General features: G+C 73.3%; 61 protein-coding genes and 2 pseudogenes (1 of these 63 cut by a window edge). 28 read left to right on the top strand and 35 right to left on the bottom strand.

Annotation, left to right across the window (positions count from 1 at the left end; translation table 11 throughout):
* Positions 1–318: 318 nt before the first annotated feature.
* Genes IF06_RS0125245 through IF06_RS0125255 form a run of 3 tightly spaced genes read right to left on the bottom strand, consistent with a single transcriptional unit; the run spans position 319 to position 2899 of the window.
* Positions 319–882, bottom strand: coding sequence for a GerMN domain-containing protein (locus IF06_RS0125245; RefSeq protein ID WP_013286144.1), 564 nt, complete (start codon positions 880–882; stop codon positions 319–321).
* Complete coding sequence (locus IF06_RS0125250; RefSeq protein ID WP_030273968.1) at positions 879–2228, bottom strand: sensor histidine kinase; 1350 nt, start codon at positions 2226–2228, stop codon at positions 879–881. The genes IF06_RS0125245 and IF06_RS0125250 overlap by 4 nt, the downstream gene beginning before the upstream one ends.
* Positions 2225–2899, bottom strand: a complete 675-nt coding sequence (locus tag IF06_RS0125255; RefSeq protein WP_013286142.1) for a response regulator transcription factor — start codon at positions 2897–2899, stop codon at positions 2225–2227. Before IF06_RS0125255 ends, IF06_RS0125250 begins: the two co-directional genes overlap by 4 nt.
* 149 nt (positions 2900–3048) lie before the next feature.
* On the opposite strand from IF06_RS0125255, the gene IF06_RS0125260 reads away from it, so the two are divergent.
* The 5 genes from IF06_RS0125260 to IF06_RS0125280 all read left to right on the top strand — a co-directional run bounded on the left by IF06_RS0125260 (position 3049) and on the right by IF06_RS0125280 (position 6191).
* Positions 3049–3414: an STAS domain-containing protein gene (locus tag IF06_RS0125260; RefSeq protein WP_013476930.1), complete on the top strand. Its 366-nt coding sequence runs from the start codon at positions 3049–3051 to the stop codon at positions 3412–3414.
* A 9-nt stretch (positions 3415–3423) separates the two neighbouring features.
* A complete protein-coding gene (locus IF06_RS0125265) occupies positions 3424–3738 on the top strand; it encodes a GlsB/YeaQ/YmgE family stress response membrane protein (protein WP_013286140.1) in 315 nt (104 codons plus the stop codon).
* Positions 3735–4301: an STAS domain-containing protein gene (locus IF06_RS0125270; protein WP_013286139.1), complete on the top strand. Its 567-nt coding sequence runs from the start codon at positions 3735–3737 to the stop codon at positions 4299–4301. The genes IF06_RS0125265 and IF06_RS0125270 overlap by 4 nt, the downstream gene beginning before the upstream one ends.
* Positions 4295–4585: a BON domain-containing protein gene (locus IF06_RS0125275; protein WP_030273971.1), complete on the top strand. Its 291-nt coding sequence runs from the start codon at positions 4295–4297 to the stop codon at positions 4583–4585. The genes IF06_RS0125270 and IF06_RS0125275 overlap by 7 nt, the downstream gene beginning before the upstream one ends.
* 139 nt (positions 4586–4724) lie before the next feature.
* A complete protein-coding gene (locus IF06_RS0125280) occupies positions 4725–6191 on the top strand; it encodes a cellulase family glycosylhydrolase (protein ID WP_030273972.1) in 1467 nt (488 codons plus the stop codon).
* Positions 6192–6235: 44 nt separating this feature from the next.
* On the opposite strand, the gene IF06_RS0125285 is transcribed toward IF06_RS0125280, so the two are convergent.
* The gene (locus IF06_RS0125285; RefSeq protein ID WP_030273974.1) at positions 6236–7126 is read right to left on the bottom strand and encodes an AurF N-oxygenase family protein; all 891 of its coding nucleotides are present in this window, start codon (positions 7124–7126) and stop codon (positions 6236–6238) included.
* A 48-nt stretch (positions 7127–7174) separates the two neighbouring features.
* On the opposite strand from IF06_RS0125285, the gene IF06_RS0125290 reads away from it, so the two are divergent.
* From IF06_RS0125290 to IF06_RS0125305, 4 genes are all read left to right on the top strand, one after another.
* On the top strand, positions 7175–7891 hold the full coding sequence (locus IF06_RS0125290; protein WP_013476934.1) for a TetR family transcriptional regulator: 717 nt from the start codon (positions 7175–7177) through the stop codon (positions 7889–7891).
* Positions 7888–8157, top strand: a complete 270-nt coding sequence (locus IF06_RS0125295; protein WP_030273976.1) for a DUF4873 domain-containing protein — start codon at positions 7888–7890, stop codon at positions 8155–8157. The genes IF06_RS0125290 and IF06_RS0125295 overlap by 4 nt, the downstream gene beginning before the upstream one ends.
* A gap of 21 nt (positions 8158–8178) precedes the next feature.
* Positions 8179–8817 (top strand): YdcF family protein, encoded by a 639-nt coding sequence (locus IF06_RS0125300; RefSeq protein WP_013286133.1) that lies wholly within the window; start codon positions 8179–8181, stop codon positions 8815–8817.
* A gap of 83 nt (positions 8818–8900) precedes the next feature.
* Positions 8901–9662 carry a glycosyltransferase family 2 protein gene (locus IF06_RS0125305; protein ID WP_030273979.1) on the top strand — a complete coding sequence of 254 codons (762 nt, stop codon included), beginning with the start codon at positions 8901–8903 and terminating at the stop codon, positions 9660–9662.
* 24 nt (positions 9663–9686) lie between these two features.
* Here the strand turns inward: IF06_RS0125305 and IF06_RS0125310 are convergent, their stop codons facing one another.
* The 3 genes from IF06_RS0125310 to IF06_RS0125320 all read right to left on the bottom strand — a co-directional run bounded on the left by IF06_RS0125310 (position 9687) and on the right by IF06_RS0125320 (position 12489).
* Positions 9687–9809, bottom strand: a complete 123-nt coding sequence (locus IF06_RS0125310; RefSeq protein ID WP_013286131.1) for a 50S ribosomal protein L36 — start codon at positions 9807–9809, stop codon at positions 9687–9689.
* Positions 9810–9937: 128 nt separating this feature from the next.
* Positions 9938–11275 (bottom strand): PHB depolymerase family esterase, encoded by a 1338-nt coding sequence (locus IF06_RS0125315; RefSeq protein WP_030273981.1) that lies wholly within the window; start codon positions 11273–11275, stop codon positions 9938–9940.
* 128 nt (positions 11276–11403) lie between these two features.
* The gene (locus tag IF06_RS0125320; protein WP_030273982.1) at positions 11404–12489 is read right to left on the bottom strand and encodes a DUF4037 domain-containing protein; all 1086 of its coding nucleotides are present in this window, start codon (positions 12487–12489) and stop codon (positions 11404–11406) included.
* A 99-nt stretch (positions 12490–12588) separates the two neighbouring features.
* Between IF06_RS0125320 and IF06_RS0125325 the strand changes: the two genes are divergently transcribed.
* Entirely contained in the window at positions 12589–13512 is a 924-nt protein-coding gene (locus IF06_RS0125325; protein WP_013286128.1) for a 5'-3' exonuclease, read from the top strand.
* An 8-nt stretch (positions 13513–13520) separates the two neighbouring features.
* Here the strand turns inward: IF06_RS0125325 and IF06_RS0125330 are convergent, their stop codons facing one another.
* Both IF06_RS0125330 and IF06_RS0125335 read right to left on the bottom strand, forming a co-directional pair.
* Positions 13521–14411: an MHYT domain-containing protein gene (locus IF06_RS0125330; protein ID WP_013476939.1), complete on the bottom strand. Its 891-nt coding sequence runs from the start codon at positions 14409–14411 to the stop codon at positions 13521–13523.
* 165 nt (positions 14412–14576) lie between these two features.
* Entirely contained in the window at positions 14577–17357 is a 2781-nt protein-coding gene (locus IF06_RS0125335) for a DEAD/DEAH box helicase (RefSeq protein ID WP_030273983.1), read from the bottom strand.
* A gap of 85 nt (positions 17358–17442) precedes the next feature.
* Between IF06_RS0125335 and IF06_RS0125340 the strand changes: the two genes are divergently transcribed.
* The gene (locus IF06_RS0125340; protein WP_030273984.1) at positions 17443–18207 is read left to right on the top strand and encodes an HAD-IA family hydrolase; all 765 of its coding nucleotides are present in this window, start codon (positions 17443–17445) and stop codon (positions 18205–18207) included.
* A 57-nt stretch (positions 18208–18264) separates the two neighbouring features.
* The gene (locus IF06_RS0125345; protein WP_036311534.1) at positions 18265–19227 is read left to right on the top strand and encodes an EamA family transporter; all 963 of its coding nucleotides are present in this window, start codon (positions 18265–18267) and stop codon (positions 19225–19227) included.
* Here the strand turns inward: IF06_RS0125345 and IF06_RS0125350 are convergent.
* The 3 genes from IF06_RS0125350 to IF06_RS0125360 all read right to left on the bottom strand — a co-directional run bounded on the left by IF06_RS0125350 (position 19190) and on the right by IF06_RS0125360 (position 21692).
* Positions 19190–20116, bottom strand: a complete 927-nt coding sequence (locus tag IF06_RS0125350; protein ID WP_036311536.1) for a diacylglycerol kinase family protein — start codon at positions 20114–20116, stop codon at positions 19190–19192. The genes IF06_RS0125345 and IF06_RS0125350 overlap by 38 nt on opposite strands.
* A gap of 107 nt (positions 20117–20223) precedes the next feature.
* Positions 20224–20874, bottom strand: a complete 651-nt coding sequence (locus tag IF06_RS0125355; RefSeq protein WP_030273987.1) for a fasciclin domain-containing protein — start codon at positions 20872–20874, stop codon at positions 20224–20226.
* 119 nt (positions 20875–20993) lie between these two features.
* The gene (locus tag IF06_RS0125360; RefSeq protein ID WP_013286121.1) at positions 20994–21692 is read right to left on the bottom strand and encodes a hypothetical protein; all 699 of its coding nucleotides are present in this window, start codon (positions 21690–21692) and stop codon (positions 20994–20996) included.
* Between the two features lie 187 nt (positions 21693–21879).
* Here IF06_RS0125360 and IF06_RS0125365 point away from each other — a divergent pair, with 187 nt between their 5' ends.
* Positions 21880–22764 carry an ABC transporter substrate-binding protein gene (locus IF06_RS0125365; protein WP_036311557.1) on the top strand — a complete coding sequence of 295 codons (885 nt, stop codon included), beginning with the start codon at positions 21880–21882 and terminating at the stop codon, positions 22762–22764.
* Between the two features lie 227 nt (positions 22765–22991).
* On the opposite strand, the gene tatC is transcribed toward IF06_RS0125365, so the two are convergent.
* From tatC to IF06_RS0125390, 5 genes are all read right to left on the bottom strand, one after another.
* Positions 22992–23945: a twin-arginine translocase subunit TatC gene (tatC, locus tag IF06_RS0125370; protein ID WP_030273988.1), complete on the bottom strand. Its 954-nt coding sequence runs from the start codon at positions 23943–23945 to the stop codon at positions 22992–22994.
* A 21-nt stretch (positions 23946–23966) separates the two neighbouring features.
* Positions 23967–24311: a Sec-independent protein translocase subunit TatA gene (gene tatA, locus IF06_RS0125375; protein WP_030273989.1), complete on the bottom strand. Its 345-nt coding sequence runs from the start codon at positions 24309–24311 to the stop codon at positions 23967–23969.
* 216 nt (positions 24312–24527) lie between these two features.
* Positions 24528–24776: a hypothetical protein gene (locus tag IF06_RS0125380; RefSeq protein WP_013286117.1), complete on the bottom strand. Its 249-nt coding sequence runs from the start codon at positions 24774–24776 to the stop codon at positions 24528–24530.
* Between the two features lie 10 nt (positions 24777–24786).
* The gene (locus IF06_RS0125385) at positions 24787–25794 is read right to left on the bottom strand and encodes a helix-turn-helix transcriptional regulator (RefSeq protein ID WP_013286116.1); all 1008 of its coding nucleotides are present in this window, start codon (positions 25792–25794) and stop codon (positions 24787–24789) included.
* On the bottom strand, positions 25791–26789 hold the full coding sequence (locus IF06_RS0125390; RefSeq protein ID WP_013286115.1) for a helix-turn-helix transcriptional regulator: 999 nt from the start codon (positions 26787–26789) through the stop codon (positions 25791–25793). Before IF06_RS0125390 ends, IF06_RS0125385 begins: the two co-directional genes overlap by 4 nt.
* 104 nt (positions 26790–26893) lie before the next feature.
* On the opposite strand from IF06_RS0125390, the pseudogene IF06_RS0125395 reads away from it, so the two are divergent.
* Both IF06_RS0125395 and IF06_RS0125400 read left to right on the top strand, forming a co-directional pair.
* A pseudogene (locus IF06_RS0125395) lies at positions 26894–27748 on the top strand (cation diffusion facilitator family transporter); the annotation flags it as partial.
* 187 nt (positions 27749–27935) lie between these two features.
* Positions 27936–29021, top strand: a complete 1086-nt coding sequence (locus IF06_RS0125400) for a DUF3866 family protein (protein ID WP_030273993.1) — start codon at positions 27936–27938, stop codon at positions 29019–29021.
* A gap of 12 nt (positions 29022–29033) precedes the next feature.
* Here the strand turns inward: IF06_RS0125400 and IF06_RS0125405 are convergent, their stop codons facing one another.
* The gene (locus tag IF06_RS0125405) at positions 29034–29582 is read right to left on the bottom strand and encodes a carboxymuconolactone decarboxylase family protein (protein WP_013476945.1); all 549 of its coding nucleotides are present in this window, start codon (positions 29580–29582) and stop codon (positions 29034–29036) included.
* 235 nt (positions 29583–29817) lie between these two features.
* On the opposite strand from IF06_RS0125405, the gene IF06_RS0125410 reads away from it, so the two are divergent.
* Entirely contained in the window at positions 29818–30762 is a 945-nt protein-coding gene (locus tag IF06_RS0125410; protein ID WP_030273995.1) for a hypothetical protein, read from the top strand.
* 12 nt (positions 30763–30774) lie between these two features.
* Here IF06_RS0125410 and IF06_RS0125415 read toward each other — a convergent pair whose 3' ends face one another.
* The 8 genes from IF06_RS0125415 to arc form a co-directional block, all read right to left on the bottom strand.
* Positions 30775–30993, bottom strand: coding sequence for a hypothetical protein (locus tag IF06_RS0125415; protein WP_030273997.1), 219 nt, complete (start codon positions 30991–30993; stop codon positions 30775–30777).
* 59 nt (positions 30994–31052) lie between these two features.
* Complete coding sequence (gene pafA, locus IF06_RS0125420; protein ID WP_013286109.1) at positions 31053–32411, bottom strand: Pup--protein ligase; 1359 nt, start codon at positions 32409–32411, stop codon at positions 31053–31055.
* A gap of 146 nt (positions 32412–32557) precedes the next feature.
* Positions 32558–33391: a proteasome subunit alpha gene (gene prcA, locus IF06_RS0125425; RefSeq protein WP_013476947.1), complete on the bottom strand. Its 834-nt coding sequence runs from the start codon at positions 33389–33391 to the stop codon at positions 32558–32560.
* Positions 33392–33445: 54 nt separating this feature from the next.
* Positions 33446–34285 carry a proteasome subunit beta gene (gene prcB, locus IF06_RS0125430; RefSeq protein WP_030274000.1) on the bottom strand — a complete coding sequence of 280 codons (840 nt, stop codon included), beginning with the start codon at positions 34283–34285 and terminating at the stop codon, positions 33446–33448.
* Complete coding sequence (locus tag IF06_RS33240) at positions 34204–34881, bottom strand: endonuclease VII domain-containing protein (protein ID WP_332259023.1); 678 nt, start codon at positions 34879–34881, stop codon at positions 34204–34206. The genes prcB and IF06_RS33240 overlap by 82 nt, the downstream gene beginning before the upstream one ends.
* On the bottom strand, positions 34878–35084 hold the full coding sequence (locus IF06_RS0125440) for a ubiquitin-like protein Pup (protein ID WP_013286106.1): 207 nt from the start codon (positions 35082–35084) through the stop codon (positions 34878–34880). The genes IF06_RS33240 and IF06_RS0125440 overlap by 4 nt, the downstream gene beginning before the upstream one ends.
* A 107-nt stretch (positions 35085–35191) precedes the next feature.
* Positions 35192–36709 carry a depupylase/deamidase Dop gene (gene dop, locus IF06_RS0125445; RefSeq protein WP_036311545.1) on the bottom strand — a complete coding sequence of 506 codons (1518 nt, stop codon included), beginning with the start codon at positions 36707–36709 and terminating at the stop codon, positions 35192–35194.
* 167 nt (positions 36710–36876) lie between these two features.
* Positions 36877–38658 (bottom strand): proteasome ATPase, encoded by a 1782-nt coding sequence (arc, locus tag IF06_RS0125450; RefSeq protein ID WP_013286104.1) that lies wholly within the window; start codon positions 38656–38658, stop codon positions 36877–36879.
* 177 nt (positions 38659–38835) lie between these two features.
* On the opposite strand from arc, the gene IF06_RS0125455 reads away from it, so the two are divergent.
* Positions 38836–39129, top strand: a complete 294-nt coding sequence (locus IF06_RS0125455; protein WP_013286103.1) for a ferredoxin — start codon at positions 38836–38838, stop codon at positions 39127–39129.
* Between the two features lie 59 nt (positions 39130–39188).
* On the opposite strand, the gene IF06_RS0125460 is transcribed toward IF06_RS0125455, so the two are convergent.
* From IF06_RS0125460 to IF06_RS0125470, 3 genes are all read right to left on the bottom strand, one after another.
* On the bottom strand, positions 39189–39761 hold the full coding sequence (locus tag IF06_RS0125460; RefSeq protein ID WP_013476950.1) for a hypothetical protein: 573 nt from the start codon (positions 39759–39761) through the stop codon (positions 39189–39191).
* A 175-nt stretch (positions 39762–39936) separates the two neighbouring features.
* The gene (locus IF06_RS0125465; protein ID WP_013476951.1) at positions 39937–40881 is read right to left on the bottom strand and encodes a tRNA (adenine-N1)-methyltransferase; all 945 of its coding nucleotides are present in this window, start codon (positions 40879–40881) and stop codon (positions 39937–39939) included.
* On the bottom strand, positions 40878–41936 hold the full coding sequence (locus IF06_RS0125470; RefSeq protein ID WP_151014987.1) for a M50 family metallopeptidase: 1059 nt from the start codon (positions 41934–41936) through the stop codon (positions 40878–40880). The genes IF06_RS0125465 and IF06_RS0125470 overlap by 4 nt, the downstream gene beginning before the upstream one ends.
* A gap of 214 nt (positions 41937–42150) precedes the next feature.
* Between IF06_RS0125470 and IF06_RS0125475 the strand changes: the two genes are divergently transcribed.
* The 5 genes and pseudogenes from IF06_RS0125475 (at position 42151) to IF06_RS0125495 (ending at position 48839) form a co-directional block, all read left to right on the top strand.
* Positions 42151–43068, top strand: a complete 918-nt coding sequence (locus tag IF06_RS0125475; RefSeq protein ID WP_030274008.1) for a RecB family exonuclease — start codon at positions 42151–42153, stop codon at positions 43066–43068.
* A 153-nt stretch (positions 43069–43221) separates the two neighbouring features.
* Positions 43222–43744, top strand: a pseudogene (locus IF06_RS33245) (ADP-ribosylglycohydrolase family protein).
* Positions 43745–44581: 837 nt separating this feature from the next.
* Positions 44582–45265: a response regulator gene (locus IF06_RS0125485; RefSeq protein ID WP_013286098.1), complete on the top strand. Its 684-nt coding sequence runs from the start codon at positions 44582–44584 to the stop codon at positions 45263–45265.
* Between the two features lie 260 nt (positions 45266–45525).
* Positions 45526–46290, top strand: coding sequence for an ABC transporter ATP-binding protein (locus IF06_RS0125490; protein WP_013476954.1), 765 nt, complete (start codon positions 45526–45528; stop codon positions 46288–46290).
* On the top strand, positions 46290–48839 hold the full coding sequence (locus IF06_RS0125495) for an ABC transporter permease (RefSeq protein ID WP_030274012.1): 2550 nt from the start codon (positions 46290–46292) through the stop codon (positions 48837–48839). The genes IF06_RS0125490 and IF06_RS0125495 overlap by 1 nt, the downstream gene beginning before the upstream one ends.
* 52 nt (positions 48840–48891) lie before the next feature.
* Here the strand turns inward: IF06_RS0125495 and IF06_RS0125500 are convergent, their stop codons facing one another.
* Together IF06_RS0125500 and IF06_RS0125505 are read right to left on the bottom strand one after the other, a co-directional pair.
* A complete protein-coding gene (locus IF06_RS0125500; protein ID WP_030274014.1) occupies positions 48892–49530 on the bottom strand; it encodes an HAD family hydrolase in 639 nt (212 codons plus the stop codon).
* A 115-nt stretch (positions 49531–49645) separates the two neighbouring features.
* A complete protein-coding gene (locus IF06_RS0125505; protein ID WP_030274016.1) occupies positions 49646–50386 on the bottom strand; it encodes a neutral zinc metallopeptidase in 741 nt (246 codons plus the stop codon).
* Between the two features lie 104 nt (positions 50387–50490).
* Here IF06_RS0125505 and IF06_RS0125510 point away from each other — a divergent pair, with 104 nt between their 5' ends.
* Positions 50491–50877: a hypothetical protein gene (locus IF06_RS0125510; protein WP_052166216.1), complete on the top strand. Its 387-nt coding sequence runs from the start codon at positions 50491–50493 to the stop codon at positions 50875–50877.
* 9 nt (positions 50878–50886) lie between these two features.
* On the opposite strand, the gene IF06_RS0125515 is transcribed toward IF06_RS0125510, so the two are convergent.
* The 3 genes from IF06_RS0125515 to IF06_RS0125525 form a co-directional block, all read right to left on the bottom strand.
* Complete coding sequence (locus IF06_RS0125515) at positions 50887–51069, bottom strand: hypothetical protein (RefSeq protein WP_013286093.1); 183 nt, start codon at positions 51067–51069, stop codon at positions 50887–50889.
* A 179-nt stretch (positions 51070–51248) separates the two neighbouring features.
* Positions 51249–51914, bottom strand: coding sequence for a cation transporter (locus IF06_RS0125520; protein WP_030274019.1), 666 nt, complete (start codon positions 51912–51914; stop codon positions 51249–51251).
* Positions 51914–52240 carry an ArsR/SmtB family transcription factor gene (locus IF06_RS0125525; protein ID WP_030274021.1) on the bottom strand — a complete coding sequence of 109 codons (327 nt, stop codon included), beginning with the start codon at positions 52238–52240 and terminating at the stop codon, positions 51914–51916. The genes IF06_RS0125520 and IF06_RS0125525 overlap by 1 nt, the downstream gene beginning before the upstream one ends.
* A gap of 87 nt (positions 52241–52327) precedes the next feature.
* On the opposite strand from IF06_RS0125525, the gene IF06_RS0125530 reads away from it, so the two are divergent.
* The 5 genes from IF06_RS0125530 to IF06_RS0125550 all read left to right on the top strand — a co-directional run bounded on the left by IF06_RS0125530 (position 52328) and on the right by IF06_RS0125550 (position 55184).
* Positions 52328–52657: a hypothetical protein gene (locus IF06_RS0125530; protein WP_030274023.1), complete on the top strand. Its 330-nt coding sequence runs from the start codon at positions 52328–52330 to the stop codon at positions 52655–52657.
* Positions 52657–53079, top strand: coding sequence for a MerR family transcriptional regulator (locus IF06_RS0125535; RefSeq protein WP_030274025.1), 423 nt, complete (start codon positions 52657–52659; stop codon positions 53077–53079). The genes IF06_RS0125530 and IF06_RS0125535 overlap by 1 nt, the downstream gene beginning before the upstream one ends.
* 3 nt (positions 53080–53082) lie before the next feature.
* Entirely contained in the window at positions 53083–53418 is a 336-nt protein-coding gene (locus IF06_RS0125540; protein WP_013286088.1) for a YnfA family protein, read from the top strand.
* Positions 53419–53493: 75 nt separating this feature from the next.
* Positions 53494–54492, top strand: coding sequence for an RNA polymerase subunit sigma-70 (locus tag IF06_RS0125545; protein WP_030274027.1), 999 nt, complete (start codon positions 53494–53496; stop codon positions 54490–54492).
* Entirely contained in the window at positions 54492–55184 is a 693-nt protein-coding gene (locus IF06_RS0125550) for a DUF6069 family protein (protein ID WP_030274029.1), read from the top strand. The genes IF06_RS0125545 and IF06_RS0125550 overlap by 1 nt, the downstream gene beginning before the upstream one ends.
* A gap of 3 nt (positions 55185–55187) precedes the next feature.
* Here IF06_RS0125550 and IF06_RS0125555 read toward each other — a convergent pair whose 3' ends face one another.
* Positions 55188–55210: the 3' end of a hypothetical protein gene (locus IF06_RS0125555; RefSeq protein WP_030274031.1), read on the bottom strand. Its footprint extends 382 nt past the window's final position; only the last 23 of its 405 coding nucleotides appear in the window; the start codon falls outside the window, past its right edge — the gene reads right to left on this strand; it ends in the stop codon at positions 55188–55190.

Here is a 55210-nt window from a genome sequence, read left to right on the forward strand (position 1 = left end):
GTGGTTCGCCAGCGGCAGCCACGCCTCGATGACCTGGTTGCGCAGGGCGGCCCGCTGCGGGTGGTCGGCCGGCAGTGCGGCGAGCGCCGCGATCAGCTCGCTGGCGCGGGTCTCCTCGCCCGTCTGCGGCGCGCGGTGCACCTCGGTGGCGGTCGATCCCATGGTCATCGTGGTCATGCTGCCCTTCCTGTCCTCGGAGAACGGGTGGCCTCCCACACCGGTCGTGCCAGCCACACTAGACCAAAGGTCACCACCAAATCAACCGAACGGACGATGGAGATTTCGGTTCATATACGGACAGAGCGGCGATGAAGGGTGTCAGCGAGGTAACAGCGGCCGGTAGTCGGCGGCGGTGAGCGGCAGCGCGGAGAGGCTCCCGTCCGCGCGTGGCACCTCCAGCGGCTGGCCGTCCCGGCGGAACGCCACGCTGAACACGTCGGGCCGCTGAGTGAGGCTGCACACGATCTGCCCGAAGGCCAGCACCTCGTCGTTGCGGCCGGTCTCCTCCCCGGCCTGGCGTACGTCGACCGTGGCGAGCGTGCCGGCCAGCGTCGCCCCGGCCACCGCGACCGTGCCGGGCAGCGCCGTGGCCAGCCCCTGACGGCGCTCGCCGCCGTCCGGACCGGCCAGCAGGTGCTGGAGGTGCGCATCCACCTCCGGCAGCCCGTCCACCCGGCGCTTGACCACGACCAGCCCGTCGTCCCGGACGAAGCAGAACGGCTCGTCCACCCGCCCGTCGCCGTCGGCGGTCGAGGACACCGTGGGGGTCGGGAACGCGCCCGGTGGCGTCTGCACCAGGCGGGGCTCGTCGTCCACCGGCACCCCGCAGCCGGCCAGCAGCACGGCCGCGAGCAGGGCGGGCAGGAGCCGCCGGCGGCTCATCGCAGCGCTCCGGGCAGCTCGACCCGGAACCGGGCGCCGGGCTCGCGGTCCAGCACCGCGGCCGTACCGCCGTGCGCGGCGGCGTGCTGCGCCACAAGCGCGAGCCCGAGACCGGTGCCGTCGGTGCCGGCCCGGTCGTGCGCCGCCCGCCCCCGCACGAACCGGTCGAAGATGATCTCGCGGTCACCGGGCGGTACGCCCGGACCGTCGTCGTCGACCTCCAGCACGCCCACGCCGTCGCTCCCGCCGAGGCGTACGGCGACCGGCCCGCCGCCGTACCGCTCGGCGTTCTCCACCAGGTTCAGCAGCGTCTGGGCGAACCGGCGCCGGTCGACCCACCACAGGCGCGGGGCGTCGCCCTCGACCGTCACCAGGCTCTCCGGCAGCGACCGCTCCCGGCAGACGGTCCGGGCCAGCTCCAGCACGTCGACCGTCTCGCGGTGCGCCGGCTGCTCGGTGCGGGCAAGCTGGATGAGATCGTCGACCAGGCGCTGGAACCGGGTCACCTCGTCGGCGACCAGGCCCGCCGCGGTCGCGGTGCGTTCGTCCTGGTGCTCCCGGCGGCGGTGGAGCACGCTCGCGGCGGCGGCCAGGGTCTGCAACGGCGAACGCAGCTCGTGGCTCACGTCGGCGGCGAAGCGCCGGTCCCGCTCGATGCGGTGCACCAGCTTGTCGACCATCTCGTTGAACGAGCTGGACAGGCGGGTGAGGTCGGGATCGGTGGTCGGGTCGAGCCGGGTGGCGAAGTCGCCGGCCGCGATCCGTTCCGCCGCGTCGGCGACCGCGGTGAGCGGCCGCAGGCTGTGCCGGGTGGCGTACCAGCCGAGCGCCGCGCCCGCCCCGGCGACCATGATCGCCACGGCGATCAGAGCCAGGCCCACCACCTGGAACGTCTCCTCGACCTCCCGCAGCGAGGTCAGCTCGTAGTAGCCGAGCGCGCCGGGCAGCGGCACGCCGACAAGCAGCACGGGCTGCCCGTCGAGCCGGATCCGCTGCACGGCGGGCTTGCCGTCGGCCACCACGCGCTGCAACTCCACCGGCACCGAGCTGGCGCCCACGTCCGCGGTACGGGCGTACCAGCCGTCGGGCAGGTGCAGCAGCGGGCGGCGCGCGCTGCCGGTGTCGAGCGAGCGCAGCACGGCCACCACGTCCGGGGTGCCGGTGTCCAGGCCGGAGCGGACCACGGCGGCGTCGTAGTAGGCGGCCCGTACCGCGGTGCGCTCCCGCTCGTCGAGCAGCGAGCGCCGGGTCAGGTCGTACGAGAAGAGGGCCATCAGCGCGGACAGCAGCAACGCTCCGACGGCGAACGCCGCGGTGACCCGGGCGCGCAGGCCGGGCCGGGTCATCGCTGGAGCTTGTAGCCGAGGCCGCGCAGCGTGACCAGGTGGCGCGGGTTGGCCGGGTCGGATTCGATCTTCTGCCGCAGCCGGCCCACGTGCACGTCGACGAGCCGCTCGTCGCCGGTCTCGTAGCCCCAGACCCGGCTGAGCAGCTGCTGGCGCGACAGCACCCGCCCGGCGTGCTCGGCCAGCTCGCAGAGCAGCCGGAACTCGGTGCGGGTGACAGGCACCGGCTGTCCCGAGCGCCGCACCTCGCCGGCCTCCGCGCTGATCTCCAGGTCGCCGAAGAACTGGGCGGGCACCGGCCCGGCCACCGTGCGTACGCGCCGGCGCAGCGCCCGCAGCCGGGCGGACAGCTCCTTGATCGCGACCGGCTTCACCACGTAGTCGTCGGCGCCCGCCTCCAGCGCGGCGACGATGTCGTGGGTGTCGTCGCGGGCGCTGATCACCACGACCGGCACGTCGTCGTCGCGGCGCAGCTGACGGATGCAGTCGAACCCGTTCATGCCGGGCAGCATCAGGTCGACGAGCACGTAGTCCGCCGGCTTCTCCCGCTGCCGGCGCAGGCCGTCCTCGGCGGTCGGCGCGCCGTACGCCTCGTAGCCCTCCTCCTCCAGGGCGAGCTGCAGCGCGAGCCGGATGCGGTCGTCGTCCTCGATCACCAGTACGGCCGTCATATGGGCATCATGACCGGCCCGGCACGGGTCGCCCAATCGCGTGGGCCGTTCGTGGTTTTTGTCATCGAACCGTCATACAACCGTCCGGTGACCTCCAAGATCCCTGCGCAGAGTGGGGTCTGACCCGATCCCACCACGGAAGCGACCAGATGCCTGCCAGCCTGCCGTCCCCGCCGGAGTCCGCCGTGCCGCACGTGCGCGTGGACATCACCGACGAGCTGGACCTCGCCGGGCTGCCCGAGGTCGCCCACGTGCTGGACCGCATCCTCGCGCTACGGCCCCGCGAGCTGACGATCGACCTCGCCGGGTGCCGGCATGTGGACGCCGCCGCCGTCGCGCTGCTGCTGGACGTGCACCGCCGGCTGGCGCGGCAGGGCGGCCTGCTCACGCTGAGCAATCCACATCCGCGGATCCGGCGCATCCTGGAGAACTCCGGGCTCGGCGCCGTACCCGTCGTCGACACGCCCCGTCCGGCCGCGCGCGGCCGGGCCCGGGTCGCGTCCGCATCACGCTGAGGAGGAGTGGTGACCGGCAGCACGCTCGTCGGAGCGCTCGTGGTGGGTCTGGCCGTCGGCGGGCTGGGACGCCTCGTCCTGCCGGGGCGCAAGGCCGTCCCGGTGTGGCTGACACTCGCGCTCGGCGTGGCGTCCGCGCTGCTCGGCGCGATCGTGGTCGGGCTGGTGGACCACCGCACCGACGGATCGCCCGTGCTGCCGCTGATGGTGCAGACCGGCTTCGCCGCCGTGGCGGTCGTGCTGGCGGTGGTCGCCGCGGGCCGGCCGGAGGCGGAGGGGCAGACGCCGCCCGGTACGGGCGGCCGGCGGAAGGAGGAGGTGTGACCGTCGTTCCCGCGGACCACCTCATGATGCTCATCTGCGACGCCTGCGGCGACAGCGTCACCGGCACCGGAGCCACGCTGCCCGACGCCGAGGTGGTGTGGACGCTCGTGTTCGAGCACGACTGGGTCGGCTCGCCGTTCGCGTCCGGACCGCATCACTGCCCCCGGTGCAGCGCCCGGGCGGCCATCGCCGACGACGGTCTGGGCCTGGACGAGCTGGAACAGGTCGCCGGCACCCCGGCCGCCCACGACCTCGACCCGGCCACGGCGGTCCGCCGCGCTCTCGACGAGCGTTCCCTCCGCGACGACATGGAGCTGGTCGACCTGTCCGGCCTGGAGGTGATCGACTCCGCCGGTCTCAGCCTGCTGGTGCGCGCACACCAGGACGCCCGGCGCGACGGCCGCCGGCTGTGCCTGCTGTCCCCGTCGCGGTTCGTGCTCACCGTGCTGCACACCATGCGGCTCGACGGCGTCTTCACAGTCGTCGACGGCCGCGTCCCGGCGCCGGGCCCCGCAACCCGGCAACCGGTCCTGACCGAACAGAAGGAGCCCTCCCCGTGGTGATGCCCTGGCCGTACCCCGAGTTCCCGTACACCGGCGGCGAACCGGAGCCCGACGACGCGGACACCCGGCTCGCGTCGCTCGTCGCGCAGCGGCTCAGCGCCGACTGGACCACCCGCCGGCAGCAGATCACAGTGACCGTGCAGAACCGCGTGGTCATCCTCGCCGGCCTGGTGGCCGACCCGGAGACGCGCCTGGTCGCCGCCGAGCTGGCCTGGGACGTGCCGGGTGTGTTCGACGTCTGCAACGCGCTGCGGCTCTACGGCGGACGGCGCGGCGGCCGCTGAGCGGCGGCTGTTGCACGCATCGGCATCCACCTCTACGCTCGGCCGTGGGAGCGCTCCCCCAGGCCGCCGCGTCGGGCTTTCCGGGCAGGTTCACGACGGGCACCGTCCGTTCACCATCCAGACGATGGGACCTTCCCGCATGTTCTCGATTCCCCGCCCGTCCCGGCGGCACCTGCTCGTCGGCGGCGCGGTCGGCGCGCTCGCCCTGGCGGCGACGGCCGTCCTGCCCTCGCCGGACGCGATCGCGGCGACCGGCTGCGCCGTCACCTACACCACCAACTCCTGGCAAGGCGGCTTCACCGCGACAGTGGCGGTGCGCAACCTCGGCGACCCGGTGAGCAACTGGACGCTGGGCTTCACCTTCCCCGACGGCGGCCAGCGCGTGGTCCAGGGCTGGTCGGCCACCTGGCAGCAGAGCGGCTCGGCGGTCACCGCGCGCAGCCTGGACTACAACGGCGCGCTCGGCACCGGCGCGAGCACCACGATCGGCTTCAACGGCTCGTGGACCGGGTCGAACCCGAGCCCCACGTCGTTCACGCTCAACGGCACGGTCTGCACCGGCGGCACGAGCACCCCGCCGCCCAGCACGCCCCCGCCGAGCACCCCGCCGCCGCCGACCACTCCCCCGCCCACGACACCGCCACCCACCACCCCGCCGCCGACCGGCACCACGCCGGTGGCGATCAACGGCCAGCTCCAGGTGTGCGGCGTCAACCTCTGCAACCAGTACGGGCGGCCGATCCAGCTGCGCGGCATGAGCACGCACGGATTGCAGTGGTTCGCCAACTGCTACACCGACGCCTCGCTCGACGTGCTCGCGAACGAGTGGCGGTCCGACCTGCTGCGCATCTCCATGTACGTGCAGGAGCAGGGCTACGAGACCAACCCGGCCGGCTTCACCAACCAGGTGAACACGCTCGTGGACAAGGCCGAGGCCCGGGGCATGTACGCGCTCATCGACTTCCACACGCTGACGCCCGGCGACCCGATGTACAACCTGGACCGGGCAAAGACGTTCTTCGCCAACGTGTCCGCGCGCAACGCCGCCAAGAAGAACGTGATCTACGAGATCACCAACGAGCCCAACGGGGTGAGCTGGTCGACCATCCGCAACTACGCCGAGCAGGTCATCCCGGTGATCCGGGCCAACGACCCGGACGCGGTGGTCATCGTCGGCACCCGGGGCTGGTCCTCGCTGGGTGTCTCCGAGGGCGGCAACTCCGACGAGATCGTGAACAACCCGGTGCGGGCGCAGAACATCATGTACACGTTCCACTTCTACGCCGCGTCGCACAAGGACAACTACCGCAACGAGGTGCAGCGGGCGGCGAGCCGGCTCCCGCTGTTCGTCACCGAGTTCGGCACTGTCACCTACACCGGTGACGGCGCTGTCGACACCGCCAGCAGCAACGCCTGGCTCGACCTGCTCGACCGGTTGAAGATCAGCTACGCGAACTGGACGCTCTCCGACGCCCCCGAGGGCTCGGCGGCGCTCCGGCCGGGCACCTGCGCGTCCGGCTCGTTCGGCGGGACGTCGGTGCTCACCGAGTCCGGCGCGTTCATGCGCGAGCGCATCCGCACCGCCGACAACTTCCCCACCTCCTGACCGGGCGGCCGGCGGCGATCCTTTCCCCTTCGGGTCGCCGCCGGTCAGCCCTCCACCAGCCCGGCCCGGCGCCACAGCACCAGGCCCGGCCCGGCGACCAGGCCCAGTTCGGTCAGGTGGTCGGCGATCCGCTGCGCGGACCAGCGCAGCGTGGCCCGCCAGTGCGGGTTGGCCCGCGCCGCGGCCCGGCCGGCCGCCGGGTCGATCCCGACCGCCGCGTACGCCCGCGGGTGCACCAGGCGCCGCGTGATCGAGTACGCGGCCCGGCCGATCACCAGCCGCGAGTACGCGAGCGCGACCGGCCCGGCGGCCTCGACCTGCCGGGTCAGCTCGTCGCGGGCGAAGCGCACGTGCCGGGCCTCCTCCACCACGTGGATGCGCGACACCATCCGGATCAGCGGCTGCAACGACTCGTCGGCCATGATCTCGCGCTGGAACGAGTCGAGGATCTCCTCGGCGATCAGGATGGCCGCGTACATCTGCGGGCCGGTCGCCGTGGACTTGAGCCAGCGCCCGAGCAGGTGGTCGAACGGCTCGGCCCGGTAGACCGGCGCGCCGGCGGCCTCGATGAGCCGGCCGAACATGATGGAGTGCCGGCACTCGTCGGCGACCTCGGTGAGCGCGTACTGGGCGTGCCGGCTGGTCGGGTCGGCGTCGTAGTAGTGCCGGATCAGCATCTGCATGAGGATCGTCTCGAACCAGATCCCGGCGCTGGCCGCGCTGGCGACCTCGTGCTTGGTCAGCTCGACCCGCTGGGCCTCGGTCATGGCGTCCCACAGTGGAGTGCCGTAGAGGCTGCTGCGCGTGGGCGGCAGCCAGTACGCGCCGGGCACCGGCGGCGCCGACCAGTCGATGTCGACCACCGGGTCGTAGCTGGTGCGTACCGAGGCGGAGAGCAGGCGGTCGGCGACCGCCTCGCGCGGGAATCCGGCCATGACCCCTCCATATTGACGTAACTTCGAGTAACTGTTACGAGTGGTAGCATGCGACGGACCACCACCGATGTCAATGGCCCCGACACTCCCCCGGAGCCGGCCGCACCCCGTTCCGGCGGGCGGCGCGACCGCTGGGCCGACCACCGCGAACAGCGGCGGCAGGAACTGATCGCCGCCGCCGTGCAGGCACTGCTGCAGCACGGCCCGAGCGTCGACATGGACCAGGTCGCCGCCACCGCCGGGGTCAGCAAGCCGGTGCTCTACCGCTACTTCGCCGACAAGGCGCAACTCTGGCTGGCGGTCAGCGAGGTGGTCGCGGAGCGCGTGGTCGCCGCGATCGCCCCAGCCGTGGAGCAGGTACGCGAGGAGCGCGCGCTGGTCGAGGCGACCATCGACGCGTACCTGAGCGTGGTCGAGTACGAGCCGTCGCTGTACCGGTTCCTCGTGCACGAGTCCGGGCATCCCGGCATCCAGCAGGTGGTGACAGGCACCAGCCGCCAGGTCGCGACCGGGCTGGCCCGGGTCATCGGCGACCGGCTGCGCGCGCTCGGCCTCGACGCCGGCCCGGCCGAGCCGTGGGCGTACGGGCTGGTCGGGTTCGTGCAGGCGGTCGGCGACTGGTGGACCACGCACGGGCAGCCGATCCACCGGGCCGCGCTCACCGAATACCTGACCACGCTGCTGTGGAGCGGCATCGAGGGGGTCCGCCGGGGCGCGGACCTGCCACCGGAGCTGACCCGCGCGCACGAACGGATCGACAGGTGACCTGGGAGGGCACGGCCCAGATCGCCGGCACCACGGTCCGGCTGCACGGCGGCGGGCGGTTCGAGCCGGTCGACGGCCGCTACCACTGGGCCGGACGGGTCGAGCCGGAACCGCGCCTGGTCCGGCTGCTGCGCTCCGGCCGCCGCGACGTGGAGGTCCGGATCGGCGATCGGGTCGCCCGGGCCCGGCTGGCCGAGGTGGACCCGTGGGGCGGCGTCCGCATCACCGGTGTCGGCACGCCACCCTGGCCGCCGGACGACGAGTGATCCGCGCCGTACCGTGAAGGGATGACGTCTCCCGCCACCGTGCTGCTGGTCTTCGGCCGTGGGGTGGTGGCCGGCGACGACGGCTACCGGCTCACCGCGGAGAGCGTGGCGCGCACCGAGGCCGCGGTGGCCTACGTCCGCGCGCACGCCGAGGCGTTCCGCCGCGCGCCGGACGCCCGGGTGGTGTTCACCGGCGGCTGGCCGCACGGGCCGGCCGGCGCGCCCGGCCCGCCCGCCGGATACCGGGAGGCGGAGCTGATGCGGGCGCTGGCGCGCGAGGCGGGACTCGACGCGTACGCCTCGTCGGCGGCCGAGACCCGCTCCCGCACCACTGTGCAGAACCTGGCGCACACCGTCCAGGACGGGCTGCTCGACGCGGCGGAGTTCACCGCGCAGCGCCCGCTCGGGCTGGTCTCCCACCCGTGGCACCTGCCCCGCGTCCGGCTGCTCGCCGCGCGCGTGCTCGGCCTGTCCGGCCCGGCGCTGGCCGACGTGCCGGTGACCGCGCCCGACCCGGTGCCCGTCCGGCGGGAGCGGGCCGCCCGGGCGTTCAGCCGGATCGGCTTCCTCGGTGTGCGTACCCCGGAGGCGTCGCTGCGCCGCGAGCGCGCGCTGGCCCGCGCCGCCGACCGGATCGGACGCCTCACGCCCCGGCGGTGATTCACCGGGGCGGGCCCGGGGTACGAGCGTCCTCGATCGACCCGGCGGGCCGTGCCGGCGGGCGAGTCCACCCGGGAGGTTCCGTGATCGTGCTCGTGCCGGTGTACCGACCGGGTGACCGTCTGCCGCCGCTGGTCGGCGACCTGCGGGACGCCCTGCCCGGGGCGGACGTGCTCGTCGTCGACGACGGCAGCGGCCCGGCCGCCGCCGGGGTGCTGGACGCGGCCCGCGACCGGGGCGCGACCGTGCTGCGCCGCCGGGTCAACCGGGGCAAGGGCGTGGTGCTGCGCACCGGCTTCCGGTACGCCTCGACGCACCACCCGGGACGCGACGTGATCTGTGTGGACGCCGACGGCCAGCACTGTGTGCCCGACGTGTGCGCCGTGACGGACCGGATGCGCGCCACCGGAGCGCCGACGCTCGGCGTACGCGGGTTCGACGGCGAGGTCCCGGCGCGCAGCCGGTTCGGCAACGCGGCGACCCGGGTGGCGTTCCGCCTGGCGACCGGCCGGGACGTGCGCGACACCCAGACCGGGCTGCGCGCCTACCCGGCCGCGCTGCTCGGCTGGCTCACCACGATCCCCGGTGACCGCTTCGAGTACGAGATGACGGTGCTGCTGCGGCTGGTCCGCGCCGGGCTGCCGGTCGAGCAGGTGGAGATCGCCACCCGCTACCACGGCGACAACTCGGGCTCGCACTTCTCCGCGCTCGCCGACTCGGTACGGATCTACCGGCCGCTGGCCGCCTCCGCGCTCGCCCGCCTGACCGGGCACGCCGAGGTGGGCGACGTGCCGGCCGCCGCCGTCACGACGTCGCGTCCCACACCTGCGTCTCGGACTCCCTGAGCGGGTCGCGCGGCGACGACGGGCTCAGCCCTGCCGGGCCTTCTGCCGCCGGTCGGCCTTGTTGAGGACGAACAGCCTGCCCCGGCGCCGGACCACTATCGAGTCGGCCTTGCGCTTGAGCCCGCGCAGGGAGCTTCGGACCTTCATATCCGCTCCTTCGGTTCCCGCCGGTGTCCGTCCGGCACGGGTACCCGCCGGGGCGGAGCCCATGCCCGGCGGGGTGGCGGCGTCACCGTGTCCGGGACGCCGCCACCCGCCGTGCGAGCGGGGACGGATCAGGCGGTCGTGCAGGTGCTCCCGTTGAGCGCGAACGAGGCGGGCCTACCGGTGTTGCCGGTGTGGGTGGCCTGGAAGCCGATGTCCACCGAACCGCCCGGTGGGATCGACGCGTTGTAGGACACGTTGCGGGCCGTCACCGCTCCGCTGGACGGGCTGTACGTGGCGTTCCAGCCTCCGGTGATCGTCTGACCGCCCGGCAGCGTGAACGCGAGGTTCCAGCCGTTGATCGCCGTGGTGGACGTGTTGGTGATGGTCACCGCGGCGGTCAGGCCGTTGTTCCAGGCGTTCACCAGGTACCCGACCCGGCAGGCCCCCGACGGCGGCGGCGTGGTCGGCGGCGCCGTGGTGGGCGGAGGCGTCGTCGGCGGGGGCGTGGTCGGCGGCGCGGTGGTAGGCGGCGGCGTGGTGGAGTCCAGGCCGAAGAAACGGATCGCCTGCGCCGCGTCCACCGGCAGGTTGTGCGAGACGCCCTGCATGCTGATCGCCTCGACGGTCGCGGTGCCGCCGGTGCCGCCGTAGCGGGTACGCGTGTAGCCGGCCTGCGGACTGTCCGTGTACGCGGGCGTCTGGCCCAGCCCGTTCACGTTCGTCCACTGGTCGATCTGCTCGCCGAAGTTCGGGTAGCGCAGCGTCTCGTCGTTGGTGCCGTGCCAGATCTGCATCCGCGGACGCGGGCCGGTGTAACCCGGGTACGCGTTGCGCACCAGGTCACCCCACTGCTGCGGGGTCTTCAGCACCTGGCCGTTGGCGCACTCGCTGTTCCACTCCGAGCCGTTGGTGGTGGCGAAGCAGCCGAACGGCACACCGGCGAACGCGGCGCCGGCCCGGAACACGTCCGGGTAGTCGCCGAGCAGCACGTTCGTCATCATCGCGCCGGACGAGGTGCCGGTGGTGAAGATCCGCTGCGAGTCGACCGGGTAGCGCTGCCGCACGTGGTCCACCATCGACTTGATGCCCACCGGGTCGCTGCCGCCGTCGCGGCGCAGCGCCTGCGGCGAGGAGACGTCGAAGCACTTGCTGCTGCGGGTCACCGACGGGTAGACCACGATGTAGCCGTACCGGTCGGCGAGCGACGCGAACTGGGTGCCGGAGTACATGGCCGGGCCGCTGCCGGTGCAGTAGTGGTTCACCACGAGCAGCCCGGGACGGGCCGCGACGGTGTCCGGGACGTACAGGTACATGCGCAGGTTGCTCGGGTTGGCGCCGAAGTTCGTCACCTCGGTCAGCGCGGCGGCCGAGGCCGGCCCCGGGACGGCGAGCGCCGCCCCGACGGCGAGCCCGGCGGCGGCCAGCGCCGCGCCGAGCAGCCGGAGTCCGCTCCTTTTGGACAGCATGCTGTTCTCCTCGGTGGTGGGAACGCCGCGTGTCGCGGCGTTCTCGCCGGCGAGGCGCCTGCGACGGGCGGCCCGGACCCTCGGAGACGAGATAGACAGTCGCGGATCGATGCGACTCGAATCGGAGTCTAGGCCCCCACCGGCGGGCCGACAACCGCGGCGGCCACCCGGCGGGCGCGGTCGGCGTGGGTGAGCACGTCCACGCTGTCCACGTACTGGTCCACAGCGCCCACCGGCGGGCGGTCGCGCAGCTCCGGGTCGGTGATGGCGGCACGCAGCGTCTCGACGAACCGGCAGGCGTGCAGCACCAGGAACGGCCGATCGTGGAACGGCCGGGCGGCCGGGTCCACCGGCGGCGCCGGCGCGGCGTCGTTGGTCCAGCCGGCCACCGTCTCCAGCGCCCGGACCAGGCCGGGCTCGCGGGCCGCCCAGTCACCCGGGCCGAGCGCGGCGGCGAGCCCGTCCACCACCGGCGCCGCGTCCGGCAGCGTCGCGAAGACCGTGCCGAGCCATTTCGCGTACGGGGGCCAGCGGCGGTGCAGCAGCAGGCCGAGGCGCATCAGATCCCGGGCCAGACCGGCGACCACGACCCGGCTGCCCAGGTCGTCGCCGACCTCGGCGCACCGGCCGGCCAGGTGCTCGGCCTGCGCGACCCGCTGCCACCCGGAGGCGAGCACGTACCGCCACACGTCGTCCGGATACCAGGCGAGCCGGGCCCGGACGCCGGTGAGCGCGCCGTCGAGCCCGTCGTGGAACACCGCTCCCCCGGTCAGCTCGGCCAGCCGCTGCGTCGGCGTCGCCAGCCAGTCCGCCGCCGCCAGTCCGGCGCGCGGGTCGGCGCCGAGCCGCTCCCGCAGCCATCCGCCGAGTTCGTCCACCGTCACGCCGTGCCGGTCGCCGTCGGCGCGGACCGTGCCGAGGCGCGCCGCCGGGCCGCCCGCGTACCGGGTCGGCCAGCCGAGGAACCGCGCCGGCAACTCCGCGTCCAGCACCGCCCGTACCGGCGCGACGTCGTGCGCCTTCCCCACGAAGACCTGGGTACGCGGACCCCAGTCGTGGTCGGTGGAACGGGGCGTGTCGAGGCCGAGCAGCTCGGAGCCGCCGTCGAGCAGCCCGGCGGAGTACGGCAGGCCGGGCAGCCGCCGCGCCAGCAGCGGACCCACCACCTCGTCGTGGAACCGGCGGGCCAGGATCAGGCCGGGTACGAAGCTCACCCCGCCAGTCTGCGCATCGGACGCCCGTCGCGCGCCCCGGTTTCCGGTCCGGCGGTCGCCTCCCCCATCCCGTCACAGGGCTGTGGAAGGCTTGTCGCCGTGGCACACCGACAGCCGATCCTCCTGATCGACTCCCCCAGCCTCTACTTCCGCGCCTACTTCGGCATCCCCGAGTCCGCCGCGAAGACCGGCGACGGCCAGCCGGTGAACGCCGTGCGCGGCTTCCTCGACATGCTCGCCCAGCTCGTGCGCACCCGCCGGCCCGACCGGATGATCTGCGCGTTCGACCACGACTGGCGGCCGGCGTGGCGGGTGGAGCTGCTGCCGTCGTACAAGGCGCACCGGGTCGCGCCCGAGGGCGGCGAGGTCGTGCCGGACACGCTGTCCCCGCAGGTGCCGATGATCCTGGAGGTGCTGGACGCGCTCGGCATCCCGGCCGTGGGGGCCACCGGCTACGAGGCCGACGACGTGCTCGGCACGCTCGCGGTGACCCAGCCGGGCCCGGTCGAGGTGGTCTCCGGAGACCGCGATCTGTTCCAGCTCGTCGACGACGCGCACCCGGTGCGCCTGCTCTACGTCGGCCGGGGCGTGGCCAAGCTGGACGACTGCGACGACGCGGCGGTCCGCACCCGCTACGGCGTGCCGGCCGACCGGTACGCCGACTTCGCGGCGCTGCGCGGCGACCCCAGCGACGGGCTGCCCGGCGTCGCCGGCGTCGGCGAGAAGACCGCCGCCCGGCTGATCGACCGCTACGGCGGGCTGGACGGCATCCTGGCCGCGCTGGACGACCCCCGTTCCGGTTTCGCGCCGGGGCTGCGGGCCAAGCTCGACGCCGCCCGCGACTACCTGGCCGTGGCGCCGAAGGTGGTCCGGGTCGCCACCGACGTGCCGCTGCCCGAGCTGGACCCGGCACTGCCGACGTCTCCCGCCGACCCGGACCGGCTGCTGGAGCTGGCGCAGCGCTGGAACCTGGCCGGCTCGTGCCGCCGCCTGGTCGACGCGCTGGCGGGCGACCGATCGTGATCAGTTGATCACGAGGGGCGGTCGGTGCTCCGGCGGGTCGGGAACTGGGCGCCGGGCTGCGCCAGCGTCGAGCGGGCGCGCAGGCCGACCGGGTCCGGCGCGGGCTCGGCGGCGGCGGCCGCGTACGGCGCCTCGTCGAGCCGCGAGCTGACGTACGCGGCCCCGGCCCGGTCGTCGTCCGACGGCGCGGCGAGCAGCGCGTAGACGAGCCCGACCACGCCGAAGACCACTGCCAGCACGATCGGCACGAGCAGACCGCTCACCTCGGTGCCGGATGCCGGGCCGCGGCTCTCGTGCAGGTGCACCGACAGCGCGCTCATGCCGGTGAAGTGCATTCCGTTGACCGCGATGCCCATGACCAGCGCCGAGGCGGCGATGGCGAGCGCGCGCCGGACGGTCATCGCCAGCCAGAGCGCCACGGTGGCGGCCACGATCGCGATGACCACCGACAGCGTCACCCGCAGCGGGTCGTAGCCGAGTGAGCCGTCCAGGCGCATGGCGGCCATGCCGGTGTAGTGCATGGCGGCCACCCCGGCGCCGGTGAAGAACCCGCCGGCGAGCAGCCGGGGCGCGGCGAGCCGGCCGGTGCCCACGATCGCCAGCCCGATGCCGACCGAGGCCACCGCGATCGCCGTGCTGGCGGCCGTCAGCGGCACGTCGTAGCGGATCCGGGTGCCGCCGACGGCGAAGCCGAGCATCGCCATGAAGTGCATGGCCCAGATGGCCGTGCCGCCCAGCGCCCACGCGGCGAGCAGGCCCCACCAGGCGCGCTGACCGGCACTGGTGGCGGTCCGGATCCGCCCGGCGCAGACCAGCCCGAGCGCCGAGCCGAGCACGGACAACGCGTAGCTGAGCGCAGGTGTGATCCACCCGTACTCAAAGTGATTGATCTCGCCCACGACGCCCTTCCCTCACCATCGGCCGAGCGCGACCCACGGCGCCCCGGGCAATGATGGGATAGGCCCTGACCAGGGCGCACATCGGCCCCCCGACAATTCGTGGGGTGGCAGCGCCGTGACGCAGCGGTGCGTCGGTTTCCGGAAACCGATGACCGAAAGTGACCGTTAGGCGGAGGCGTGGTAGGCCAGCACGCCCCGGTTGACCGCCGCGATGGCCTGCCGGGCGGTGCCGCGCAGCTCGGCCGAGGCGCCACCCGAGTCGGCGACCTGCCCGAGCAGGTCGACCACCTGGCGCGCCCAGCGGACGAAGTCGCCCGCCGGCATCTCCCCATCGATCTGATGGCCGCTGGCCAGCACCTTCGCCAGCGCCTCGCCGCGCGCCCACCGGTAGATCGGCCAGGCGAAGCCGAGATCCGGCTCCCGGGTCACGGCCAGGCCGCGCGCCGCCTCGTCCGCCTCGATGTCGCCCCACAGCTTGAGCGTCTCGTCGACCGCGTCGGCCACCGCGCCGCGCGGCAGCGACGCCCGCTCGTCGACGTCCCGCCGGGCCTCGAAGACCACCACCGACACGGCGGCGGCCAGCTCGGCCGGGGACAGGCCGTCCCACACCCGGCGGCGCAGGCACTCGGCCACCAGCAGGTCCGCCTCGGTCCAGATCCGGGCCAGCATCCGCCCGGCGTCGGTGACCTCGCCGTCGGCGGCCAGGTAGCCGCGCGCCGTCAGCAACGCGACGATCCGGTCGAAGGTACGGGCCAGCGAGCCGGTCCGCCCGGACACCCGCTGACGCAGCTCCTCGGTGTCGCGTTCCAGCCGGCGCCGCCGCTCCGCCCAGCGGGCGTGCTCCTCCCGGTCCGGGCAGGCGTGACACGGGTGCGCGCGCAGCTCCACGCGGAGCTGGCTGAGCCGGTGGTCCTCGCCCACCGCCTGACGGGACCGGCCGCCCCGGCGGCCGCCGTGCCGGTCCAGGCCGGTGCCGCTGACCGCGGCGGCCAGATCCCGCCGGGCCGCGGGCGAGCGGTGGTTGAAGTGCTTCGGCACCCGGATGCGGGTGAGCACCTCGGCCGGGGTGGTGAAATCACCGGGGGTGACCCGCCCGGCCCAGCGGTCCTGGGTGAGGACCAGCGGCCGGGGCTCGCCGAACCCGCCGGTGGCCGGGTCCAGCACCACCGCCAGGCCGGCCCGCCGCCCGGACGGCACCCGGATCACGTCACCGACCCGCAGCCGCTCCAGCGAGGCGACGGCCGCCGCCTTGCGCTGGGTCTGCCCCTGACGGGCGATGGCCCGTTCCCGGTCGGCGATGGCCACCCGCAGCGCGAAGTACTCGTCGAAGTCGCCGTGGTGGCAGGCGGCCTCCACGCCGTACGCGTCGATGGTCTCGGTGTTGCGCTGCACCTGCCGGGCCAGGCCGACCACCGACCGGTCGGCCTGGAACTGCGCGAACGAGGACTCCAGGAGCTCCCGGGCCGGCGCCGCGCCGACGCTGCCGACCAGGTTGACGGCCATGTTGTACGACGGCCGGAAGCTGGAACGCAGCGGGTAGGTGCGGGTGGAGGCGAGCCCGGCGACGTGCCGGGGGTCGGTCTCCGGCGACCAGACGACCACCGCGTGGCCCTCCACGTCGATGCCCCGGCGACCGGCCCGGCCGGTGAGCTGGGTGTACTCGCCGGGGGTGAGGTCGACGTGGGCCTCTCCGTTGAACTTCACCAGACGCTCCAGCACCACGCAGCGGGCCGGCATGTTGATGCCCAGCGCGAGCGTCTCGGTGGCGAAGACGGCCTTGACCAGCCCGCGGACGAACAGCTCCTCGACGACCTCCTTGAACGCCGGGAGCATGCCGGCGTGGTGCGCGGCCAGGCCGCGCTCCAGGCCGTCGAGCCACTCCCAGTAGCCGAGCACCGACAGGTCCTCGCCGGGGATGGCGGTGACCCGCGACTCGACCACCCGGCGGATCTCGGCGCGTTCGTCAGGGGAGGTCAGGCGCAGCCCGGCGGCGAGGCACTGCTGCACGGCGGCGTCGCAGCCGGCCCGGCTGAAGATGAACAGGATGGCCGGGAGCAGCCCCTCCCGGTCGAGCCGGTCGACGATGTCCGGGCGCATCGGGCCCCGCCAGCGAGGGCCGCGCCGCCCGCCCCCGGGGCCGGCACTGCGGCCCTCGCCCAGCTCCAGGCGGCGCACCGTGTCGCGGGTGTAGCGCAGCAGCTCGGGGTGCACGTCGTGCTTGCGGGCCGCGTCGGCGTCGTGGAACAGGTCGAACATCCGCTTGCCGACGAGCATGTGCTGCCACAGCGGCACCGGCCGGTGCTCGGAGACCACCACGGCGGTCTCTCCGCGTACGGTGACCAGCCAGTCGGCGAACTCCTCGGCGTTGGAGACGGTGGCCGACAGCGACACGAGCGTGACCGACTCGGGCAGGTGGATGATCACCTCTTCCCAGACCCCGCCGCGGAACCGGTCGGCCAGGTAGTGGACCTCGTCCATCACCACGTACGCCAGGCCTTCGAGGGTGGCCGAGCCGGCGTAGAGCATGTTGCGCAGCACCTCGGTGGTCATCACCACCACCGGCGCGTCGCCGTTGATCGCGTTGTCGCCGGTGAGCAGGCCGACCTGCTCGGCGCCGTAGCGGTCCACCAGGTCGTGGTACTTCTGGTTGGACAGCGCCTTGATCGGCGTGGTGTAGAAGCACTTGCGCCGGGTCGCGGGGGCGTCGCCGCCGGGCCGGCCCCGCAGCGCCAGGTGCACCGCGAACTCACCCACCACGGTCTTGCCGGCGCCGGTGGGCGCGCAGACGAGCACACCGCTGCCCCGCTCCAGCGCCTCGCACGCCTCGCGCTGGAAGTCGTCGAGATCGAACCCGAGATCCAGGGAGAATTCGTCCAGGGCCGGGAAGGCGGAGGCCTGCGCGGCCCGGCGGCGCGCCGCGGCGTACCGCTCGGCGGGGCTCGACATGGATCCAAGATTAATCGGTGCCGCCGAGGAGCACCGGTCAAGGCCATCCGGCAGGACGGTCGGAGCGGTCGGTAGGGTGCACGACGTGCCGGACCGTACCGAACTGCCCCACGTCTCGAGCGGCGCCGACGACGCCGTCCGCCCGGGCCCGTCCCGCCGGCCCGTGGAGGCGGTGCTCTTCGACTTCCACGGCACCCTCGCCCAGGTGGAGGAGCCGCTGGCCTGGGTGCTCGCCGCCGCGGCCGCCTGCGGCGTCGAGCTGGACCGCATCCGGGCCACGTCGCTGGCCGACCGGCTGCTCACCGCCGGGCGTGCCGGTGGCCCGCTGCCGGCACGGGTGCCGCCCCGGCTGGCCGAGCTGTGGGCCGACCGGGATCTCTACCCGCACGCGCACCGGGGCGCGTACACCGGGCTGGCCGAGACCGTGGACACCGGCATCGACGGGTTCGCCGACGCGCTCTACGAGCGGGTGCTGGTGCCCGAGGGCTGGGTGCCGTACCCGGACACCGCTCCGGTGCTGGGTGCCCTGCGCTCCGCCGGGGTGAAGGTGGCGGTGGTCAGCAACATCGGTTTCGACCTGCGGCCGCTGTTCGCCGCCTGGGACCTCGACGCGCTCGTCGACGCGTACGCGCTGTCGTACGAAATGGGGCGCTGCAAGCCGGACCCGGGCATCTTCCTGCGCGCCTGCGGGATGCTCGGCGTGGACCCGGAGCGCACGCTCATGGTGGGCGACACCCCGGCCGACGCGGGCGCGGTGGCGGCCGGGTGCGGGGTGCTGGTGCTGCCCTGCGCCGACGCGGGCCGCCCGAACGGACTCGGCGCGGTGCTGGACCTGGCCGGGGCCGGCTGAGCGTTCACCTGCCCAGCGGCGCGAACCCGCCGCGGCGCACCGGATACCGTCAGGGGCATGACCGGTGCCCACCCCTTGCCGCCGCGTGCGCCGGGACGGCTCGGCGGGGTCGCGCTGGTACTCGGCGGGGCGCTGTCGGTGCAGTTCGGCTCCGCGCTCGCCGCGCTGCTGTTCCCGCGTACCGGGGTGGCCGGGGCGGTGACGTTGCGGCTGACCATCGGCGCGCTGCTGATGCTCGTGGTCTGCCGCCCCCGGGTACGCGGGTACGGGCGACGCGACTGGGCGGCGGTGCTGGCGTTCGGGCTGGCCCTGGCCGGCATGAACTCGATCTTCTACCAGGCGATCGAGCGGATCCCGCTCGGTCCGGCCGTCACGCTTGAGGTGCTCGGCCCGCTGGCGCTGTCCGTGATCGCCGCGCGCCGGATGGCCGCCTGGTGCTGGGCCGCGCTGGCGCTGGCCGGGGTGGTCCTGCTCGGGCAGGGCGGGTTCGACCGGCTCGACCCGGCCGGCGCCGCGCTGGCGCTGACGGCGGGCGCCATGTGGGCGGCGTACATCGTCTGCTCGGCGCGGATCGGCGCGCGGTTCCCCGGCGCGGACGGGCTGGCCCTCGCTCTGACCGTCGCGGCGCTGCTCACGCTGCCGTTCGGGCTGGCCGACGGCGGCGGTCGCCTCGCCGACCCGGTGGTGCTGGGGCTCGGTACCGGGCTGGCGCTGCTCGCCTCGGTGCTGCCGTACAGCCTGGAGCTGGCCGCGCTGCGGCGGCTGCCGACAGCGACGTTCGCGGTGATGATGAGTCTCGGTCCGGCGATCGCCGCCGTGGCCGGCTGGCTGGTCCTCGGCCAGGCGCTGCGCCCGGTCGAGGTGCTCGCCATCGCGCTCGTGGTCGCCGCGAGCGCGGGCGCGGTCCGCGCCGCCGCGCCGCCGCCTTCTCCCGCGCCGCCGGCCGTTCCCGGCGTGCCGTCCGAGGCGGACCCGGCGGGGGTCAGCGCAGCAGCCGCAGCGCCGCCGGCACCGCGGTGACGGTCACCGGCAGGTCGAAGGAGCGTTCCCCGTCGGCGTACGTGGTGATGCCGTCGGCGGACAGCTCCACCGTCCGCGCCCGGTAGACGCGCGCCAGCGGGTGCGTGACGTGGGTGCCCTGGTAGATCTGCGGCTTGACCCGCATCAGCGTGCGCCTGTCGAACCGGCCGCCGACCACCACGTCCAGCAGGCCGTCGTGCGGGTCGGCGTCCGGGCAGATCCGCATGCCACCGCCGTAGCTGGCCGTGTTCCCCACCGCGACGAGCACCGCGTCGACCTCCTGCACCACCCCGTCGAGGACCAGCCGGTAGCGGCGCGGCCGCAGCCGGGCCAGCTCCACCACGATCGCCAGGTCGTACCGGCGCGGGCCGCGCGGCCAGCGCATCCGGTTGGCGCGTTCGTTGACGATCGCGTCGAAGCCGGCCGCGAGCACCGCGCCGAACCAGCGGTCCGCCTCGCCGGGCCGGGACAGCCGCGCCAGGTCGACCGGGCGGGTGCGGCCGGCGGCGAGCGCCGCGGTGATCACCTCGACGGCGGCCGTCGGGTCGGCCGGGAAGCCGGTCTCCACCGCGAAGTCGTTGCCGGTGCCCGCCGGGACCGGCCCGAACGCCACGGCCGTGCCGGCGACCGCCTGCATCGCCCGGTGCACGGTGCCGTCGCCGCCCACCGCGACGAGCGCCCCGGCGCCGCCGGCGACCGCGGCGTGGCACGCCGCCTCCGCCTCCTCGGGGGTACGCGCGCGCAGCAGCTCGACCGGGCGGCCGGCTCCGGCGAGGCGCTCCAGGATCCCGGGCAGCAGACCGCGGTGCCGCCCCCGGCCCGCGGTCGGGTTGGCGAGCACGGCGACGGGGCCGGACGGGACATGATCGTGCGCGGTCACGGCGAGCACCGTACGGCACGCCTCGCGCCGCCCACCAGAGCCAGGTCGCACGGCGGGTGGGCGGCACACGCCGACGGCGCCCGGCAGGGGGTGCCGGGCGCCGTGGCGGGGGTGGTTCAGGGGAGGTCGATCGGGCGCAGCACCCGGTCCACCGCGTGCGCGATCTGCTTGTTGCCCTTGTTGATGTCGTACCGCACCACCTTGGCGTTGCGGTCGCTGGTGTCGGCGTCGACCAGGCGCACCTCGCGGCCGTACCAGCAGCGCTTCACGTCCACCTCGACGGTGGCGCCGAGCGCGGTGGTCAGGTCCGCGCCGTCGGCCTTCAGCGCCGCCTTCCGGTCGATCGTCGCGCCGGGCACGACGTGGTAGAGCAGGACGTCCTCCACGGTGTCCACGCCCAGGCCGGCGACCGCGTCGAACGCGGCCTTCTCACCGGGCAGCTTCTTCGCGGCGGTGATGTCCCGCACCAGCTCGCGGAACGCGTAGTCGTTCGGCACGAACGCGGTCAGCGCGACGGTGCCGTCGGTGAGCACCTTCACCGGCGAGTCCGGCTTGGCCTGCAGCACCGTCAGGACCGCCTTCGTGAGGACGTCGAAGTCCCGCGAGTTGCGGTCGAAGCCGCTCTTGTCGGCGGTGAGCACGGCGGCCAGCGACCGCGTATCCGGCTGCTTGGCACCGGCCTGGGCGGGCACGGCGACGGCGGTGGTGGCCACCGCCGCCGCGGTGGCGCCCACGGCCAGCCGGGCGGCGAGACGAGCGATGTTCATCGGGGAGCCTTTCGTCGAAGCGACCAGGTCCGTGACTGTCGTCACGACCATTGCTTCGCCCGGACCGTCCCCGGTGGATGCACCCGGATCGACCGACTTCGGATCGACGTCCCTGTGCCTCAGCGGACCACCAGCGGCTTGCTCACCGACGGCACGCCGTCGCCCTTGACCTTCAGCGACCAGTCCCCCGCCGCGCCCAGCGTCACCACCGTCTCGGCGGTGCCGTTGGCCCCGGCCTTCATCTCGGCGACCCGCTTGCCCTCGGGGTTGAGCACGTACAGCGTCCGGGCCCCGGCGGTCTTGTTCGTCACCTTGAACGCGATCTTCTCGCCGGGCTCGGCGATCAGGGCGTCCACGCCGGTCATCGCGTCGTCGGTCAGCTCGATCGTCACCGAGCGGTCGTAGGCCACCTCGGCGGCGGCGCTGGCGAGGTTGCCGTCGTCGGAGACGGTGATCTTGGTCCGGACGCCGTCGCCCTGCCGGCCCGGCTTGCAGGCCACCTCGTACGTGCCGGTCTGCAGCGAGGCGCGCAGGTCACCGGTACGGCCCGCCGGCACGTCCGCGACCTCGGCGATCACCTTGGTGAAGGCGTCGCCCTCCCGGCCGTAGACGTAGACCCCGGTGGCCTGCCGGCCCCGGTTGGTGACGGTGAAGGTGACGGTGCCCGGGGTGAACAGCGTGGTGGTGACCTCGCAGCTGGTGTCGGTGGCTGTCACCGGCACCTGCTGGCCTTTCGGCGCGGGCTCGTCGTCACCGCAGGCGGTGAGCGCGGTGGCCGCGCAGAGGACGGTCAGGACGGCGGCGGTACGGCTCTTCATCGGGCTCTCCGGAGCGCAGGTCAGACGGGCTGACCGGAACGGGGGCGCCGACGCACCCCGGCACACCGCCCGGGGGGCTCGGCGGAGTCAGCAGAGTCTAAGCGGGTACGGCGTCCCGGCAAGGCCCGAGGGCGACCCGATCTGCCCGCGCACCGGGGCGGTCCGCGCGACCGGCATGATGGCGGGCATGCGGCTGGTCTCCCTGCTCCCCTCCGCCACCGAGATCGCGTACGCGCTCGGCCTCGGCGACGACCTGGTCGGCGTCACCTTCGAGTGCGAGGTGCCCGCCCGCCACCGGTCGGGCACCACAGTGGTCGTCGGCGGCCGGGACACCCGGGGTATGAGTCCCGGCGACATCGACGCGTACGTCCGGGCGCAGGTCGCGGCCGGTGCAGACCTCTACACGCTGCACGCCGGCGCGCTGGCCGGGCTGGACCCGGACCTGATCCTCACCCAGGACCTGTGCCGCGTCTGCGCGCTGCCGTCCGGCCGGGTCGCCGACGCCGTGGACCACCTGGGATGCCGGGCCGACGTGCTGTCGCTCGACCCGTACACGCTGGACGACGTGCTGGAGTCGATCCGCGCGGTGGGCGCGGCGGCCCGGGTGCCGGACCGCGCGGAGGCGCTGGTCGACGGCCTGCGCGCCCGGCTCGCGGCGGTCGGCGCGGCGGTGGCGGGCCGGCCCCGGCCACGGGTCGCGGTTGTCGAATGGGTGGACCCGCCGTTCGGCGCCGGGCACTGGATCCCGGACCTCGTCGACGTCGCGGGTGGCGAACCGGTGGCCACCCATCGCGGCGCCCGGTCCACGCCTACCACCTGGGAGGCCCTGCGGGCCGCCCGCCCCGAGGTGGTGCTGGTGGCGCCGTGCGGGTTCCGTCTCGACGGCGCGGCCGAGCAGGCCGCCGCGGTGGCCGGGCGTTTCCCGGACGCGCAGGTGTGGGCGCTGGACGCGGACGGGCTGATCGTGCGCGCCGGCCCGCGCCTGGTCGACGGCGCCGAGACGATAGCCGCGATCCTGCACCCCGACGCGGTCCCCCCACCCCACCCCGAAGCAGCCCGCCACATCCCCTGACCACCCACCGCCCCGACCCCGTCGCCCCAGCCCCGCCACCCCAGCCTCGTTGATCTTGCAGCTGCGGCCCGGTCAAGCCGCTCATATCGGGCGTTCGAGGGGCGCCAAGTCCATGATCGACGCGGGACAGGGCGTCAGCGTCCTCGGCGGGCGGCGGTGGGCGGCTGGGAAGACGCGGACGCCGTCCCCGTGAGGCGGGGACGGCGTCCGGCGGTGAGCGGGGTCGGTCAGGTCATGTCGTCGTAGCGGCGCTCGATCGGCTTCGGGGCGACGATCGGCTCGGGTGCGCCGATGGGCTCGGACGCCTCGATCCGGCCGCTGGCGGGCACCGGCTCGTCCGACAGGTCAAGCGGTGACACCTCGTCGTCGGCGATGCCGGCGTAGACCTCACGCCCGCGACCGCGCCGCTTGTCGTTGATGAACGCCACCCCCACCGCGGCGAAGTAGAGCGCGCAGAGGCAGATCGCCAGCGCGGTCATGCCGAACGGGTCGGGTGTCGGCGTGACCACGGCGGAGAACGCGAAGAACACGAACACCGCCACCCGCCACCAGCTCAGCAGCCGCTTGGCGCTGGCCAGGCCGACGAAGTTGAGCATCAGCACGATCAGCGGGAACTCGAACGCCACACCGAACAGCAGGATCAGGTTCGTGACGAACGATATGTAGCGGGTCACCTCGAGGTTGGTCGCGATGTCGTCGCCGGAGATGTCGAGCAGGAACTCGAGCCCCTTGGTGGTGACGAAGAACGCCAGCACCGCGCCGGCCGCGAACAGCGGGGCCGCCAGGGCGGTGAAGACGTATGCGTACCGCCGCTCGTGGCGGTGCAGGCCGGGCGCGATGAACGCCCAGAGCTGGTAGAGCCAGATCGGCGCGGCGATGATCAGGCCCACCCAGAGGCCGATCTTGAGGTTCAGCAGGAAGACGTCGGCGACGCCGAGCTGCACGAACTTGCACTTGCCCGTCGCCGCGTCGAACGACTGCGGCAGGTCGCAGTAGGGCTTGGACAGCAGCACCCGGACCGGCTCGGCCAGCCAGATGCCGAAGCCGAAGCCGACCAGGATCGCCAGCGACGCCCGGAACAGCCGGTTGCGCAGCTCACGGATGTGCTCGATGAGCGTCATCGAGCCGTCGGCCGCGCGCGCGAAGCTGCTCGGGCCGCGCTTCTTCAACCCGAAGGCCACGGTGGTTGAGGCCCTCTCGGATCAGTTCTCGCGGACGCGCTGCACCGGGTCGGCCGGCGGGGCCACGGGCTGCTGCGGCTGCGGCTGCGGCGCGTACGGCTGCTGCTGGGCGTACTGCTGCTGGCCCTGGGCGTACGGCTGCTGCTGCACGTGCCCCTGCTGCGGCGGGAGCGGCTGGTAGCCGGACTGCGCGTCGGCCTTCTCGGCGAGATCGCGGTCGTCGTCGTGCAGGCTCTTGGTCTCGGCCTTGATGATCCGCAGCGAGCGGCCCAGCGAGCGGGCCGCGTCGGGGAGCCGCTTCGCGCCGAACAGCAGGATCAGCACGACCACGAGTACGGCGATGTGCCACGGCTTGAGGGCACCCATGGGAAGCTCCAGTCGCTCTGTGTCGGTGAGGGTGGGTCGTCGCCCATCGTACGTGTGTCGCAGCGGCTTGCCACCCCCGCGGGCCTGCTCGTGCGGGCCCGATCGGTGAAGTTTCGACCAACCCGAAGTGTCCCGTCAACCGTCCAGGTCCGCGCATTTCTGCGCGCAACCGCCCGGGAACGCGCAGCCGACGCTCACCGGGCCGATCGGCGTCGATCAGTCGCCGCGCTTGGCCTTGATCAACATGATCCGCTCCTGCGCGACCGCCGCCCGCTCCTGGAGCGACTCGGCCCGCGCCTGCAACTGCTCGGCGGCCGACCGCAGCGACTCGGCCTCGACCGCCCGGCGCTGCAACGCCAGCGCGGAACGGCGCAGCCCCGGCAGGCGGCTCACCACCGGACGGATCGCCAGGGCCAGTACGACCAGCGCGAACACCACGACCCCGAGCACGATCCACGTCACCACGGCGGTCAGCCTATCGGGTGCCGCCGACGGCTGCCGGGTCGGCGCTGCCGGCCGGGGTGGCGTACGCGTCGAGCGCGGCCACGGCCTGGGCGCGTACCTGCTCGGCCAGCTCGGCCGGGGCCACCACAGTCACCTCCGGGCCCAGCCCGAGCACGAACCGCCGGGCCCACCCGAGGTCGGTGACGCGCAGCGACACCAGCCACTGCTCGCCGTCGGCCTCGACCCGCTCGCACGGATAATATTCGGTGATCCACCGCTCGCCCCGGCCGATCCGCAGCGTGATCAGCGGCAGGTCCGCCGACGGGCGGAACACGCCGTCGCTGAGATCGTGCGGGCGGGCCTGCGGCGGCACCACCGCCTGCTCCGGCAGCTCGGTCACCGCGTCGATCCGGTCGGCCCGGAACAGGCGTACCCCCTCGGCGCGGCGGCACCACGCCTCCACGTACGCCCGGCCGCCGACCATCAGCATCCGCAGCGGGTCGATGGTGCGTTCGGTGGTCTCGTCCCGCGCCGGGGTGTAGTAGGTGATCCGCAGCGCCCGGCCGCGCTCGACGGCGGCGCGCAGCTCGCGTACCCGGGCGCTGTCGCCGGGCAGGCGGACCTCGACCGGCGCGCCGGCCAGGTCACCGGCGGCATTCTCGATCTTGGCGAGCGCCCGTTCGACCGCCTCCCGGTTGGCCACGCCGGGCGTCTCGGCGATCATCCGCAGCGCCACCACCAGGGCCAGGGCCTCGTCCGGGGTCAGCCGCAGCGGGCGGTCGATCCCGGCGTCGTAGGTGATGGTGACCCGGTCGCCGTCGAACGCCATGTCGATCAGGTCGCCGGGGCCGTAGCCGGGCAGCCCGCACACCCAGAGCAGTTCCAGGTCCTCCCGGAGCTGCTTCTCGGTCACTCCGAGGTCGTGCGCCGCCTCGGCGATCTCGATGCCGGGGCGGGCCAGCAGGTAGGGCACCAGGTTGAGCAGCCGGGCCAGCCGGTCGGCGGAGGCACGGCCCGCGCGGGACGCCGGGCGGGTCACCGGGCACCTCCGGTCACTGCCAGCTCGTCGTGCCGGGCGGCGACCTCCTTGAGCCGCTGGATGACCGCCTCCCGTACCTCCGGTGGCTCCAGGACCCGGACGTCCGGGCCGTACCCGACGATCTGGCCGGCCAGGTAGTCGGCGTCGGCGTACGGCAGCACCAGCCGGTCGCCGTCGGGGCCAGCCTGGCACTCGACGGCCCAGCGGCGCAGCCCGGCGGCGCGGCCCGGCGTGGCCAGCACCGTGGCCCGGCCGGTGCGTTCCACCGGCCCGGACCAGCGGGCCACATGGCTGATCAGGTCGACCCCGGCGGGCGGCTCGTAGGCGCCCGGCTCGCCGGTCGCCCGGACCGTGCCGACCACCCGCGACAGCCGGAAACAGCGGGTCGCCGCCCGGTCCAGGTCGTGGCCGACGACGTACCACCGGCCGCGCCAGCAGACCACGCCCCACGGTTGCACCCGGCGGCGGGTGGGCGCGTCCCGGTCCGGCACGCGGTAGTCGAAGCTGACCTCGCGCCGGTCCCGCGCGGCGGCGGTGAGCGGCGCGAACGCCGGGTCGACGGTGACCATCGGCTCCAGGCCCAGGGTCGCCTGCGGGTCGACGTCGATGCCGGCGGCGCGCAGCTTCGCCAGCCCCGACGACGCGGCGGCGGCCAGCCCGGCGTGCTGCCACAGCCGGGCGGCGATGCCCACGGCCGCGGCCTCGTCCGGTTCGAGCGGGATGTCGGGCAGCGCGTACGCGCGCGGCGCGATCCGGTAGCCCGGCTCGGCGTCGAAGACGCTCGCCGTGCCCGTCTCCAGCGGCACGCCCAGCTCACGCAGCTCGGCCTTGTCGCGCTCGAACTTGCGCTGGAACGCCTCGTGGTCCTTGGCGTCGTCCGGGTCGTGCTCGTAGCCGGGCACGGTCGCGGCGATCTGCGCGGCGGTCAGGAAGCGTCGCGTCGACAGCAGGCAGATCACCAGGTTGACCAGGCGTTCGGTACGGGTCCGGGACACGCCCAAACGCTAGCAGCCCGCGCGTCGGGCGCGGGCACCCGCGCGGCGCGGCGCGGGGGTCTTCCCACCCGGCGGCGGGCATCGACCGGTCATAGGGTGATCGCATGGCGGAACCGGAGGTCAAGACCGAGAGCGTCGGCACTGTCGTGGTGGCCGGCGCGGCGAACCTCGCCATCGCGGTCGCCAAGCTGGTAGCGGGCCTGATCTCGGGCTCCGCGGCGATGCTCTCCGAGGCCGCCCACTCGCTCGCCGACACCACCACCGAGGTGCTGCTCTACCTGGCGCTGCGCCGCGGCGCGCGGCCCGCCGACACCCGGCACCCCTTCGGGTACGGCAAGGAGAGCTACGTCTGGGCGTTCCTCGCCGCGCTGTTCACCTTCGTGGCCGGTGCGGGCTTCGCCGTCACGCACGGCGTCACCACCATCCTGGTGCACGAGCACAGCGGCGAATACCTCGTCGCGTACGTGGTGCTGGCGGTCTCCTTCGCGATCGAGTCGGTGTCGCTGGCCCGGGCGGTCCGGCAGGTGCGCGGCGAGTCACGCCGCTGGGGCACCACCCCGCGCCGCTATCTGCGCCTGACCGCCGACACCACCGTCAAGGCCGTCTTCCTGGAGGACAGCGCCGCGCTGATCGGCCTGCTGATCGCCGCCGGCGGGCTCACCCTGTCGCACCTGACCGGTGACGAGCTGTACGACGGCGTCGCCTCGATCCTCATCGGCGTACTGCTGCTGGTGGTCGCCGTCGTGCTGGCGCGCAGCAACATCTCGCTGCTGGTCGGCCGCTCCGTCTCCGACCGGCTGCACCGGCGCATCGAGCGGGAGCTGACGGACGTGCCGACGGTGGACCACGTCGACACCCTGATGACCATGTTCCTCGGTCCCGACGACATCCTCGTCGCCGCCAAGGTCGACTTCCGTGACGACGCCACCGGCGCCGACATCGAGGCCGCCGCCGACGAGGCCGAACGCCGGCTCACCGGGCACTTCCCGGAGATCGCGTACGTCTTCCTCGACCCCACCCGGTCCGGTCCGGTTCGGCCGGCCGGACCGCCCGCACCACCCAGGACGAGGCGGGCCGCCCGGTCGACGACCGGAACCCCTGACCCGCCCGGGGGCCGTCCCGGCGGCGGCCGATACGGTGCACCGCATGGTGCGATGGCGGTCCGGCACGGTCACGGCGGTACGGCGACGGTGGGCCGGCGCTGTCGAACTCGACGTCGACCTGCCCGACGGCGCCCGGATGCGCGCCCTGGCCTACCCGGCCCTGGTCGGCGAGCCCGAACCCGGCGACCGGGTGCTGCTCAACGCCGGCGCGCTGCTGATGGGCCTCGGCACCGGCGGCTACGCGCTGGTCGTGGCGCTGCCCGACCGGCTGCCGCCGGACCCGCCGCAGGCCGGTGACAGCCGCGACGCCGGGCACCTGGTCAAGGCCCGCTACACGCCGCTGCAACCGATCCTCCTCGGCGTGGACGAGGAGGCGTCGCCGCACCACGACCGGCTGGCCGCGGCGGACTCGGTCGACGGCATGCCGGTGGTCACCGCCGATCTGCACTCCGCGCTGCCGGCGATCCTGGCCGGTGTACACGCCGACGCGCCCGACGCCCGGGTGGCGTACGTGCTGACCGACGGTGGCGCGCTGCCGGCCTGGTTCTCCCGCACCCTGGCCGGGCTGTCCGGGCACCTCGCCGGCACGGTCAGCGTGGGCCAGGCGTTCGGCGGTGACCTGGAGGCGAGCACACTGCACAGCGGCCTGCTCGCCGCCCGGCACGTGCTCGACGCCGACCTGACGATCGTCGCCCAGGGGCCGGGCAACCTCGGCACCGGCACCCGCTGGGGCTTCTCCGGCGTCGCGGTCGGCGAAGCCGTGAACGCGGTCGCCACGCTGGGCGGGCGCCCGGTCGGCTCGCTGCGCATCTCCGACGCCGACGCCCGCCCCCGGCACCGTGGCGTCTCCCACCACAGCCTGACCGCGTACGGCCGGGTCGCGCTGGCCCCCGCGGAGCTGGTCGTGCCGGACGGCCTCGCCCCCGGCCTGGCCGCGGAGGTCGCCGCGGCGCTGACGCCGCTGGCCGACCGGCACCGCATCGTCACGGTGCCTGCCGACGGCCTCGACGCGGCGCTGCGGGCCACCCCGGGCGGCCTGTCCACGATGGGCCGGGGCCTGGACGCCGACCACGCCTACTTCCTGGCCGCCGCCGCCGCCGGCCGGCACGCGGCCCGCCTGCTCGGCTGAGCCGCGCCGCCGTCAGATCGCCAGGTAACCGTTCGCGACGAGGTGGTCGGCGGCTCGCGCGTACGCCTCGGGATCCCGCGGCGTCCAGGTGCCCAGACCGTCGACGTAGCGGTTGAACATGCAGAACGCGGCGGCGATCAGCACCGTGTCGTGGATCTCCAGGTCGGTGGCGCCCTCCGCGCGGGCCGCCTCGACCAGTTCGGTGGTGACCTCCCGGCCGCTGCGGCGCACCGCGGCGGCGATGTGCAGCAGTGCCCGCAGCCTGGCGTCGACCGGGGCCGTGCCGACGTCCGCGCGCACCTGGTCGACCAACGGCATCCCGGCGGGCAGCTGTGCGGCGGCGAACGCCGCGTGCGACGAGCAGCAGAAGTCGCAGTCGTTGAGGCCGGAGACGTACGCCGCGATCAGCTCCCGCTCGCCCGGCGTCAGCGTGGGATGCGGCGCGCGCAGCAGCACCTCCGCCAGCTCGCCCAGCGGCTTCGCCGTATCCGGCCGGAACCGCAACGGCCCTCGGATGCCCGGATGTGCCTTCTCGTCCAGCCCGAGATCGATGTGTGCGATGACGTCACGCTCCCTGTCCGTGCCGGCGGTGCCGGCGGCCTCGCCGTCCAGAGTGCCGTCACCGCCGGCGCCGGAGAAGACGCCGGAGACAGGTCAGCATGATGGAAGAACCAGGGCCCTGCCCGGCCTCCCCATACTTGCCGGGTACTCGACTCCGGCCCCACCACTCCCCACTGACAGGCGTCGTTCCCGGCTGCCCGGGGAACGCGTGCGGCCGCCGTTTAGGAGGCCCCTCATGGCACTGCGACAGTTCCCGGACGCGACCCCCGACGCCGGGATCTCCCCCCATCGCCCCCGGCACCGGCTCCGACTCGCCCTGGTCAGCGCGGCAGCCGGCGTGCTGCTGGCCGTCCTGTGGTCGTTCGAGCTGGTCGACAAGGTCATCGGCGACAACGTCGCGAACACCGTGCTGGGCCACGACGCCAAGGAGACCGCCATCACCGGCACCGTCGCCGGATTGCTCTTCGCCTTCGTCTCCGGCTTCGCCGGGACCTTCACCGCCTGCAACATCGCCGTCGCGGCCTCGGTCGGGCCGATGAGCCAGGTCTCCGGCGCCGACCCGGCCGGTGGCACCCGGCCGGCGCTGCGTGCCCTGCTGCGCCCGGTCGGCTGGCTGACCCTCGGCATGGTCGCCGTCTCGGCGAGCTACGGCGTCGTCGGCGTGCTGGCCGGCGACCGGCTGCCCCAGCTGTCCACCGACGTGGTCGGCGGCGTCCCGGTACGCCTCATCCAGTCGTCGGTCGTCTTCGGCGTCATCGGACTCGCCCTGACCTACCTCGGACTCGCCGCGCTCAAGCTGGTGCCGGACGTCTTCGCGCACCGGCCCGTCGCCCGGGTGGTGACGATCGGCGCGCTCGTCGGCGGTTTCCTCGTCGGCCGGCCCTACCCGATGTTCAACAAGCTGTTCCACTGGGCCGTCGACACCGGCAACCCGCTCTACGGAGCGCTGGCGTTCACGCTCCAGTCGCTGGGCAACATCGTGCTCGTCACCGTCGTCTTCGCGGTCGCCGTGGCGATCAGCCGGGGACGCTTCCTCGCATGGATGGCCGACCCCCGCCGCGCCGCCGTGGTCACCGGAGCGCTGCTCGTCGCGCTCGGCGTCTTCACAGTCGTCTACTGGGACGTGCGGGTGCCTGCGCTGTTCGGCTTCGGCTGGTTCCCCCGGATGCCGTACAACTGACCGGCCCGGAACTCAGCCGAGGAACAGGATCAGCCCGAGCCAGGCGCCCACGATCAGCACCAGCGCCGCCGCCAGCACCCAGGTCGGCACCATGTAGTCGCCGCGCCTGTTGCGCTCGATCTCGGCGCGGATCTTCTCCCGCCGGCGGTCGATCCAGTTGAGCTTCTCGGTGCCGTCACGGTCCGAGGACGTCTCGCGGCCGGACCCACCGGCGGATTCGGAAGTGTTCATCGCGACGCCAGCGTACCTGTGGACGGGCGGCCGGTGCCGGGCACCGGCCGCCCGCACGATCACATGCTGGCGATCAGCCGCTCCACCCGCTCGTCGTAGGCCCGGAACGGGTCCTTGCACAGCACCGTGCGCTGCGCCTGGTCGTTCAGCTTCAGGTGCACCCAGTCCACGGTGAAGTCGCGCCGCTTCTCCTGGGCGTGGCGGATGAACTCGCCGCGCAGCCGCGCCCGGGTCGTCTGCGGCGGCGTCTCCTTCGCCTCGAAGATCTCCGGGTCGGTGGCCACCCGGTCCACCTCACGACGGCGCTCCAGCAGCCCGTACAGGCCGCGCCCGCGCCGCAGGTCGTGGTAGGCCAGGTCCATCTGCGCCACCCGCGGGTGCGACAGCGGCAGGTCGTGCTTGCGCTGGTAACGCTCGATCAGCTTCAGCTTGGTGACCCAGTCGATCTCGCGGGCCACCGGGTCCAGGTCGCCGGTCTCGACCGCGCGCAGCACCCGGCCCCACAGGTCGACCACCCGCTTCGCGGTCTGGTCGCCGCCCCGGCGCTCCACGAACTCCGTCGCCTTGGCCAGGTATTCCTGCTGGATCTCCAGCGCCGAGACCTCCTTGCCGGAGGCCAGCCGCACCTTGCGCCGGCCGGTGATGTCGTGCGACACCTCGCGGATGGCCCGGATCGGGTTCTCCAGCGTCAGGTCCCGCATCACCACGCCGGCCTCGATCATCCGCAGCACGATGTCGGCGGTGCCGACCTTCAGCAGCGTGGTGACCTCGTTCATGTTCGAGTCACCGACGATCACGTGCAGCCGGCGGTAGCGCTCGGCGTCCGCGTGCGGCTCGTCGCGGGTGTTGATGATCGGCCGGCTGCGGGTGGTCGCCGACGAGACACCCTCCCAGATGTGCTCGGCCCGCTGGGACAGGCAGTAGACAGCGCCGCGCGGCGTCTGCAGCACCTTGCCCGCGCCGCAGATCAACTGCCGGGTGACCAGGAACGGGATGAGCACGTCGGCGAGCCGGCCGAACTCGCCGTGCCGGGACACCAGATAGTTCTCGTGGCAGCCGTACGAGTTGCCGGCCGAGTCGGTGTTGTTCTTGAACAGGTAGATCTCGCCCGCGATGCCCTCGTCGTGCAGCCGCTTCTCCGCGTCGACGAGCAGGCCCTCCAGGATCCGCTCACCGGCCCGGTCGTGTGCCACCAGGTCGGTCACCGAGTCGCACTCCGGAGTCGCGTACTCCGGGTGCGAACCGACGTCGAGATAGAGGCGGGCGCCGTTGCGCAGGAACACGTTGCTCGACCGGCCCCACGACACCACCCGCCGGAACAGGTACCGCGCGACCTCGTCGGGGGACAGTCGGCGTTGCCCGCGATAGGTGCAGGTGACGCCGTACTCGGTTTCGAGGCCGAAGATTCGCCGCTCCATGATGAGACATTAGCCGCCCGGAGCCTCCGATGGGCAGCGCCGACGCTCGCCGCTTGCGATCTCCCCCGCGCAGATCGGCGAGGTGGCGGCATCCGTACGCGAAAAACCCCGCCACCTCGGCGAGGTGGCGGGGTCCGCGACGGTCGTCACTCGGCGGGCTTGTCCTCCGCGTTGCCCTCCAGATCGGCCGAACCCGCCGACGTGGTCGGCTTCTTCGCCTCCTCCGTCGGCACGGTCGGCGTCTTCGCCCGGCCCGGCGCGGGCGCGGTGTCGGCCTCGGCGTCGCCCTCCAGCAGCGCGGTGAGCGCCGCGCCGGTCACCCGCCGGAACGTACGCCCCACCCGGCGCCGGTCCAGGACCGCCACCTCCAGCTGGTTCGCGGCGATCGTGCGGGCCGCCCCGCCCTCGCCGCCGACGCTGCTCAGCGCCTTCATGGCGGCGCGGACCGCCTCCGACAGCGACATCTCCGGCCGGTGCTCGTTCTTCAGCACCCCGCTGATCGCCTCGGCCTGACCGCCCATCGCCATCCGGCCCGGCTCGTCGTTCACCGAGCCGTCGTAGGTCACCCGGTAGAGGGAGTCGTCCTCGGCGGTGGCGCCCACCTCGGCCACACAGATCTCCACCTCGAACGGCTTCGACTGCTCCGTGAAGATCGCGCCCAGCGTCTGCGCGTACGCGTTGGCGAGCGCCAGGCCGGTCACGTCCCGGCGGTCGTAGCTGAGCCCGTTGAGGTCGGCCATCCGCACGCCCGCGCGGCGCAGGTTCTCGAACTCGTTGTACCGGCCGACAGCGGCGAAGCCGATCCGGTCGTAGATCTCGCTGACCTTGTGCAGCGTGCTGGACAGGTTCTCGGCGACGAAGAGCACCCCGCCCTCGTAGCTCAGGACCACCGCGCTGCGGCCCCGGGCGATGCCCTTGCGGGCCAGCTCGGAGCGGTCGCGCATGATCTGCTCGGGCGAGGCGTAGAACTGCATGGCCACGGCGGCGGTTCTCCTTCTGCGGGACTGCTGACTCGGTGGACGGTGGGAGCGGCCTCAGCCGCCGGGGTTCTCCATCCGGCCGGACACCACGCTCTCCGCGATCGCCGCCGTCTCGGCGCCGGTGAGCCGGTGGGTGCCCTCGGCGGTCGCGGTCATCACGACCGGGTAGATCCGCCGGGTCAGGTCGGGGCCGCCGGTGGCGGTGTCGTCGTCCGCCGCGTCGTAGAGCGCCTCGACCGCCAGCCGCGTCGCGTCCTCGACCGACAGGCCGGCCCGGAACCGCTTCTTCAGCGCGGACTTGGCGAACAGCGAACCGGAGCCGATGGCGTCGTAACCGGTCTCCTCGTACGGGCCGCCGGTCACGTCGAAGCTGAAGATCCGCCCGGCCCGCTGCGGGTCGCTCGCGGCCAGGTCGAAGCCGGCGAACAGCGGGATCACGGCGAGGCCCTGCATGGCCGCGCCCAGGTTGCCGCGGATCATCGACGCCAGCCGGTTGGCCTTGCCGTCGAGCGAGAGCATCGCGCCCTCGATCTTCTCGTAGTGCTCCAGCTCCACCTGGAACAGTCGCATCAGCTCGATGCCGATGCCGGCGGTGCCCGCGATGCCGACGAGCGAGTACGCGTCGGCCGGGTGCACCTTCTCGATGTCGCGCTGGGCGATCAGGTTGCCCATCGTGGCGCGCCGGTCGCCGGCCATGACCACACCGCCGGCGGCCGAGATGGCCACGATGGTGGTCGCGTGCGGCGCCATGTCGGCGGCCATGCCGGGCGGCAGCGGCCGACGGCCGGGCAGCATCTCGGGGGCCACCTTGCTCAGGAACGCTGTGAAGGAGGACGTCCCCGCGTTGGTGAACACATCTGGAAGACGCCCGGATGGATCAAAACCCGCTGCCACGTGGTTCCTCTCAGGTACGTGATCGCCCTGGCCAGGACGTCGGAGTCATCCTTGAACTGACCAAGACCACCGTTGCAGTTGAAGCAGAGTATCCCGCGCACCCATCCGGTGCGATGATCGTGGTCCAGATGTTCCGGATCGGGGCGCCGGCAGATCGCGCAGACGCCGCCCTGCTCGGCCAGGAGCTCCTGGAACTCCTTCTCCCCGACCCCGTACCGACGACGCAGGTGGTACTCGCGATTGCCACCGTAGAGCCGCTGCTTGCTCTCGTTACCACGCGCGATGTGGCACGGCTTGCAGTAGCTGTGCCGACCGCTGGCGTTGGTCGTTCGGGGGAAATCGTCTACGGGCTTGATCTGCTCGCAGTCGGGGCACCACTTGAGGCCGTCCGCTACCGGCACGGCAGCCCTTCGCTGCGGCGCGATGCCACGTTTCCGGCGACTCGCCTCTGAGCGAGCAGCGGCACACGTCTTGCAGTAGAACGCCAGACCGTCTGGACGACGCCGATTACGGTGGAACGCCGACGCGGGAAGCGAGCGGCGACACTGGGGGCAAAGCTTGTCCGACGCCTCCGGCAAATCGGACATAAGCCTCATTGACCCCCCTTCTGCACATATCCTCTCACGAATTCCTCGGCGTTCTCCTCCAGGACGGAGTCGATCTCGTCGAGCAGGTCGTCCACGTCCTCGGTGATCTCGGCGTGCCGCTCGGCCACCTCGGGGTTGGCCTCCGCGGTGACCTCCTCGACCTCCTCGCGGGACTTGCCGGACTGGGTCTGCCCACCCTCTTGCGTCGCCATGGTGGTGCCTCCTCCACGATCGCCTGCGATCAACTTACCTCGCGGGAGCGACGAAAGGCCCGTCGCGTGCCCGTTTCCGGCACCCGGCGGGCCTTCCGGCATCGGGGTCACCCGCCGGTGAGCGTCTCCAGCAGATCCTTCGCGCTCTCGCAGCGGTCGAACAGCTCGCCGACGTGCGCGCGGGTGCCCCGCTCGGGCTCCATCATCGGCACCCGGACCAGCGACTCCCGGCCCACGTCGAAGATGACCGAGTCCCAGCTCGCGGCGACCACCTCGGAGGCGTACCGGTCCAGGCAGCGGCCCCGGAAGTAGGCCCGGGTGTCCTCCGGCGGCTCGGTCATCGCGGTGCGCGTCTGCTCGTCGGTGAGCAGCGTCTTCATCGAGCCGCGCTGCACCAGACGGTGGTAGAGGCCCTTCTCCGGCCGCACGTCGGAGTACTGGAGGTCGACCAGTTGCAGCTTGTGCGAGCCCCAGGCGAGCTTCTCCCGCTCCCGGTAGCCCTCCAGCAGCCGCAGCTTGGCCACCCAGTCCAGCTCGTCGGCGCACTCGAACGCGTCCCGGCCGAGCCGGTCCAGCACGCTCTCCCAGCGGCGCAGCACGTCGGCGGTCTGCGCGTCCACGTCCTTGCCGTGGCGGTCGTCCACGAAGGAGCTCACCCGCTCCAGGTACGCCCACTGCACGTCCAGCGCGGTGAGCCTGCGGCCGTCGCGCATCCGCATCAGGTGCTTGAGCGACGGGTCGTGGCTGACCGCGCGCAGCTCGGCCACCGGGTCGGCGATGCCCAGGTCCGCGCCGAGCGCCTTCTCCTCGATCATGGCGAGGATCAGCGAGGTGGTGCCGACCTTGAGGAACGTGGAGATCTCGGAGAGGTTGGCGTCGCCGATGATGACGTGCAGCCGGCGGTACTTGTCGGCGTCGGCGTGCGGCTCGTCGCGGGTGTTGATGATGGGCCGCTTGAGCGTCGTCTCCAGTCCCACCTCGACCTCGAAGAAGTCGGCCCGCTGGGAGATCTGGAAACCGCTCTGGCCGCCGTCCTGGCCGATGCCGACCCGCCCGGCGCCGCAGACGATCTGCCGGGTGACGAAGAACGGCGTCAGGTACGCCACGATGTCGGCGAACGGCGTCTGCCGGCGCATCAGGTAGTTCTCGTGCGCGCCGTAGCTCGCGCCCTTGTTGTCGGTGTTGTTCTTGTACAGGTGGATCGGGTGGGTGCCCGGGATGGTCGCGGCGCGGCGGGACGCCTCGGCCATCACCCGCTCCCCCGCCTTGTCCCACCGCACCACGTCAAGGGGGTTTGTGACCTCGGGTGTGGAGTACTCCGGGTGCGCGTGGTCGACGTAGAGGCGGGCGCCGTTGGTGAGTATGACGTTGGCGAGCCCGAGATCCTCGTCCGCGAGCGCCTCGGCCGGGTCGTACGCGGCGCCGGAGTAGGTGAACCCCCGGGCGTCGCGCAGTGGCGACTCCTCCTCGTAGTCCCAGCGGGCCCGGCCGCCCCGGTTGAGTTCCGGCCGCGCCCCGTAGGCGTTGACCACCTGGGAGGAGGTGACCATCGGGTTGGCTCCGGCCTGACCGGGCACGGAGATGCCGTACTCGACCTCGGTGCCCATGATCCGTCTAACGCTCATCGACCTGCCCGCTCCGCTCGCCGTCCCGGTCCCCGTCACGTCGAGCGTAGTCGGCGTGACGCGCCGAGGGGGCGTGGCGGCAGCGCCGGGTCCGGTGTGGCGGCTTCCCCGGGTACGCGCGAAGGCCCGTGGCGCGTACGCCACGGGCCTTCGTCGAGGGGGTCGGACTACAGGTACTGGCCGGTGTTGCTGGCGGTCTCGATGGACCGTCCGGCCTCGGCGCCCTTGCCGCCGGAGACGAGCGTGCGGATGTAGACGATCCGCTCGCCCTTCTTGCCGGAGATGCGGGCCCAGTCGTCGGGGTTGGTGGTGTTGGGCAGGTCCTCGTTCTCGCGGAACTCGTCGACGCAGGCGTCGAGCAGGTGCTGCAGGCGCAGACCCTTGCGGCCGGAGGTGAGGAACTCCTTGATGGCCATCTTCTTGCCCCGGTCGACGATGTTCTGGATCATCGCGCCGGAGTTGAAGTCCTTGAAGTAGAGGACTTCCTTGTCACCGTTGGCGTAGGTGACCTCGAGGAACCGGTTCTCCTCGGTCTCGGAGTACATCCGCAGGACCACCGCGTCGATCATCGCCGCGACCGTGGCCTGGGCGTCGCCGCCGTGTTCGGCCAGGTCGTCGGCGTGCAGCGGCAGGCCGGCGAGGATGTACTTGGAGAAGATGTCCTTCGCCGCCTCGGCGTCCGGCCGCTCGATCTTGATCTTCACGTCGAGCCGGCCGGGGCGCAGGATCGCCGGGTCGATCATGTCTTCCCGGTTGGAGGCGCCGATGACGATGACGTTCTCCAGGCCCTCCACGCCGTCGATCTCGCTGAGCAGCTGCGGGACGATGGTGTTCTCCACGTCGGAGGAGACGCCGGAGCCGCGGGTGCGGAACACCGAGTCCATCTCGTCGAAGAACACGATCACCGGAGTGCCCTCACCGGCCTTCTCCCGCGCCCGCTGGAAGATCAGCCGGATGTGCCGCTCGGTCTCGCCGACGTACTTGTTGAGCAGCTCGGGGCCCTTGATGTTGAGGAAGAAGCTGGTGTGCCGATCCTTCCCCTCCCGCTCGGCGATCTTCTTGGCCAGCGAGTTCGCCACCGCCTTGGCGATGAGCGTCTTGCCGCAGCCGGGCGGGCCGTAGAGCAGGATGCCCTTCGGCGGCCGGAGCTGATGCTCGCGGAACAGGTCGGAGTGCAGGAAGGGCAGTTCCACCGCGTCGCGGATCTGCTCGATCTGCGCCTGGAGGCCACCGATGTCCTCGTAGTCGACGTCGGGCACCTCCTCCAGGACCAGCTCCTCGACCTCGCTCTTCGGGATCCGCTCGTACGCGTACGCCGAGCGGGGCTCGATCATGAGCGAGTCGCCGGCCCGGATCGCGCTGCCGATCAGGGTCTCGGCGAGGTGCACGATGCGCTCCTCGTCGGAGTGCGAGACCACGAGTGCCCGGTCACCCGGAGCGCCCTCGGGGCCCGCCAGGATCTCCTTGAGCATCACCACCTCGCCGACCCGCTCGTAGCCGAACGCGTCGACGATGTTGAGCGCGTCGTTGAGCAGGACCTCCTGGCCCCGGCGCAGCTCGTCGACCTCCAGCGAGGGCGAGACGGCGACGCGGAGCTTGCGCCCGCCGGTGAACACGTCCACCGTGCCGTCGTCGTGCTTGGCCAGGAAGACGCCGTAGCCACTCGGCGGCTGGGCGAGCCGGTCGATCTCCTCCTTGAGCGTCACGATCTGCGCGCGAGCCTCCTTGAGGGTGCTCACGAGCCGCTCGTTGTTCTCGGTCAGCCGCGCCAACTGTGCCTGGGTGGCCGCCAGCCGCTCTTCGAGCTGCCGGACGTGTCGAGGGCTTTCGGTCAACTTGCGCCGCACCAGAGCGAGTTCCTCTTGCAGGAACGCGACCTGCGTGGAGAGATCGTGGGCTTCCTTTTCCCACCGTGCGGCGCGCGAGTCCGCGTCGTCGCTGCGTGCCACGTCCCACCTCCCCGGGGGGCTTGAACGTTCTGACCTAACACTAGCCGCTATGAGCCCGATTCGGTCCACAGCAACGCGCTCGTCACCGAAGCTTGATCGCGAAGGGCTGGTCGCGGGGCGGGTACGGGCGTTCGGGTACCGTCGGAGCGTGGGACGGGAGAACATGGGGGGTGCTTCGTGACCGACGTCGCGACCGACCAGTTGCAGGTCTGGGTGGATCAGGATCTCTGCACCGGTGACGGGCTCTGCGTGCAGTACGCGCCGGAGGTCTTCGAGTTCGACGTCGACGGCCTGGCGTACGTCAAGGGCCCCGACGGCGAGCTGCGGCAGGCCCCCGGCGCCCGGGTGGACGTGCCGGAGCACCTGCGCCTCGAGGTGATCGACTCCGCGAAGGAGTGCCCGGGCGAGTGCATCCACGTGGTGCGCGGCAGCGACGGCGTCGAGGTGGCCGGCCCGGAGGCCGAGGACTGAGGCGGAGACGGACACGACGGGCCGGGGACGTGTGGTCCCCGGCCCGTCGTGCGTCCGCCTCAGAGCAGGGGCCGGCCGACCACCGAGGCGACCAGCCGGGCGAACTCCTCCAGCCGGGCGATCTGCCCGGCCCCGCCGTCGTCGAGGGTCTTGCCGAATCGCAGCGCGTCGTGCCGGGGCGCGCCGATCGCCTCGTCGCTGGGCGGTGCCTCGTCCAGTGAGCTGAGCAGCAGGTACACGTCGATGCTGTCGACCCGTACGGTGCCGTTGTCGGCGCGCATGAGCCGCCGCCGGCAGCCGACCTCGGTGACGGTGGACAGCGGCACCACCCGCAGCGACGAGGTCATCGCGCCGGGCGGCCCCTCCCCCGGCGGCACGTCCTCGCCGTGCCAGAGCACCAGCCGGCTGCCGTCGCAGACGACGACCTCCTGCCACACGCCGTTCACCTCGTTGACGAAGCGCTCCAGCGTGAAACCGAGCACTGAGGCGCCGCGCAGCACGCCGTCGAGCGCCTCCAGCGCGATGTCCGGGTCGCGCAGGTACGCCCGCGCGGCCGACTCCAGGTCGGTGTAGGGCGACCAGTCCGGGAAGACGGCGGGCAGGTCGCCGTTGCCGTAGCCGGGGTTGCTCACGCCGCCTCCCGCCGACCCGCGCCGCGGCGCCGCCGTCGGTTCCGGTCACCGGCACGGGCGCGCCGCCCGACGCGCGCCCCGATCCGCTCGCTCATGCCACCGTCTCCACCCGCTCAGGTGTCGTCCCCACCGGCACACATGATCCGCCCGTGCGCGCGCGGGCGCGCGGCGGGGGTCAGGACTGCTCCGGCTCCTCCGCCGCGCGGGCCGCGGCGGCGGCGCGCAGGGCGTCGCGGCGCTGCGCGTACGCCTCGGCGCCCTTGCTGGGCTTGCGCCGCCGCGGCGGCGCGGTGACCCCGGGGGCGAGCTTGCGCGCGGAGACCAGGAACGCGGTGTGGGCGATCATCCGGTGGTCCGGTCGGACGGCGAGCCCCTCGGCGTGCCAGTCGCGCACGAGCGACTCCCAGGCGCGCGGCTCGGTCCAGCCGCCGCGCTCGCGCAGCGCCTCGACCAGCTCGGACAGCTGCGGGGTGGTGGCCACGTAGCCGATCAGCACGCCGCCGGGCACGAGTGCCCGCTCGACCATGTCGAGCATCTCCCACGGGGTGAGCATGTCGAGGATGATCCGGTCGAATCCGGTCTCGGCGCAGTCGGCGACGTCGCCGACGTGCAGGTTCCAGGCCGGGTGCGGGCCGTTGAAGAACGCCTCGACGTTGCGGCGGGCGATCTGGGCGAAGTCGTCGCGCAGCTCGAACGAGTGCAGCTCACCCTCGGTGCCGACGGCCCGCAGCAGCGAGCAGGACAGCGCGCCGGATCCGGCGCCGGCCTCCAGTACCTTGGCGCCGGGGAAGACGTCGCCCATGGCGACGATCTGCGCCGAGTCCTTCGGGTAGATCACCTGGGCGCCGCGCGGCATGGACAGCACGTAGTCCGACAGCAGCGGCCGCAGCGCCAGGAACGCGGTGCCGCCGCCGGCGGTGGTGACCACGCTGCCGTCGGGCAGGCCGATCAGGGTGTCGTGCTTGAGGATCCCGCGATGGGTGTGGAACTCCTTGCCCGGCTCCAGCGTCACGGTGTGCATCCGGCCCTTCGGGTCGGTCAGCTGGACCCGGTCGCCCGGCCGGAACGGCCCGCGGTGGACCGGGGGCAACGCCGGGACGGTGGAGATCTCTGCGGTCACGTGTTCGTCTTCCGTTCGGGTTCCAGGAGCTGGGCGAGATCCGCGATGTGCAGCACGCCGACCACATCTTCGCCTGCCGTCACGACGTACTGCGCGCCCGGGTGGGTACGCACGGTCTCCAGCACCCGCTCGCCGTCCGCCCCGAGCGGCAGGGCCGGCACGGCGGACAGGTCGCGGGCCACCTCGTCCACCGCGACCCACGGCCTCCGTTCCGGGGGTACGGCGGCGACGCGGGCCGGGTCGACCAGGGCGACCGTACGGCCGGCCGAGTCGACCACGCCGAGCGCCGCCTCGGGGGTGCCCGCCTCGTCGCGGCGGCGCTGGGCCTCGGCCAGCGGCGTGCCGGCGGGCACCGGCAGTACCGCGCGGGCCAGCCGGGCCAGGTCGACCAGGTGCAGCCGGCGGCCGATGCGCGCCATCCGGATCGACTGGCCGGCGCCGCGCCACAGCGTCAGCGCGACGAGCAGCAGCAGCGGCAGGGCCAGCGGGGCCAGCGCCCGGCGCATGGTGAGCACCACGACCAGCGCCAGCGTACCCAGCGCGACGGCCCGGCCCACCCAGCCGGCCACCTCGGTGCCGCGGTGCCGGTCGCGGGTGAGCGCCCACACGGCGGCGCGCAGCGCCCGGCCGCCGTCCAGCGGCAGGCCGGGCAGGCTGTTGAAGATCGCCACCACCACGTTGCTGACCGCGAGCTGGAAGGCGAGCTGGTGGCCGAGCGTGCCGGCGGGCAGGGCGAGGGTGGCGGCGACCGCGCCGGCGCCGAGCACTGCGGAGACGGCCGGACCGGCCAGGGAGATCAGCAGCTCGACCCGGGGGCTGGGGGCGTCGCGGTCCATCTCGGTGTAGCCGCCGAGCAGTTCCAGCGTGATCCCCCGCACACCGATGCCGTACCGGCGGGCGGTCAGCGCGTGGCCCAGCTCGTGCAGCAGCACGGAGCCGAGCAGGGAGATCACGAAGCCGAGGCCGACCAGGTAGCCGCCGAGCGGGCCGAGGTCGAGCTGGCGGCGGGCCAGCGCCGCGTACAGCACCGTGACCACGACGGTGAGCAGCAGCATCGAGGCGTCGACGCGCAGCGGCACCCCGAGGACCCGGCCGAGGCTGAGCCCCGGCCGGCGGGGTCCTCGGCTCCGCTGCTGCACCGGCCCGATGCTACGTGAGCTGAGCTTCGGCGAGCCCCGCAGCCGGGGACGACCCAGGGCGCCGCGATCCCGATCATGCTTCGGTGCGGCGACGCCGGCCCTGTCACACGCGTGCCCTAACCTTCCGGTCATGACGGCGGAACCGATGATCGACAGTCACGGCGACCAGACGGCGGCACCGGCGCCGGTCACCGTGCGGGCCTCGTTGTCGCCGTCGCGGGCGGCAGATTTCAAGACCTGCCCGTTGCTCTACCGGTTCCGCAGCATCGACCGGCTGCCCGAGCGGCCGACCGTCGAGCAGGCCCGGGGCACGCTCGTGCACGCCGTGCTGGAGCGGCTGTTCGACCTGCCGGCCGCCGCGCGCACCCCGGAGTCGGCGGGTGACCTGGTCGCCCCGCAGTGGGACCGGCTGGTCACCGAGGAGCCGGAGCTGGCGACGCTGTTCGCCGACGGCGACGCCGTCGGGCCGCAGGAGTTCCTCCGGTCGGCGACGGCGCTGCTGGACGGCTACTTCGCGGTGGAGGACCCGCGCCGGCTGGAGCCGGCCGAGCGCGAGGCGCTGATCTCCGCGGTGGTGGACGACGAACTTCTCATCCGGGGCTACCTCGACCGGCTCGACGTCGCGCCGGACGGCGCGCTGCGGGTGGTCGACTACAAGACCGGCGGGGCGCCGCGCGAGGCGTTCGAGGCGCGCGCGCTGTTCCAGCTCAAGTTCTACGCCCTGGTGCTGTGGCGCACCCGGGGCGTGGTGCCGCGCGTGCTGCGCCTGCTCTACCTCAAGGACGCCGAGGTCTGCGACTACGCGCCGGACGCCGACGAGCTGGTGCGTTTCGAGCGCACCGTGGTGGCGCTGTGGCGGGCGATCGAGCAGGCCACCGCCCGGCAGGACTTCCGTCCCCGGCCGAGCCGCCTGTGCGACTGGTGCAACCACCAGGCGCTGTGCCCGAGCTACGGCGGGACGCCGCCGCCGTTCCCGGTGGCCGCCGCCGCGCCCGACCCGCTCGTGGACGCCCGCTCCCGCCCGGTGGCGCCCGGCGCCGACGAGTGACCTCCGCTCCCGCCGGAGGGTGCCCGGGCTGACGCCTGGCCGGAGGGTGCCCGGATCGACACTCGATCCCGCGCACGCCGGTGATGCCCAGCCGTACCCGCCGTCAATCCACCCGTTCGGACCGTAACCGCACACAAGAGCGCCCGCGGTCCCGTGCGGACCGGCGCGCGGAGCGCCCGCGATCCCGCACGCGGCTCGGGCGCGGGGAGCGCGTCCGAGCCCGATGCGGGACCGGCGCGCAGAGCGCCGTGGGAGTGGACCGACGACACCGAGATGGCCTGTTCGGTGGTGGCCGGGCTGGCCGGCGGGGGACGGATCGACCGGGACCGGCTGGCGTTGGCGTTCGCGCGGCGCTGCGGCCCACACCCGGGGGTACGGGCCGGGCGCGGTGACGGTGCTGCGGCTGATCCGTACCGGCACGCCGTGGCCGGTGGCTGCCGCGTCCGCATTCGACGGGCAGGGCTCCTGCGGCTGGGTCGCCGCCACGCTGCCGCACGACTGTCCGGCCGCGATCCGTGTCGGGGTGGAGGCGGGCGGCCACGTGGACACCACAGCCGCCATCGCGGGCAGGACCGTTGCCGCGTACACCGGTTTGAGCGGGCGCGACCGCCCACTTCCCGCCGTCTGGGGGCATGCGCGCCACCTCGGGGAGGTGGCGGGATCGAGCGGTGCGTGATGCCGCAACCTCCCCGACCAGGTGTGGATCACGATCGGTGGCGACCGGGCACCCGGACCACTTCACCGAAGTGGCGAGGTTGACGGGGCGGGATGCACCCAGGTCAGGGAGGTGGCGGGTCGACGGGGTGGGGCGCAGCCACATCGGGGAGGTGGCGGGGTCAACGGGGGTGGGACGCAGCCACATCGGGGAGGTGGCGGGGTCGACGGGTGCATGATGCCGCAACCTCCCCGAGCAGGTGTGGATCACCATCGGTGGTGACCGGGCACGCAGCACCTCGCCGAGGTGGCGGGGTCGACGGGGGCGTGACGCCACCTCGGGGAGGTGGCGGGGTCGATAGGGGTGGGATGCAGCCACCTCGGCGAAGTGGGGTCGATCATGCGGGGCGTGCACCACCGGCCGGGACGGGCTCGCCGAGCCGCCGCGCGGCGCTCCCCGATCTGGGCGATTCCGGTGTCAGGTCACCGCGGGGCGGAATCGGGTGCCGGGCCACTCTGGGACGAATGCGGCGCCGGGTCACCGTGGGCCCCGCGATCCCGCGCGGGCCGTGCGCGCAGACCGCCCACGATCCCGCGCGGGCCGTGCGCGATCCCGCGCGGGCCGTGCGCGCAGACCGCCCCGCGATCCCGTCAGGGCCGTGCGCGCAGGGCGCCCCGGGATCCCGTGAGGGCCGGCGCGCAGAGCCCGGCCAACCCGCGGGATCGGGGCGGCCTGATCGGCGACCGGGCGGCCGGCGCCCTCTACGGTGGTTACCGCGGCCCGGTTCGCGCTGGATGGATCGCGGGCGCGTGCCGGCGGGCTCCGGCCGGACCGCCGACCGGACGACGAGGGGGATGCATGACCGAGGGCGCCGTCTCCCGGCCGGTGCGGATTCTGCTCGCCGACGACCAGCCGCTGCTGCGTACCGGATTCCGGATGGTGCTCGGCGCGGAGGACGACCTCGACGTGGTGGGTGAGGCCGGCGACGGCGTGGAGGCGGTGGAGCTGTCCCGGCGGCTGCTGCCCGACGTGGTGCTGATGGACATCCGGATGCCGCGCCTGGACGGAGTGGCCGCCACCCGGGCGATCGTGTCGGCCCGGCTGCCGGTCCGCGTGCTCGTGCTCACCACGTTCGAGCAGGACGAACACGTCGTCGGGTCGCTGCGGGCCGGGGCGGGCGGCTTCCTCACCAAGGACGTGCCGGCCGAGGATCTCGTCGCCGCGATCCGCACTGTGGCCGCCGGGGGCGCGGTGATGTCCCCACGCATCCTGCGCCGGCTGCTCGACCGCTTCGCCCAGGTGCTGCCGGACCCGGCCGCCGCGCCGGCGCGAGCGCTGGAGCCGCTGACCGACCGGGAGCGCGAGGTGCTCACCCACATGGCGCGTGGACTGTCCAACGCGGAGATCGCCCGGTTGCTGTCGGTCAGCGAGACCACTGTGAAAACCCATGTCGGTCATGTGCTGACGAAGCTACGGTTGCGCGACCGGGTCCAGGCGGTCGTGCTCGCGTACGAGACGGGCCTGGTCCGTCCCGGCGGCTGAGGTGGCGCGGGTCGCCTACCGTGACCAGCGGCGGGGCTGATGTGTTGACCATCACGCGGGGTCAGGCCCTGACGTCGGCGTCGCCTGCCGGTCAGGGGTCACCCTGAGCCCGGATGGGGGTCGACCCTCACCGGAAGATCGGCGCGGATTCCACCCCAGGTCGGAGGGCTTTCGGGCTCGCGACCCCGAGGATGGATTCCGCCGCACCGGCCAGCGGGGGCGGTGCGGCATGAGAACGACATACGGAAGAGGTAGATGACGTGACCGCGACGGTAGGCCGAGAGCAGGCCGCGGCCCGGGCGAACGACGTGTGGAAGGTGTACGGCAGCGGTGAGGCGCAGGTCGTCGCGCTGCGGGGGGTGACCGCCGAGTTCGAACGCGGCCGGTTCACCGCGATCATGGGGCCGTCCGGCTCCGGCAAGTCCACACTCATGCACTGCCTCGCCGGTCTGGACACGGTGACCAAGGGCACCGTGATGATCGGCGACACGACGGTGACCGGTCTCAACGACGCGGGTCTGACGAAGCTGCGCCGGGACAAGGTGGGCTTCATCTTCCAGCAGTTCAACCTGCTGCCCACGCTCACCGCGCAGGAGAACATCCTGCTGCCGCTGTCGATCGCCGGGCGCAAGCCCGACCCGGCCTGGTACGACACGGTGATCGACACGGTCGGCCTGCGGGAGCGGCTCGGGCACCGCCCGGCTCAGCTCTCCGGCGGCCAGCAGCAGCGCGTGGCGTGCGCCCGGGCGCTCGTCGCCCGCCCCGAGGTGATCTTCGCGGACGAGCCGACCGGCAACCTGGACTCCCGCTCCGGCGCCGAGGTGCTCAAGTTCCTGCGCAACTCGGTGCGCGAGCACGGCCAGACCATCGTGATGGTCACGCACGACCCGACCGCCGCCGCTTACGCCGACCGGGTGGTCTTCCTCGCCGACGGGCAGATCGTCTCGGAGCTGATCGAGCCGACCGCCGAGACGGTGCTGGACACGATGAAGAAGCTGGACGCCCCGGTCGAGGTGGGCAACTGATGCTGCGGGCAACGCTCAAGAGCCTGCTGGCGCGCAAGCTGCGCCTGCTGCTGTCCGGCCTGGCGGTGGTGCTCGGCGTCATGTTCGTCTCCGGCGCGTTCGTGCTCACCGACACGCTCGGGCGGTCCTTCGACGCGGTCTTCGCCGACGCGTACGCCGAGGTCGACGTCAGCGTCGAGGCGAAGCCGAAGATCGACGTCTCCACTACGGAGGGCATGCCGCTGAGCACCCCGATGCCGGCGTCGGTGCTCGACCGGATCAAGGCGGTGCCCGGCGTCGCCGACGCCGAGGGCGTGGTCGCCGCCGACGGCGCCCGCATGATCGGCAGCAACGGCAAGGTGGTCACCTCGTTCGGTCCGCCGCAGCTGGGCCAGAACTGGCTCGGTGAGAGCGACCTGGTGGAGATCCGCGAGGGCCGCGCGCCGCAGGCCGACGACGAGATCGTGATCAACACCGCGCTGGCCGAGGCGGGCAAGGTCAAGGTCGGCGACCGGGTCGGCGTGCTGACGCTCGCCCCGAAGAAGGAGTTCACGCTCGTCGGCGTGTTCGGCTACAGCGGCGGCCGGGACTCGATCGGTGGCGCCAACGAGGTCTACTTCACCACCCCGGTGGCGCAGCAGCTGATGCTGGGCAAGCCGGACGTGTTCAGCAACGTCAGCGTCCAGGCCGCCGACGGCACCACGCCGGCCGCGCTGCGCGACGAGCTGGCCCGCACCCTGGGCGCCGACTACCAGGTCAAGACCGGCGAGCAGCTCGCCGCCGACGCCTCGGCCGGCCTCAAGGAGGGGCTGTCGTTCTTCAACAAGATCCTCCTCGGGTTCGCCGCGGTGGCGCTGCTGGTCGGCACGTTCCTGATCCTCAACACGTTCTCGATCATCGTGGCTCAGCGCACCCGTGAGCTGGCCCTGATGCGCGCGATCGGGGCCAGCGGCAAGCAGGTCATCGGCTCGGTGGTGCTGGAGGCGCTCGCGGTCGGCCTGATCGCCTCGGTGCTGGGGCTCGCCGCCGGCATCGGCGTGGGCGCGCTGCTGGCGTACCTGTTCGGTCAGCTCGCCGGGGGTCTCACCCTGGCCGGGCTGGGTGTGCCGGCCTCGGCGGTGATCGGCGCGTTCGCGGTCGGCATGCTGATCACGGTGATCGCCGCGCTGCTGCCGGCGGTGCGCGCCTCGCGCATCCCGCCGATCGCCGCGATGCAGGACGTCGCCACGCCGGACCGGCCGCTCACCAAGGTCACCATCGGTGGCGCGGTGGTGACCGGCATCGGCGCGGTGCTGCTGTTCCTCGGTCTCGGCGGGCACGCCGGCGACAGCACCCTGGCGACCATCCTCGGCGGCGTACTGTTCGCGTTCATCGGCGTGGCGCTGCTGACGCCGATCATCAGCCGGCCGGTGGTCTCGCTGCTCGGCGCGATCTTCTCCTGGTCGGTGCCGGGCAAGCTGGGCCGGCTCAACTCGGGCCGCAACCCGCGCCGCACCGCGATCACCGCCGCCGCGCTGATGGTGGGCATCGCCCTGGTCACCGGCGTGACGGTGATCCTGGACTCGGCAAAGGGCAGCATCGGCGCGCTGGCCGAGGACACCATCAAGGCGGAACTGGTGATCTCCGGGGCGTCGTCCGGGCCGCGCCCGGCGAGCTTCGACCCGGCGGTGCTGGAGAAGGCCGCCACGATCCCGGGCGTCCAGATGGTCGACGGCGAGTACGGCGACATGGCAGTGGTCGGCGGCGAGCGGACCTGGGTGGCCGTGTCGAGCAACGTGGCCGCGCTCCAGCAGATCTTCGGGGCGAAGGCCACCGCCGGTGACATCAGCAAGCTGGCGCCGGACCAGATGCTGGTCAGCTCCGACACCGCGAAGGCACGCAACCTCAGCGTCGGTTCGACGGTGCCGGTGCAGCTGTCCCGCGGCGACGCCCGCACCTACACGGTCAGCGGCATCTACGAGAGCTCGCAGCTGACCAACCCGGTGACGCTGCCGCCGCAGGCCGCCGCGGACTTCGCCATCCCGCAGCCGATCCAGGGTTTCCTGCAGCTCGCCCCCGGCACGTCGGTGGACGCGGTGCAGCCGCAGGTCGAGCGGTTGCTGGCGGACAGCCCCGAGGTGTCGGTGGCCGACCGGGCCGCGTTCATCGAGCAGCAGACCGGCCAGCTGGACTCCCTGCTCCAGATGATCCAGATCCTGCTGGCGCTGGCCATCGTGATCGCCGTGCTGGGCATCATCAACACGCTCGCGCTGTCGGTGCTGGAACGGACCCGCGAGCTGGGCCTGCTGCGGGCGATCGGCCTGCGCCGCGCCCAGACCATGCGCATGATCACGGTCGAGGCGGTGGTGATCTCCATCTTCGGCGCACTGCTCGGCGTGGTGGTCGGCACCGGTCTCGGCGCGGCGGTGGTCGAGGCGCTCAAGGACGAGGGCATCACCGACCTGGTCCTGCCGTGGGGTCAGATGGTGACGTTCCTGATCCTGGCCGCGATCATCGGCGTGGTCGCCGCGGTGCTGCCGGCGATCCGGGCCGCGCGGATCAACGTCCTGGGCGCCATCGCCCACGACTGACGTGAAAGGAAGGGCCCCTTCTTAACGCCTCGCGCATAAGAAGGGGCCCTTCTTAACGATTGAGCAGGGCCGCGAGCAGCTCCAGGTCCGCCGCGAGCAGGCTCTCCACCTGGTGTACGCCGTCGGCGGGCGCCAGCGGCACCTCGGCCGGTACGGCCAGCACCGCCGCCCCGGCGGCGAGCGCACTGGCCACCCCGGTCGGTGAGTCCTCGATCGCCACGCACCGCTCGACCGGCACGCCCAGCAGACGCGCGGCGGTCAGGTACGGCTCCGGGTGCGGCTTCGCCGAGTCCACCTCGTCGCCGCAGACCACCGCGCCGAAGCTGTCCCGCCCCAGCGTGTCCAGGGCCACCTCGACCAGGGACCGGCCGCTGGAGGTGACCAGCGCGGTGGGGATGCCGGCGTCCCGTACCGCCCGCAGCAGCGCCAGCGCGCCCGGACGCCACCGCAGCCCGGTGCGGAACAGGTCCAGGATCCGGGCGCTGATCCAGTCGGCGCTTTCCTGCACGTCCCGCTCGGGCTGGCCCAGGTCGTCGTGCACGATCCGCATCGCGTCGGCCATCCCGGTGCCGACGATCGCGCGGCGGGCGTCCTCGGACAGGACACCGCCGTACACGGCGGCCAGTTCCTGCAAGGCGACGTCCCACAGTTTCTCGCTGTCGACCAGGGTGCCGTCCATGTCGAAGAGCACGGCGGCGGGGTGCTTGCTGCTCAGCGGGGGCCTCCTTCGATACGCGTACCCCGCCGATCCTGCCAGTCGCGTCCGGTGCGCCCGTCACCGTCCCCGATCGGGGTGACCCGCGGCATCAGCCGAGGCCGCAGGCGCCGAGCGACTTCTCGTACCCCCGGAAGAACGACTCGCTGCGCTGCTCGGCGGTGCCGTGCGAGCCCTCGGCGAACCACGGCTGGTCCGGGTCGTCGCCGACCGCCAGCAGCCCTTCCCGGAACTCCTCCAGGTCGCCGTCCTCCAGCTCCAGCGCCCCGGACCGCACGCTGTCACCGAGGTACGCCCCGGCCATGCAGTCGGCCTGCAACTCCTGCTGGATGGTGAAGTTGTAGCGGATGCCCAGCCGCACCTGCATGCCGTGGGCGTACTCGTGGCCGAGCAGGTAGAACAGGAACGCGTCGCCGATCTGCCGGAACGCCGCCACCGACCAGTTCACGTCGTAGGCGATGAAGTCGCCGGCCGAGCAGTAGACCGCGTTGTTGCGCGGCAGCCCCTGCCCGGCGCAGGCCACCTCGCCCTCGCGGCTGTAGGCCACCACCCGCCGGATCGGGGTGAACCGCTCACCGGAGGCGCGGAACCGCTCCGCCCAGTAGCGTTCGGCCAGCCGTACCGCGTCCTGGATGTCCTGCTTGAACTCGGCCACGCTCGTCGTGCCGTCCGCGCGGGTGGTCTGCGACTCGGGCTGCGCGCTGCGCGGGGGTGCCGGCTGCTGCGGCTCGCCCTGGTCGTAGCCGCCGGCCATGCAGCCGGCCGCCACCAGCGCGGCCACCACCAGTCCGGCGATCGGCCCGCGCCCCTGACGTCCCGCCCTGTCCCCCACCGTGACCTCCCGGCTGTTCGTTCCCGTGTCCCGCAGCAGTACCCCCGGCGGCCGCCGGTGATGCTCACCGGCTCTCACGCACCGCCGCCGGGAATCGTTCACCGGTGCGCGGGAACGGTACGGTCGGCGTCGTGGGCCGGTCGTACGCGGGAATCGTCTACTGGCGACGCAGCCTCTGGAACGGCATGCGGTGCGTACCGGTGCTGCTGACGCTCGACGAGGGCCGGCTGCGCGCCCGCGACCGGCGCGGCGCGGAGGTGTTCGCCGCGCCCGCCGGGCAGGTCGAGGCCCGGGGGACGATCGTCGGCACGATGCTGCTCACCGTCGGCGGCCACCGGTACGCCCTGGTCGGCGTGGGCGCCACCGTCTCACCGGCGCCGAGCGCGGAGCAGCGGCGGCGGTTGGATGAGTACACGGCCCGCGCCGAGCCTGTTCCCGACCTCGCGTCGTGGTGGGAGGTGCTGGCGGGGGCCGGCGTGACGGTGCGCTGACCGGCGCGGTCAGTCCAGGCCGCGCATGATGTGCGGCTCGCCGTCGTCGTCGCCGAAGCAGCGGTGCAGCACCTGGGCGCGCGCCCACAGGTCCAGGCTGCTCGGCGGTCCGACCGGCCCGGTTCCGGCGGGCGTGGTGGTCAGCACGGGAGCCGGTTCCGGCGGGACCTGCGACGTCACCTCGTCGGTCATGTCCGCCCCTTTCGTCGTACCCATGCTCGTCTGCGGGCGTTTCCGCCACGTCAACTCCGACGGCGCGGGCGTGGACGCGGCGCGCCTGACCCACGCCGGCCCGTACTCCGGTGACGGTAGCCCGCCGGGCCGTCGAGCACAGCCGTATTCCCGACGTCGCCGCAGGTCGCGGCCGGTGATCAGGCCCGCCCGCCGCCCGGTCCGCAGGTGGCGCAGCAGGTGTCGCCGCGCCAGGCGTCGCGGCCCTCGCGGACCGCGACCACGGCGATCACCAGGGCGGCGACCGGGTCGGCCCAGGACCATCCGAACAGGCCGTTGAGGGCCAGCCCGACGAGCAGGACCACCGAGAGGTACGTGCACAGCAACGTCTGCTTCGAGTCGGCCACCGCCGACCGGGAGCCCAGTTCACGCCCGGCGCGCCGCTGCGCTGCCGACAGCACCGGCATCACGATCACCGAGAGCCCGGCGAGCACCAGCCCGACCGGTGAGTGCGCGGCCTCGGCGCCGCCGAGTAGCGCCCGTACCGCCTCGACTGAGACGTACGCGGCGAGCGCGAAGAACGACACCGCGATGACGCGCAGCGTGACCCGCTCCCGGGCCTGCGGATCCGGACCGACGAACTGCCACGCCACCGCCGCCGCGGAGGCCACCTCGATGACCGAATCCAGACCGAAACCGATCAGGGCGGTCGAGGACGCGACGGTGCCGGCGCCGATCGCCACCACCGCCTCGATCACGTTGTAGGTGATCGTCGCGGCGACCAGCAGGCGTACCCGGCGGGTGAGCAGCGCACGGCGGTCCGGCCCCGGGCCTGCGGGCGTGACGGGGATCAGCGGCAGGCTCATCAGCAGCATCCGTCCGCGGCGTCCGGGCAGGCGGCCGGGTCGACCGCGAGCACGACGCCGACCAGGTCGCCGAGCGCGTGGGCGAGGCGGGCGTCGGCCAGCTCGTACCGGGTGCGGCGACCCTCCGGCACGGCCACGACCAGGCCGCAGCCGCGCAGGCAGGCCAGGTGGTTGGACAGGTTCTGCCGGCTGGTGCCGAGCGCCTCGGCCAGCTCGGCCGGGTAGCCGGGCCCCTCGCGCAGGGCCAGCAGCAGCCGGGCGCGCAGTGGGTCGGACAGCGCGTGACCGAAACGGGACAGCGCCTGGGAGTGGTGCAGCGTCCGCATGCTGTGACTGTACAGCGTCTGCTGTATTCAGGAAAGAATGAACCGGCGGTTGCATCCGGTACCCCGGTACGGGCTTACCGTCGAGAGGTGACCGACGAATCCTGGGTGCCCGACACCTGCACGCTGCCGACCACCGAGCGGCCGCTGCGGCTGGCCGAGTTCGACGGGCTGTTCCACGACGCGCTGCGCGGCGCCGACCGGCCGGCCGCCGGGCATCTGCGGCTGCACCTCGACGGCCGCGCCGAAGCGCTCGCCCGGGACCTGATCGCCCGCGAGTCCGCCTGCTGCTCCTTCTTCACCTTCGATCTCGCCGGCCCGGACGGCGACACGCTGACGCTCGACATCCGCGTTCCGGCGACCCGTGTCGCCGTACTCGATGCCCTGGCCCTGCGGGCCACGACCGCGCGGGGCCGGTGATGGGCGAGCCGGAACTGCGCAGCGGCCGGCTCGCCGACGCGGCCGGGGTCAACGTGCAGACGCTGCGCTACTACGAACGGCGCGGGCTGCTGCCCGCGCCCCGGCGGTCGCCGGGCGGGCATCGCCTCTACCCGGCCGAGACGGTCACCCTGCTGCGGGTGGTGAAGGCCGCGCAACGTCTCGGCTTCACGCTCGCCGAGGTCGCCGACCTGCTGACGGCCGGACGGCACGACGCCGGCCTGCGGACCCGGGCCCGCGACAAGCTCGCCGAGGTGGAGCGACGGCTCGCGGACCTCACCGCCGTCCGCGACACGCTCCGGGCCGCCGTCTCGGCCGGCTGCGACGACCTGGTCACCTGCGCCGAAAGCCCGCACTGTCCCCTGCCCTTCACCGGTCCGGACCGAGGCCCGGCTACGGTCTGACGCATGACGGTCGTGCGTTCCATCCTGCTGTTCCTGCTCGCCGCCCTCGCCGAGATCGGCGGCGCCTGGCTGGTGTGGCAGGGCTGGCGGGAGAACCGCGGACTGCTCTGGATCGCCGCCGGGGTGATCGCGCTCGGCGCCTACGGGTTCGTGGCCACGTTCCAGCCGGACGCGAACTTCGGCCGCATCCTCGCCGCCTACGGCGGCGTCTTCGTCGCCGGGTCGCTCGCCTGGGGCATGGTGGTCGACAAGTTCCGGCCCGACCGCTACGACCTCGTCGGAGCGGCCATCTGCCTGGTCGGCGTCGCCGTCATCATGTACGCCCCGCGCGCGAGCTGACGTCGCGGTGATGAGTTTCCGCGCCCGTGCCCGTCACACCTGCGAAGGGACACGACGACGCGGAGGGATGACGTCATGGGTAGGGACACGCAGCTGCAGGAGCTGGGCGTGAGCGATCTGGCTGAGGTCGACGAACCGGCGTTCACCGGGCTGGCGCAGCAGCACCGACGGGAGCTGCACGTGCACTGCTACCGGATGCTCGGGTCGTTCGAGGACGCCGAGGACACCGTCCAGGAGACGTTCCTGCGGGCGTGGCGGCGGCGGGACACGTTCGCGGGACGGTCGACGTTCCGGGCCTGGCTGTACCGGATCGCCACCAACGCCTGCCTGGACCGGCTCGCCAGGTGCCGGCCCGAGCCCGCGACCGGCGGCGAGGTGCGGTGGCTCCAGCCGTACCCGGACCGGCTGCTCGACGAGCTGCCCGCCGCCGACGCGGACGAGCCGGAAACCGTAGCGGTGGCGCGGGAGACGATCGAGCTGGCGTACCTGGTCGCGGTGCAGCACCTGGCGCCGCGCCCACGCGCAGTGCTGATCCTGCGGGACGTGCTCGGCTGGCCCGCGAAGGACGTCGCGGAACTCCTTGGGGACTCGGTCAACTCGGTGAACAGCGCCTTGCAGCGGGCTCGCGCGGGCATGCGGGAACACCTGCCCGCGCAACGGCAGGACTGGACCGGCGACGAGACGGACACCCGGACGCGCGAGCTGGTACGCCGCTTCACCGACGCCAGCATCGCCAAGGACGTCGACGGTCTCGCCGCCATGCTGCGCGACGACGTGCGCTGCTCGATGCCGCCCACCCCGGGCCTCCAGATCGGCCGCGACGCCGTGGTGAACGACTGGATCGCAGACGGTTTCGAGAGCCTGGGCAGCCTGCGAGCAGTGCCCACCGCCGTGAACCGGCAGCCCGCCGTCGCGTTCTACCTCTGGCAGGACAGCGACGGCGCGTACCTGCCGCTCACAGTCGACGCCTTGCGCATCACCGGCGGGGCCATCACCGAGATCGTCACGTTCCACGCCGACCAGTTCCCGCGGCTCGGGCTGCCGGAGCGCCTGCCGGCCGACCGCACGCCGTAGTGCCCGCGCGGACGCTCGCGCTGCCCGGCGGCGCGCGAGTTCCGGTGGTCGCGGCCCAGTGGCGTCACGCGTACGGCGTGGTCACGCGCGGCCGGGTGCAGCTGGAGCTGCGCGACGGCACCCCCGGGCCGGTCCTCGGCCGTGACGCCGGCTTCTGGCTGCGCGGAACCGGCGTACGCGCGCTGCGCAACCCCGGCCGTCGCACCGCGACGGTACGGATCCTCACCCCCGGCTCCTGGAGGAACGACATGATCAGCAGCACCGACACCGGCGTCACAGTGGGCCGCCCGCACGGCTTCCGGCGGCTCGCCGTCACCGGCCTGGTCGCCACGATCGCCGCGATGGCGGTCACCACGCTCGCGGCGGCGCTCGCCCGCGCTGCCGGTGTGGACTTCGAGATCCCCGACGGCGGCGAGACGATCCCGTTGGGCGGGTTCGCCGTGGTGACCGGGTTCTTCTCGCTCGTGGGCGTCGTCATCGCCGCCGTCCTGCTGCGGTTCAGCGCGCGTCCCGCGCGGCGGTTCGTGTGGACGGCGGTGTCACTGACCGCACTGTCGATGGTGCCGCCGTTGATCGCCGGGGGCGACGCAGCCACCACTGTCGCGCTGGTCGGGCTGCACCTGGTCGCGGCGGCGGTGATGATCCCCGCCCTGACGCGGAGCCTGCGCGCAGACCCTTCGCGAGGTGCCTGACGGCTACCGGGTCGTGGCTCCGCGGC

The sequence above is a fragment of the Micromonospora globosa genome (assembly GCF_000717585.1).
Classification (GTDB): Bacteria; Actinomycetota; Actinomycetes; order Mycobacteriales; family Micromonosporaceae; genus Micromonospora; species Micromonospora aurantiaca.

Excerpts from the sequence above, each read along its gene's own strand:
- IF06_RS0125440 (WP_013286106.1), bottom strand. The coding sequence starts at position 35,084 with ATGGCGACGCAAGAGGGTGGGCAGACCCAGTCCGGCAAGTCCCGCGAG.
- IF06_RS0125410 (WP_030273995.1), top strand. The coding sequence starts at position 29,818 with ATGGCACTGCGACAGTTCCCGGACGCGACCCCCGACGCCGGGATCTCC.
- IF06_RS0125520 (WP_030274019.1), bottom strand. The coding sequence starts at position 51,914 with ATGAGCCTGCCGCTGATCCCCGTCACGCCCGCAGGCCCGGGGCCGGAC.
- IF06_RS0125515 (WP_013286093.1), bottom strand. The coding sequence starts at position 51,069 with ATGACCGACGAGGTGACGTCGCAGGTCCCGCCGGAACCGGCTCCCGTG.
- IF06_RS0125415 (WP_030273997.1), bottom strand. The coding sequence starts at position 30,993 with ATGAACACTTCCGAATCCGCCGGTGGGTCCGGCCGCGAGACGTCCTCG.
- IF06_RS0125260 (WP_013476930.1), top strand. The coding sequence starts at position 3,049 with ATGCCTGCCAGCCTGCCGTCCCCGCCGGAGTCCGCCGTGCCGCACGTG.
- IF06_RS0125400 (WP_030273993.1), top strand. The coding sequence starts at position 27,936 with ATGGTGCGATGGCGGTCCGGCACGGTCACGGCGGTACGGCGACGGTGG.
- pafA (WP_013286109.1), bottom strand. The coding sequence starts at position 32,411 with ATGGAGCGGCGAATCTTCGGCCTCGAAACCGAGTACGGCGTCACCTGC.
- IF06_RS0125245 (WP_013286144.1), bottom strand. The coding sequence starts at position 882 with ATGAGCCGCCGGCGGCTCCTGCCCGCCCTGCTCGCGGCCGTGCTGCTG.
- IF06_RS0125475 (WP_030274008.1), top strand. The coding sequence starts at position 42,151 with ATGACGGCGGAACCGATGATCGACAGTCACGGCGACCAGACGGCGGCA.
- IF06_RS0125285 (WP_030273974.1), bottom strand. The coding sequence starts at position 7,126 with ATGGCCGGATTCCCGCGCGAGGCGGTCGCCGACCGCCTGCTCTCCGCC.
- IF06_RS0125250 (WP_030273968.1), bottom strand. The coding sequence starts at position 2,228 with ATGACCCGGCCCGGCCTGCGCGCCCGGGTCACCGCGGCGTTCGCCGTC.
- IF06_RS0125280 (WP_030273972.1), top strand. The coding sequence starts at position 4,725 with ATGTTCTCGATTCCCCGCCCGTCCCGGCGGCACCTGCTCGTCGGCGGC.
- IF06_RS0125470 (WP_151014987.1), bottom strand. The coding sequence starts at position 41,936 with ATGCTGCTGCTCACCGTCGTGGTCACGGTGCTGTACGCGGCGCTGGCC.
- IF06_RS0125300 (WP_013286133.1), top strand. The coding sequence starts at position 8,179 with ATGACGTCTCCCGCCACCGTGCTGCTGGTCTTCGGCCGTGGGGTGGTG.
- IF06_RS0125255 (WP_013286142.1), bottom strand. The coding sequence starts at position 2,899 with ATGACGGCCGTACTGGTGATCGAGGACGACGACCGCATCCGGCTCGCG.
- IF06_RS0125545 (WP_030274027.1), top strand. The coding sequence starts at position 53,494 with ATGGGTAGGGACACGCAGCTGCAGGAGCTGGGCGTGAGCGATCTGGCT.
- IF06_RS0125535 (WP_030274025.1), top strand. The coding sequence starts at position 52,657 with ATGGGCGAGCCGGAACTGCGCAGCGGCCGGCTCGCCGACGCGGCCGGG.
- IF06_RS0125495 (WP_030274012.1), top strand. The coding sequence starts at position 46,290 with ATGCTGCGGGCAACGCTCAAGAGCCTGCTGGCGCGCAAGCTGCGCCTG.
- tatA (WP_030273989.1), bottom strand. The coding sequence starts at position 24,311 with ATGGGTGCCCTCAAGCCGTGGCACATCGCCGTACTCGTGGTCGTGCTG.
- IF06_RS0125525 (WP_030274021.1), bottom strand. The coding sequence starts at position 52,240 with ATGCGGACGCTGCACCACTCCCAGGCGCTGTCCCGTTTCGGTCACGCG.
- IF06_RS0125335 (WP_030273983.1), bottom strand. The coding sequence starts at position 17,357 with ATGTCGAGCCCCGCCGAGCGGTACGCCGCGGCGCGCCGCCGGGCCGCG.
- IF06_RS0125485 (WP_013286098.1), top strand. The coding sequence starts at position 44,582 with ATGACCGAGGGCGCCGTCTCCCGGCCGGTGCGGATTCTGCTCGCCGAC.
- dop (WP_036311545.1), bottom strand. The coding sequence starts at position 36,709 with ATGAGCGTTAGACGGATCATGGGCACCGAGGTCGAGTACGGCATCTCC.
- IF06_RS0125365 (WP_036311557.1), top strand. The coding sequence starts at position 21,880 with ATGCGGCTGGTCTCCCTGCTCCCCTCCGCCACCGAGATCGCGTACGCG.
- IF06_RS0125355 (WP_030273987.1), bottom strand. The coding sequence starts at position 20,874 with ATGAACATCGCTCGTCTCGCCGCCCGGCTGGCCGTGGGCGCCACCGCG.
- IF06_RS0125310 (WP_013286131.1), bottom strand. The coding sequence starts at position 9,809 with ATGAAGGTCCGAAGCTCCCTGCGCGGGCTCAAGCGCAAGGCCGACTCG.
- IF06_RS0125360 (WP_013286121.1), bottom strand. The coding sequence starts at position 21,692 with ATGAAGAGCCGTACCGCCGCCGTCCTGACCGTCCTCTGCGCGGCCACC.
- IF06_RS0125315 (WP_030273981.1), bottom strand. The coding sequence starts at position 11,275 with ATGCTGTCCAAAAGGAGCGGACTCCGGCTGCTCGGCGCGGCGCTGGCC.
- IF06_RS33240 (WP_332259023.1), bottom strand. The coding sequence starts at position 34,881 with ATGAGGCTTATGTCCGATTTGCCGGAGGCGTCGGACAAGCTTTGCCCC.
- IF06_RS0125345 (WP_036311534.1), top strand. The coding sequence starts at position 18,265 with ATGACCGGTGCCCACCCCTTGCCGCCGCGTGCGCCGGGACGGCTCGGC.
- IF06_RS0125540 (WP_013286088.1), top strand. The coding sequence starts at position 53,083 with ATGACGGTCGTGCGTTCCATCCTGCTGTTCCTGCTCGCCGCCCTCGCC.
- IF06_RS0125290 (WP_013476934.1), top strand. The coding sequence starts at position 7,175 with ATGCGACGGACCACCACCGATGTCAATGGCCCCGACACTCCCCCGGAG.